The 57022-nt window shown below is 68.6% G+C and carries 51 protein-coding genes and 1 riboswitch (2 of these 52 only partly in view); of the genes, 16 read left to right on the plus strand and 35 right to left on the minus strand.

Annotated features, from left to right (window positions below; translation table 11 throughout):
• Nucleotides 1–506: the 3' portion of a DUF1295 domain-containing protein gene (locus O3139_RS05015; RefSeq protein WP_269515880.1), read on the plus strand. Its footprint begins 301 nt before the window's first position; the window shows 506 of its 807 coding nt (coding positions 302–807); its start codon lies off the left edge, out of view; the stop codon is at nucleotides 504–506.
• Between the two features lie 27 nt (nucleotides 507–533).
• Here the strand turns inward: O3139_RS05015 and glk are convergent, their stop codons facing one another.
• The 18 genes from glk to O3139_RS05105 all read right to left on the minus strand — a co-directional run bounded on the left by glk (nucleotide 534) and on the right by O3139_RS05105 (nucleotide 18743).
• On the minus strand, nucleotides 534–1505 hold the full coding sequence (glk, locus tag O3139_RS05020) for a glucokinase (protein WP_269515881.1): 972 nt from the start codon (nucleotides 1503–1505) through the stop codon (nucleotides 534–536).
• Nucleotides 1502–3376 carry a phosphogluconate dehydratase gene (gene edd, locus O3139_RS05025; protein WP_269515882.1) on the minus strand — a complete coding sequence of 625 codons (1875 nt, stop codon included), beginning with the start codon at nucleotides 3374–3376 and terminating at the stop codon, nucleotides 1502–1504. The genes glk and edd overlap by 4 nt, the downstream gene beginning before the upstream one ends.
• Nucleotides 3376–4077: a 6-phosphogluconolactonase gene (gene pgl / locus O3139_RS05030; protein WP_269515883.1), complete on the minus strand. Its 702-nt coding sequence runs from the start codon at nucleotides 4075–4077 to the stop codon at nucleotides 3376–3378. The genes edd and pgl overlap by 1 nt, the downstream gene beginning before the upstream one ends.
• Entirely contained in the window at nucleotides 4070–5524 is a 1455-nt protein-coding gene (zwf, locus tag O3139_RS05035; protein WP_269515884.1) for a glucose-6-phosphate dehydrogenase, read from the minus strand. The genes pgl and zwf overlap by 8 nt, the downstream gene beginning before the upstream one ends.
• Before the next feature lie 37 nt (nucleotides 5525–5561).
• Nucleotides 5562–6188: a bifunctional phosphoribosyl-AMP cyclohydrolase/phosphoribosyl-ATP diphosphatase HisIE gene (gene hisIE / locus O3139_RS05040; protein ID WP_269515886.1), complete on the minus strand. Its 627-nt coding sequence runs from the start codon at nucleotides 6186–6188 to the stop codon at nucleotides 5562–5564.
• Nucleotides 6189–6360: 172 nt separating this feature from the next.
• Complete coding sequence (hisF, locus tag O3139_RS05045) at nucleotides 6361–7128, minus strand: imidazole glycerol phosphate synthase subunit HisF (protein ID WP_269515888.1); 768 nt, start codon at nucleotides 7126–7128, stop codon at nucleotides 6361–6363.
• Nucleotides 7125–7859, minus strand: a complete 735-nt coding sequence (locus O3139_RS05050; protein ID WP_269515889.1) for a 1-(5-phosphoribosyl)-5-[(5-phosphoribosylamino)methylideneamino] imidazole-4-carboxamide isomerase — start codon at nucleotides 7857–7859, stop codon at nucleotides 7125–7127. The genes hisF and O3139_RS05050 overlap by 4 nt, the downstream gene beginning before the upstream one ends.
• The gene (gene hisH, locus O3139_RS05055; RefSeq protein WP_269515890.1) at nucleotides 7856–8455 is read right to left on the minus strand and encodes an imidazole glycerol phosphate synthase subunit HisH; all 600 of its coding nucleotides are present in this window, start codon (nucleotides 8453–8455) and stop codon (nucleotides 7856–7858) included. The genes O3139_RS05050 and hisH overlap by 4 nt, the downstream gene beginning before the upstream one ends.
• A 55-nt stretch (nucleotides 8456–8510) precedes the next feature.
• On the minus strand, nucleotides 8511–9938 hold the full coding sequence (gene hisB, locus O3139_RS05060; RefSeq protein ID WP_269515892.1) for an imidazoleglycerol-phosphate dehydratase HisB: 1428 nt from the start codon (nucleotides 9936–9938) through the stop codon (nucleotides 8511–8513).
• A 187-nt stretch (nucleotides 9939–10125) separates the two neighbouring features.
• A complete protein-coding gene (gene hisD, locus O3139_RS05065; protein ID WP_269515893.1) occupies nucleotides 10126–11448 on the minus strand; it encodes a histidinol dehydrogenase in 1323 nt (440 codons plus the stop codon).
• A complete protein-coding gene (gene hisG, locus O3139_RS05070) occupies nucleotides 11448–12329 on the minus strand; it encodes an ATP phosphoribosyltransferase (RefSeq protein WP_269515894.1) in 882 nt (293 codons plus the stop codon). The genes hisD and hisG overlap by 1 nt, the downstream gene beginning before the upstream one ends.
• A 10-nt stretch (nucleotides 12330–12339) precedes the next feature.
• Nucleotides 12340–12660 (minus strand): YerC/YecD family TrpR-related protein, encoded by a 321-nt coding sequence (locus O3139_RS05075; RefSeq protein WP_269515895.1) that lies wholly within the window; start codon nucleotides 12658–12660, stop codon nucleotides 12340–12342.
• Nucleotides 12661–12717: 57 nt separating this feature from the next.
• A complete protein-coding gene (locus O3139_RS05080) occupies nucleotides 12718–13494 on the minus strand; it encodes a peptidase (protein ID WP_269515896.1) in 777 nt (258 codons plus the stop codon).
• Nucleotides 13495–13581: 87 nt separating this feature from the next.
• Nucleotides 13582–14424, minus strand: a complete 843-nt coding sequence (locus O3139_RS05085; RefSeq protein WP_269515897.1) for a transglutaminase family protein — start codon at nucleotides 14422–14424, stop codon at nucleotides 13582–13584.
• A 1-nt stretch (nucleotide 14425) separates the two neighbouring features.
• A complete protein-coding gene (locus O3139_RS05090) occupies nucleotides 14426–15379 on the minus strand; it encodes an alpha-E domain-containing protein (protein ID WP_269515898.1) in 954 nt (317 codons plus the stop codon).
• Nucleotides 15380–15564: 185 nt separating this feature from the next.
• Nucleotides 15565–16968: a circularly permuted type 2 ATP-grasp protein gene (locus tag O3139_RS05095; protein WP_269515899.1), complete on the minus strand. Its 1404-nt coding sequence runs from the start codon at nucleotides 16966–16968 to the stop codon at nucleotides 15565–15567.
• 119 nt (nucleotides 16969–17087) lie between these two features.
• Complete coding sequence (xth, locus tag O3139_RS05100) at nucleotides 17088–17882, minus strand: exodeoxyribonuclease III (protein WP_269515900.1); 795 nt, start codon at nucleotides 17880–17882, stop codon at nucleotides 17088–17090.
• 225 nt (nucleotides 17883–18107) lie between these two features.
• Nucleotides 18108–18743, minus strand: coding sequence for a LolA family protein (locus O3139_RS05105; RefSeq protein WP_269515901.1), 636 nt, complete (start codon nucleotides 18741–18743; stop codon nucleotides 18108–18110).
• Nucleotides 18744–18956: 213 nt separating this feature from the next.
• Between O3139_RS05105 and O3139_RS05110 the strand changes: the two genes are divergently transcribed.
• Nucleotides 18957–19373 (plus strand): hypothetical protein, encoded by a 417-nt coding sequence (locus tag O3139_RS05110; protein ID WP_269515902.1) that lies wholly within the window; start codon nucleotides 18957–18959, stop codon nucleotides 19371–19373.
• Nucleotides 19374–19392: 19 nt separating this feature from the next.
• Here the strand turns inward: O3139_RS05110 and O3139_RS05115 are convergent, their stop codons facing one another.
• A complete protein-coding gene (locus tag O3139_RS05115; RefSeq protein WP_269515903.1) occupies nucleotides 19393–21783 on the minus strand; it encodes an FtsK/SpoIIIE family DNA translocase in 2391 nt (796 codons plus the stop codon).
• A 251-nt stretch (nucleotides 21784–22034) separates the two neighbouring features.
• Here O3139_RS05115 and O3139_RS05120 point away from each other — a divergent pair, with 251 nt between their 5' ends.
• Nucleotides 22035–24047, plus strand: coding sequence for a TonB-dependent receptor (locus tag O3139_RS05120; protein WP_269515904.1), 2013 nt, complete (start codon nucleotides 22035–22037; stop codon nucleotides 24045–24047).
• A 13-nt stretch (nucleotides 24048–24060) separates the two neighbouring features.
• Here O3139_RS05120 and O3139_RS05125 read toward each other — a convergent pair whose 3' ends face one another.
• Both O3139_RS05125 and O3139_RS05130 read right to left on the minus strand, forming a co-directional pair.
• Entirely contained in the window at nucleotides 24061–26082 is a 2022-nt protein-coding gene (locus O3139_RS05125) for a TonB-dependent receptor (RefSeq protein ID WP_269515905.1), read from the minus strand.
• A 5-nt stretch (nucleotides 26083–26087) separates the two neighbouring features.
• Nucleotides 26088–27497, minus strand: a complete 1410-nt coding sequence (locus O3139_RS05130; protein WP_269515906.1) for a UDP-N-acetylmuramate--L-alanine ligase — start codon at nucleotides 27495–27497, stop codon at nucleotides 26088–26090.
• Between the two features lie 43 nt (nucleotides 27498–27540).
• On the opposite strand from O3139_RS05130, the gene O3139_RS05135 reads away from it, so the two are divergent.
• From O3139_RS05135 to O3139_RS05155, 5 genes are all read left to right on the plus strand, one after another.
• Nucleotides 27541–28362 (plus strand): LD-carboxypeptidase, encoded by an 822-nt coding sequence (locus tag O3139_RS05135; RefSeq protein ID WP_269515907.1) that lies wholly within the window; start codon nucleotides 27541–27543, stop codon nucleotides 28360–28362.
• A 114-nt stretch (nucleotides 28363–28476) separates the two neighbouring features.
• Complete coding sequence (locus O3139_RS05140; protein ID WP_269515908.1) at nucleotides 28477–29412, plus strand: alpha/beta fold hydrolase; 936 nt, start codon at nucleotides 28477–28479, stop codon at nucleotides 29410–29412.
• Nucleotides 29409–31973 (plus strand): hypothetical protein, encoded by a 2565-nt coding sequence (locus O3139_RS05145; RefSeq protein WP_269515910.1) that lies wholly within the window; start codon nucleotides 29409–29411, stop codon nucleotides 31971–31973. The genes O3139_RS05140 and O3139_RS05145 overlap by 4 nt, the downstream gene beginning before the upstream one ends.
• Nucleotides 31970–32953, plus strand: coding sequence for a protein-L-isoaspartate O-methyltransferase family protein (locus O3139_RS05150; protein WP_269515911.1), 984 nt, complete (start codon nucleotides 31970–31972; stop codon nucleotides 32951–32953). Before O3139_RS05145 ends, O3139_RS05150 begins: the two co-directional genes overlap by 4 nt.
• Before the next feature lie 58 nt (nucleotides 32954–33011).
• Nucleotides 33012–33494: a hypothetical protein gene (locus tag O3139_RS05155; RefSeq protein ID WP_269515912.1), complete on the plus strand. Its 483-nt coding sequence runs from the start codon at nucleotides 33012–33014 to the stop codon at nucleotides 33492–33494.
• On the opposite strand, the gene metB is transcribed toward O3139_RS05155, so the two are convergent.
• Both metB and metX read right to left on the minus strand, forming a co-directional pair.
• A complete protein-coding gene (gene metB / locus O3139_RS05160; RefSeq protein ID WP_269515914.1) occupies nucleotides 33491–34687 on the minus strand; it encodes a cystathionine gamma-synthase in 1197 nt (398 codons plus the stop codon). The genes O3139_RS05155 and metB overlap by 4 nt on opposite strands.
• Nucleotides 34684–35730 (minus strand): homoserine O-succinyltransferase MetX, encoded by a 1047-nt coding sequence (gene metX, locus O3139_RS05165; RefSeq protein ID WP_269515915.1) that lies wholly within the window; start codon nucleotides 35728–35730, stop codon nucleotides 34684–34686. Before metX ends, metB begins: the two co-directional genes overlap by 4 nt.
• A gap of 78 nt (nucleotides 35731–35808) precedes the next feature.
• Nucleotides 35809–35926: riboswitch (SAM riboswitch) on the minus strand.
• A gap of 437 nt (nucleotides 35927–36363) precedes the next feature.
• Between metX and O3139_RS05170 the strand changes: the two genes are divergently transcribed.
• Nucleotides 36364–38100, plus strand: a complete 1737-nt coding sequence (locus tag O3139_RS05170) for a homoserine dehydrogenase (protein ID WP_269515916.1) — start codon at nucleotides 36364–36366, stop codon at nucleotides 38098–38100.
• A 3-nt stretch (nucleotides 38101–38103) separates the two neighbouring features.
• Nucleotides 38104–39042: a homoserine kinase gene (thrB, locus tag O3139_RS05175; protein WP_269515918.1), complete on the plus strand. Its 939-nt coding sequence runs from the start codon at nucleotides 38104–38106 to the stop codon at nucleotides 39040–39042.
• Between the two features lie 80 nt (nucleotides 39043–39122).
• Here the strand turns inward: thrB and O3139_RS05180 are convergent, their stop codons facing one another.
• A complete protein-coding gene (locus O3139_RS05180) occupies nucleotides 39123–39482 on the minus strand; it encodes an endonuclease domain-containing protein (RefSeq protein WP_269515919.1) in 360 nt (119 codons plus the stop codon).
• A gap of 370 nt (nucleotides 39483–39852) precedes the next feature.
• Complete coding sequence (gene thrC, locus O3139_RS05185; protein ID WP_269515920.1) at nucleotides 39853–41253, minus strand: threonine synthase; 1401 nt, start codon at nucleotides 41251–41253, stop codon at nucleotides 39853–39855.
• A 190-nt stretch (nucleotides 41254–41443) separates the two neighbouring features.
• Here thrC and dusA point away from each other — a divergent pair, with 190 nt between their 5' ends.
• The 3 genes from dusA to O3139_RS05200 all read left to right on the plus strand — a co-directional run bounded on the left by dusA (nucleotide 41444) and on the right by O3139_RS05200 (nucleotide 44026).
• Nucleotides 41444–42469 (plus strand): tRNA dihydrouridine(20/20a) synthase DusA, encoded by a 1026-nt coding sequence (gene dusA / locus O3139_RS05190; protein ID WP_269515921.1) that lies wholly within the window; start codon nucleotides 41444–41446, stop codon nucleotides 42467–42469.
• 51 nt (nucleotides 42470–42520) lie between these two features.
• Nucleotides 42521–43207, plus strand: coding sequence for a hypothetical protein (locus O3139_RS05195; protein WP_269515923.1), 687 nt, complete (start codon nucleotides 42521–42523; stop codon nucleotides 43205–43207).
• 405 nt (nucleotides 43208–43612) lie between these two features.
• On the plus strand, nucleotides 43613–44026 hold the full coding sequence (locus tag O3139_RS05200; RefSeq protein WP_269515924.1) for a hypothetical protein: 414 nt from the start codon (nucleotides 43613–43615) through the stop codon (nucleotides 44024–44026).
• 125 nt (nucleotides 44027–44151) lie between these two features.
• Here the strand turns inward: O3139_RS05200 and O3139_RS05205 are convergent, their stop codons facing one another.
• Nucleotides 44152–44673, minus strand: coding sequence for a TIGR02281 family clan AA aspartic protease (locus tag O3139_RS05205; protein ID WP_269515925.1), 522 nt, complete (start codon nucleotides 44671–44673; stop codon nucleotides 44152–44154).
• A 105-nt stretch (nucleotides 44674–44778) separates the two neighbouring features.
• Nucleotides 44779–44994 carry a DUF1289 domain-containing protein gene (locus tag O3139_RS05210; protein ID WP_269515926.1) on the minus strand — a complete coding sequence of 72 codons (216 nt, stop codon included), beginning with the start codon at nucleotides 44992–44994 and terminating at the stop codon, nucleotides 44779–44781.
• A 150-nt stretch (nucleotides 44995–45144) separates the two neighbouring features.
• Here O3139_RS05210 and O3139_RS05215 point away from each other — a divergent pair, with 150 nt between their 5' ends.
• Nucleotides 45145–45297: a hypothetical protein gene (locus tag O3139_RS05215; RefSeq protein ID WP_269515927.1), complete on the plus strand. Its 153-nt coding sequence runs from the start codon at nucleotides 45145–45147 to the stop codon at nucleotides 45295–45297.
• 66 nt (nucleotides 45298–45363) lie between these two features.
• On the opposite strand, the gene O3139_RS05220 is transcribed toward O3139_RS05215, so the two are convergent.
• From O3139_RS05220 to O3139_RS05230, 3 genes are read right to left on the minus strand one after another with little or no spacing between them, the layout of a single operon-like run.
• Complete coding sequence (locus O3139_RS05220) at nucleotides 45364–46380, minus strand: biotin/lipoyl-binding protein (protein ID WP_269515928.1); 1017 nt, start codon at nucleotides 46378–46380, stop codon at nucleotides 45364–45366.
• A gap of 24 nt (nucleotides 46381–46404) precedes the next feature.
• A complete protein-coding gene (locus O3139_RS05225) occupies nucleotides 46405–47187 on the minus strand; it encodes an ABC transporter ATP-binding protein (protein ID WP_269515929.1) in 783 nt (260 codons plus the stop codon).
• Entirely contained in the window at nucleotides 47184–48356 is a 1173-nt protein-coding gene (locus O3139_RS05230) for an ABC transporter permease (RefSeq protein ID WP_269515930.1), read from the minus strand. Before O3139_RS05230 ends, O3139_RS05225 begins: the two co-directional genes overlap by 4 nt.
• A 179-nt stretch (nucleotides 48357–48535) precedes the next feature.
• Between O3139_RS05230 and O3139_RS05235 the strand changes: the two genes are divergently transcribed.
• Nucleotides 48536–50641: a S46 family peptidase gene (locus tag O3139_RS05235; protein WP_269515931.1), complete on the plus strand. Its 2106-nt coding sequence runs from the start codon at nucleotides 48536–48538 to the stop codon at nucleotides 50639–50641.
• A complete protein-coding gene (locus O3139_RS05240; protein WP_269515932.1) occupies nucleotides 50638–51165 on the plus strand; it encodes a GNAT family N-acetyltransferase in 528 nt (175 codons plus the stop codon). The genes O3139_RS05235 and O3139_RS05240 overlap by 4 nt, the downstream gene beginning before the upstream one ends.
• On the opposite strand, the gene pgsA is transcribed toward O3139_RS05240, so the two are convergent.
• From pgsA to uvrC, 5 genes are all read right to left on the minus strand, one after another.
• Nucleotides 51162–51797, minus strand: a complete 636-nt coding sequence (gene pgsA / locus O3139_RS05245) for a CDP-diacylglycerol--glycerol-3-phosphate 3-phosphatidyltransferase (protein WP_269515933.1) — start codon at nucleotides 51795–51797, stop codon at nucleotides 51162–51164. The two genes, O3139_RS05240 and pgsA, sit on opposite strands and share 4 nt — an antisense overlap.
• A 72-nt stretch (nucleotides 51798–51869) precedes the next feature.
• Nucleotides 51870–52496, minus strand: a complete 627-nt coding sequence (locus O3139_RS05250) for a carbonic anhydrase (RefSeq protein ID WP_269515934.1) — start codon at nucleotides 52494–52496, stop codon at nucleotides 51870–51872.
• A 52-nt stretch (nucleotides 52497–52548) separates the two neighbouring features.
• Complete coding sequence (locus O3139_RS05255) at nucleotides 52549–52860, minus strand: YdeI/OmpD-associated family protein (RefSeq protein ID WP_269515935.1); 312 nt, start codon at nucleotides 52858–52860, stop codon at nucleotides 52549–52551.
• Nucleotides 52861–52930: 70 nt separating this feature from the next.
• Nucleotides 52931–55999 carry a DUF3857 domain-containing protein gene (locus O3139_RS05260; RefSeq protein WP_269515936.1) on the minus strand — a complete coding sequence of 1023 codons (3069 nt, stop codon included), beginning with the start codon at nucleotides 55997–55999 and terminating at the stop codon, nucleotides 52931–52933.
• Nucleotides 56000–56062: 63 nt separating this feature from the next.
• Nucleotides 56063–57022, minus strand: the 3' portion of a protein-coding gene (gene uvrC / locus O3139_RS05265; RefSeq protein WP_269516409.1) for an excinuclease ABC subunit UvrC. The gene runs 939 nt beyond the window's last position; 960 of the gene's 1899 nt are visible here — the last part of the coding sequence; its start codon lies off the right edge, out of view; its stop codon occupies nucleotides 56063–56065.

Consider the following 57022-nt stretch of genomic DNA (forward strand, 5'->3'; position numbering starts at 1 on the left):
AGGAAAAGACCCACGGCTGGAGCTTTGCGAAAACGGCTCTGCTGTTCGTCTTCCTGCCGCAGGGTTTCCTGGCCTGGCTGACCTGTCTGCCGGTGCAACTGGGGCAGGTCGAGCCGATGCCCCCGATGGGGTCGATCGGCTGGATCGGGGCGGTGATCGTGGTCGTCGGCATCGCCTTCGAAAGCATCGGCGACGCCCAGCTGGCGGCGTTTCGCAAGGACCCCGGGAACAGGGGCAAGGTGCTGGACACCGGCCTGTGGCGCTATACGCGACACCCGAACTATTTCGGCGACGCCTGCGTCTGGTGGGGGCTGTGGCTGATCGCGGCAGAGACGGGCTGGATCGGGTTCGCCTCGATCCTGGGGCCGATCTTCCTGACCTTCACCCTGACCAAGTGGTCGGGCATCGGCATCACCGAGAAATCGACGGCCCGGACCAAGCCGCAGTATGCCGACTACATCCGCCGGACCAGCGCCTTCATCCCGATGCCGCCCAGGAAGGACTGAAGTCTTCCTTCGTCATTCCGGGCGCGGTTATCCCGCCTCGTCGAACGCGACCCGCGCTGAGCCCAGAAGGGCGGCGTGTTTGTGGGTGATCACCCAGGTCGGGATGTCGGCCATATAGTCCCTGAACCGGCCCTTCCTCTCGAACCGCTGGCGGAAGGGGCTGGCCTTCAGGAAGGGCAGGATGCGCGGCGCGATACCCCCTGCGATATAGACCCCGCCGCGGGCCCCGGTGGTCAGGGCGATGTCGCCGGCGACGGCGCCCAGAATGGCGCAGAACCGGGCGAGCGTCGCGCCGCAGGGGCTGTCGGGGTCGGCCAGGGCGGTTTTCGTGATCTCGGCCGGGTCCTCGATATGGGTCTCGCGTCCGTCGATCTCGGCCAGGGCCCGGTGCATGTTCAGCAGGCCCGGGCCACAGATCAGCCGCTCGATCGAGACGCGGTCGTAGCGGCGGCGCAGGATGCGCAGGATCTCGTCCTCGACGGGATCGCCGGGGGGGAAACAGGCGTGCCCCCCCTCGGACGGCATGGCCATCTCGCCGCCGTGGGCGTCGCGGATCAGGGCCGAGACGCCGAAGCCGGTGCCGGGCCCGAGGACCGCGATGGTCGAATGGGGATCGCCGGCGTCGGGACCGCCCAGCTTTTCCAGGTTTTCGGACGGAATGACCGGCGCGCCCCAGGCCAGGGCCTCGAAGTCGTTGATCAGCTTGACGGGGTTGAGGCCCAGCGTCGCCAGTTCCGTCTCCGACACCGCCCAGGGCGAGTTGGTCAGGTCGATGGCCCCGTCCTCGACCGGCCCGGCCACGGCGATGACCCCGCCGGACGGCTTGGTCCCGCAGCCGTCGATGAAGGCCTTCACCCCGGAAAGAAAGGTCGGATACTGTTCGGCCGGGAAGCTCTCGTGATGGTCCAGAACGATCTGGCCACCCTCCATCCGGGCCAGGGCGAAGCGGGCGTTGGTCCCGCCGACGTCGCCTACGAGGAGCGTCTTGCTGTCACTCATGCGTCCACTGCCCTGTTCTGTACATTCGCGTCCGCTACATCGCGGATCTCTGGTTGCTGGCTTGTCGGCTCGGCGACGAAACAGACCGAGGCCCCCTGTTCGGCGGAGGAGACCACCGACCGGAAGGCGCCGAACAGCTCGCGACCATAGCCCCAGCTCTGGACCGACCCCGGACGGGCACGGTCGCGGGTCGTCAGGTCGGCGGCGATGGCCAGGGTGCCCGCCTCGGCGTCCAGGCGGACGATGTCGCCGTCCTGGACATAGGCCAGCGGGCCGCCGTCCAGCGCCTCGGGTGTGACGTGGATGGCGGCGGGGGTCTTGCCGGAGGCTCCGGACATGCGGCCGTCGGTGACCAGGGCGATGGGCACGCCGCGGTCCTGGAGCACGCTCATCAAGGGCGACAGGGAATGCAGTTCGGGCATGCCGTTGGCCCTGGGGCCCTGGAAGCGCAAGACGATGACGCCGCCGGTGTCGAGCTCGCCGCGCTGGAAGGCGGCCAGGACGTCTTCCTGGGCGTCGAACACCCGGGCGGGGCCCTCGACGATGCGGTGCTGCGGCTTGACCGCCGAGATCTTGATCACGGCCCGGCCGAGGTTGCCCTTCACCAGACGCAGGCCGCCCTCGGTGTCGAAGGGGTCGGAGGCGGGGCGCAGGATGTCGCGGTCCAGACTCTCGGTCACGCCGTCCTTCCAGACGAGTTCGCCGTCGATCAGCGCCGGTTCCCGGAAATAGTGATGGATGCCCCGGCCCATGATGGTGGTGACGTCGGAATGGATGTGACCGGCCTCGGCCAGTTCACGCGCAACGAAGGCCACGCCGCCGGCGGCCTGGAAGGCGTTCACATCGGCCGTGCCGTTGGGATAGATGCGCGCCAGAAGAGGCGTCACGGCCGACAGCTCGTCCATGTCGGTCCAGTCGATCAGCACCCCCGCCGCCCGCGCCATGGCGACCAGGTGGATGGCGTGGTTGGTCGATCCGCCGGTAGCCAGCAGGGCCACGATCATGTTGACGACGGACTTCTCGTCGATGACGTCGGCCATGCGGCCCTCGCCGGACTGCGCCAGCTCGACGGCGCGTTTCGCCGCCGCCGCCGTCAGGGCATCTCTCAGGCCCGTCTCCGGGTGGACGAAGGCGGTGGAGGGCATGTGCAGGCCGCCCAGCTCCATCATCATCTGGTTGGAATTCGCCGTGCCGTAGAAGGTGCAGGTGCCCGGCGAGTGGTAGGAGCCGATCTCGCTGGCCAGCAGCACGTCGCGGCCGACCTTGCCTTGCGCATATTCGGCCCGGACGCGGGCCTTCTCGGCATTGGGGATGCCGCTGGGCATGGGACCGGCGGGGGCGAAGACGACGGGCAGGTGGCCGAAGGCGAGCGCGCCCATGAACAGTCCGGGCACGATCTTGTCGCAGACCCCCAGCATCATGGCCGCGTCGAAGGCGTCGTGGGTCAGGGCGACCCCGACCGACATGGCGATGACGTCGCGGCTGAACAGCGACAGTTCCATGCCGGGCCGCCCTTGGGTGACCCCGTCGCACATGGCCGGGGTGCCGCCCGCGACCTGGGCGGTCGCGCCGACTTCGCGGGTCGCCCTGCGGATCACCTCGGGGAAGCGCTCGAACGGCTGGTGGGCCGACAGCATGTCGTTGTAGGCGGTGACGATGCCGACGTTGGGCGTCTTGCCCGTCATGGCGGTCAGCTTGTCGGCGATGGTCTGGCCCGCGAAGGCGTGGGCCCAGTTGGCGCAGGAAAGCTTGGCGCGGCCGACGCCGCTGTCGCGGGCGGCGTCCATGCGGCGGACGTAGTCGGCGCGGGTGTCTTTCGAGCGTTCGATGATGCGGGCGGTGACGTCCGCGACCACGGGGTGCAGGGCCATCAGGCAGCCTCCGTCCAGACGACTTCGAGGGGAACCTTCGCCGCGATCATCGCCGCGACGGGTTGCGTGGCCGGGTCGCCGCCTGCCTCGCGCTCGAACACCGAACGCTTGGCGGTGCCTTTGAGGGCCAGGACGACGCGACGGGCCGACATCAGATATGGCAGATTGATCGACAGGCGCTCGAGGCTGGGCGCGGCCCCGTCGCGTCCGTGGGGCACGCCGTAGATTGCGGGCTTCAGGGTGGGGGTGAGCAGGGTCTTCAGCGTCGGGCTGTTCGGGAACATCGAGCAGATATGACCGTCTTCCCCCATGCCCAGCAGGACCGCGTCGAAGCGGCCGCCGGCCTCAGCGACAGCATGGGCTGCCTTCGCCGCCGCGCGGTCGACAGTGACCTCCGGGTGATATAGCGGGACAAAGGTCGCCGCCGCGGCGGGTCCCTGCAGGAGGACTTCCCTGATCAGCCGGGCGTTCGACTCCATTGAGGTCTCGGGCACGTAGCGTTCGTCCACGAGGGTGACGGCGATGTTGGACCACGCGAGGTCGGCCCGGGCCAGACGGCCGTAGACGGGCGAGGGTGTCGACCCGCCGGGCCCGGCGAACAGGGCGCGACCGTTGGCGAGGATGGCGGCGGCGAGGGTTTCCTCGAGCCGGTCGGCAATGGTGGCGGCCCAGGCATCGGCGGTGGGAACGGTCTCAAGCATCGCTCGTGTTCCAGTCACGGCCCGTTCGCACCATCAGCATGTCGGCGGCGTCGGGGCCCCAGGTGCCGGCGCGGTAGGGCTGGGGCTTCACATGGCCGTCGACCCAGGCCTGGGACACGCCGTCGACCCATTCCCAGGCCTTTTCGGCCTCGTCGCGGCGGACGAACAGGGTGGAATCGCCGTTCAGCGCGTCGAGCAGCAGGCGTTCGTAGGCGATCCGGCGGCGCGGCGGCCGGGCGTCCTTGCCGCCGACGCCCCAGGACAGGCTCATCTTGATCGGCTGCAGCTGCATGCGCTGATCCAGCCCCGGCCTCTTGTTCATGACCGTCAGGGAGATGTCTTCCTCGGGCTGCAGCTCGATGATCATCCGGTTGGCGCTGTCCTCGTCGCGCGCGTCCTGGCCGAAGATGGAGTGGGGCACCGGCTTGAACTGGATGACGATCTCGGTCCGCTTCTCGGGCAGCCGTTTCCCGGTGCGCAGGAAGAAGGGCACGCCGGCCCAGCGCCAGTTGTCGATGTCGGCGCGGATGGCGACGAAGGTCTCGGTGTCGGAATCCGATCCGCGTTCCTCGTCATAGCCGGGGACGCGCTTTCCATCGACCGTGCCGGAGACGTACTGGCCGCGCACGGTCGTGCGTTCGGCGTCCTCGTCGGTGATCGGGCGAAGCGAGCGGATCACCTTGACCTTTTCGTTGCGGACCGAGTCCGGATCGAGGTCCGACGGCGGTTCCATGGCGACCAGACACAGGAGCTGCAGCATGTGGTTCTGCAGCATGTCCCGCAGGGCGCCGTATTCGTCGTAATAGGGCCAGCGATCGCCGACGCCGACGGTCTCGCCCACCGTGATCTGGACGTGGTCGATCGACAGATTGTTCCACAGCGGCTCGAAGATCACATTGCCGAAACGCAGGGCGATCAGGTTCTGGACCGTCTCCTTGCCCAGATAGTGGTCGATGCGGAACACCTGGCTCTCGCTGAAGGCATCGGCCACGGCGTCGTCGATGGCGCGGAAACTCTCCAGATCGCGGCCGACCGGCTTTTCCAGCACGACGCGGTCTTCCGGCTCGGCCAGGCCTGCCGCTCGCATGGCCGTGACGATCCTGGCGTAGAGGGACGGGGAGACCGCCAGGAAGCTGGTGCAGGAGCCGTCGCCGACCTTGTCCTTCAGCGGCTTCAGGCTCTCGGCCGAGGTGGCATCGACGGCGAGATAGTCGAGGCGGGCTTCCAGCCGGCCCCAGGCGTCGTCGGACCAGTGACCGTCAGCCTTGGACTCGACCGCGGTGCGGACCTTGGCGACATATTCCTCGCGGGTCTCTTCGGACCGGGCCGCGCCGATGATCTTCAGGCCGTCGGGCAGCAGGCCGTCGTGCTCGAGGAAATAGAGCGAGGGCAGCAGCATCCGCATCGCTAGATCACCGCCGCCGCCGAACAGGACCAGAGCCGTCATGCCTATTCCTCAAATCGCGAGGGCAGGCCCTCGACAGTCAGTCCGCGTGTGTGGCCGGTCGCGCGCGTGAGGCCAACACGTCCAGCACGTCCTGAAACGACATTTGACGCGCCCGTAACAGAACCAGCAGATGATAGACCAGATCGGCGGCCTCGGATGCGACTTCCTCGTCCGGGCCGGCGGCCCCGGCCAGGGCGGTCTCCACGCCCTCCTCGCCGACCTTCTGGGCGACCCGCTTCGGCCCCTCGGCGAGCAGGCGGGCGGTCCAGCTGGTGGCCGGATCGGCGGCGGCGCGTTCGGCGATGGTGGCTTCCAGACGGGCGATGCGGCCAAGGCCGGGCGCATCCCCGGTGCCGAAACAGCTGGTGGTGCCCAGGTGACAGGCGGGACCCATCGGTCGGACAGCCAGCACCAGGGCGTCGCCGTCGCAGTCGGGCGTGATGGAGACGACCTTCAGCCGGTTGCCGCTGGTCTCGCCCTTTCGCCACCGTCCGCCGCGCGAGCGGGAGAAGAAGGTGGCCTCTCCGCTCTCGATCGTCTCGTCGAGCGCGGCCCGGTCCATATAGGCGAGGGTCAGCACCTGCAGGGTGTCGGCATCCTGCACCACGGCGGGGATCAGGCCGCCGCCCTTGGCGAAGTCGAGGGTGGAGGGGTCGAGGGTCACTGTCCTTCTCCCCTTGCGGGAGAAGGTGGCCGAGTGGAGCGAGGTCGGATGAGGGGTGACTCCCGGTCTGGCCGGTTGGCGTCTGTTCCAATCATCGCGTTTGCATCCTCGAACCCCTCATCCGGCCCTCCGGGCCACCTTCTCCCGCAGGGGGAGAAGGGAAAGCAATGTGTCACAACCTCACCTCAACACCCGCGCCTGCCAGGAAGGCCTTCAGGTCCGGGACCGCGATCTGGCCGGAGTGGAAGACGCTGGCCGCCAGGGCACCGGACACATTCGCCCGATCAAAGACGTCGAGGAAATGCGACTTCGCCCCGGCCCCGCCGGACGCCACCAGCGGAATCGTCAGGCGGCTGCGGGCGTCGGCCAGCTGGGCGGTGTCATAGCCCTTTCGCACCCCGTCCTGATCGATGCAGTTCAGCACGATCTCGCCCGCGCCGCGGTCCTGGGCCTCGACGATCCAGTCCATGGTGAGGCGTCCGGCCAGACGGCGGCTGTCCGGGTCGCCGGTGTATTTGTGCACGACATAGTCGCCGTCCTCGCGCCGGGAATCGACGCCGACGACCACGCACTGGCTGCCCAGCCGCTCTGCCATCTCGGAGATCAGTTCGGGCCGTTCCAGGGCGGGGGAGTTGATCGAGACCTTGTCGGCCCCGTTGTCGAGGCAGGCCGCCGCCTGATCCACGGTGCGGATGCCGCCCGCGACGCAGAAGGGGATGTCCAGCAGCCGGGCGATGTCGCGGACCCAGCCGTAGTCCAGCGTCCGGCCTTCGGGCGAGGCGGTGATGTCGTAGAAGACCAGTTCGTCGGCCCCCTCGTCGCGATAGCGCACGGCCAGCTCGGCGGCGTCGCCCATGTCGACGTGGCCCTCGAAGCGCACGCCCTTGACGACGCGACCGTCCTTCACGTCCAGGCAGGGAATGATCCGGCGCGCGGTCATGCGCAGGCCTCTATGGCGTCGCGGGCCGTGAAGCGACCCTCGTAGATCGCGCGGCCGACGATGGCCCCGTCGCAGCCGATGGCCTTCGCCGCTGTCAGGTCGTCGAGGGAGGAGACGCCGCCGGACGCCTGGACCTTCAGGTCGGGACGACGCCGGATGACCTCGGCCAGCAGGTCGAGGTTCGGACCCGTCAGGGCGCCGTCGCGACCGACGTCGGTGATCAGGACGTGCTCCAGCGTGCCCGGCGGATAGCGGTCGAGCGCGGTCCACAGGTCTATCGGCGCGGCCTCGGTCCAGCCCTTCAGCGACGGGATGGGGACGCCGTCCTCGCCCACCCGGACGTCGAAGGCGAGGGTCAGGCGCTGATGGCCGAACTTGCCCAGCCAGGCCGACACCTCGGCCGGTGCCGTCACGGCCTGCGACCCGACCACCACGCGGCTGACGCCCGCGTCCAGCAGGTTGCGGACGTCGGACAGGGTGCGGACGCCACCGCCGGACTGGATGCTCACATCCAGGCTGCCGGCCAGGTCGCCGATCAGCCGGTGCTGGACCGCACGGCCCGCCTCGGCGCCGTCCAGGTCGACGATATGGACCCAGGTCGCGCCCTCGGCGACGAAGGCGGTCAGGCGCGCAGCGGGGACGGTGTCGTATTCGGTCACCTGGTCGAAGCGGCCGTGCATCAGCCGCACGCAGACCCCGTTTCGCAGGTCGATGGCGGGATAGACGATCATGCGGGTAGCTCGAGGAAGTTCTTCAAAATCCGCGCGCCGGCCCCGGCCGACCGCTCCGGGTGGAACTGGCAGCCCCAGCGGTTTCCGATGCGGACCATGGCCGGGACCTCGGCTCCGTACGCCGCGCAGGCGATGGTCGCCTCGGTGTCGGGACAGACATAGGAGTGGACGAAATAGGCGTAGTCGCCCTCGCTCACCCCCTGCAATAAGGGGTCGTCCTTCAGGTTATGCAGCTGCGACCAGCCCATGTGCGGGACCGGCAGGTCATCGCGGACCGGCATGCGCCGGACCGTCCCCGATATGAAGCCCAGCATGGCGGCACCGCCGTTCTCCTCGCTTTCGGCGAACAGCAGCTGCTGGCCGAGGCACAGGCCCAGCAGGGGGCGTTCGAAGGCCTTGATAACTTCGGTCAGGCCAAGCGCCGCCATCCGCTCCATGGCATAGCCGGCGGCACCGACGCCGGGCAGGACCAGGCGTTCGGCCTCGGCGATCTCGACGGGATCGGCGGTGATACGGGCGTCGGCGCCCAGCCGCTCCAGCGCGAACTGGACCGAGGCGGTATTGCCGGCCCCCAGGTGGACGATGGCAACGGTCATCGGCCCCTCTTCCACAGGGAGAGGGATTGAGCGCGCGAGAGCCGAAGAGCGGCCATCACAGCACCCCCTTGGTGCTCGGCACGGCGTCGCCCTCGACCCGGATCGCCTGACGCAGCGCGCGGCCGAAGCCCTTGTAGACGGCCTCGGTCTTGTGATGGTCGTCGTCGCCCTTGACCGAGATCTGGATCGCGGCCCCGAGGTGCTCGGCGAGCGAGCGGAAGACGTGGGCGGTCAGGTCGGTGCGGTATTCGCCGATGAAGGGGGTCGAGAAGCTGCCCTCGAACACCGGATAGGGACGGCCCGACAGGTCGATGGCGACATTGGCCTGGGCCTCGTCCATGGCCAGGACGAAGCCGTAGCGCTGGATGCCGCGCCGTTCGCCCAAGGCCTGTTTCAGGGCCTGACCGAGCGCGATGGCCGAGTCCTCGATCGTGTGGTGCGGGTCGGTGTGCAGGTCGCCTTCGCACTGGAGACGCAGCGAGAATCCGCCGTGAGCCGCGACCTGTTCCAGCATGTGGTCGAAGAAGCCGACGCCGGTCGCGATCCGGATGGGGCCGACGGCGTCCAGGTCCACGGCGCAGACGATGCGCGTCTCCTTCGTATCGCGGACGGCCTGTCCGACGCGGTGGGTGCGGGACTTCGCGGGCGTCAGGCCGAGCGCGGTCAGCAGCCGGTCGTTGACCTCGGCCTTGATCGAGACGGGCAGACGGACGCGGTCTCCGGAGCGGTCCGCGGCGATGCCGTATTTCGACAGGTCGGCCAGGGTCGCCGCGATGTCCAAAGGGCGCGCCATCAGTATGGGGCCGACGCCGGTCTCCACCACCATGACCCGCCCGATCTGGCGGACCAGCCGCTCGCGTTCGCGGCGGACGGCGGCGATGCGTTCGGCGGTTTCGATCATGCGCGACGGATCGAGCGCCTGCATGGCGAGGCGGACCAGCGGCTCGGGCAGGGCATAGGGTTCGACGACCTCGGCCAGGGTGGCCAGGGTGCCGGGCTGGGCCAGGGCCGCGCCGACGCGGGCGCCGGCCAGCCCATAGGCCAGCGACAGGCTGCGCAGGACGACGAGGTTGGCGTGGTCGCCGATCAGGGTGGCGGCGGAAGGCCCGTCGGCGAACTCGACCAGGCCCTCGTCCACGACCAGCAGGGCGGGGGCGACGCGTTCCGCCATCTCGGCCACGGCCTCGGGCGAGCCGAGGGCGCGGATGACCACGGCGGCGCGGTCGCCGTCCGCCGCACGATAGATGCGGGCCAGACCGGCATAGGGCTCGGCGTCGGGCCCCTCGACCGAGCGGCCATCACGGGCCGCCAGACGGAAGACCAGCTCCAGCCCGTGGGTCAGACCCCGGACGGGCAGGACGTGGTCGGGGGCGACGCCGTAGACCTGGGCCATGCGGGCGGCGAGGGCGGAGGTGTCGCCGGGATAGGCGTCGAGGCCCTCGCCACCAGCGACCAGGGGCGGATAGGGGGCGGGAAGGGTCATGTCGGGTCTCCTTCTCCCCTTGCGGGAGAAGGTGGCAGCCGAAGGCTGACGGATGAGGGGTACGAGGACGCAGATGGGATAAGGCGAGCCGTCCCCGACCGGCGAGACCGGGAGTCACCCCTCATCCGACCTCGCGTTCGCTCGGCCACCTTCTCCCGCAAGGGGAGAAGGGAAAGGCTGAAGGCCCTCATCCCACACTCCTCAGATCGGCGGCCCGGGCGTGGGCTTCCAGACCCTCCAGCCGGGCCAGACGGGCGGCGATGGGGCCGAGGCGTTCGGCCCCGGCCTCGGTCACGGTCTGGACCGACATGGAGGTCATGAAGCTGGCGGTGGTGATGCCGCCGAGCGTCCGGGCTCCGCCGTCGGTGGGCAGGACGTGGCTGGGGCCGGCGGCGTAGTCGCCCAGGGTCTCTGCGGCCCAGCGACCGACGAAGACCGCTCCGGCAGCGCGGATGGAGGCGACCAGGGCGTCCGCGTCCTCGGCCTGCAGGGCCAGGTGTTCGGGGCCGTAGAGGTTGGACACCGCGCAGGCCTCGGCCATGTCGGAGACCAGGATGGCGCGGGCCTCGGACAGGGAGGCGCGGGCGATGTCGGCGCGGGGCAGGGTGGTCAGCTGTTCCTCGACCTCTGCGAGAATGGCGTCGATGGTGGCGGCGCGTTCGCAGACCAGGATAACCTGGGCGTCCGCGTCGTGCTCGGCCTGGCTCAGCAGGTCCGCGGCGGCGATCTCCGGGTCGCAGAAACGGTCGGCGATGACCAGCAGCTCCGACGGTCCGGCGGGCATGTCGACCGAGGGGCCGTTCGGCAAGGCGGCGGCATAACGCTTGGCCTCGGCGACATAGGCATTGCCCGGGCCGAACAGCTTGTCGCAGGCCGGGATCTCGCCGTCGTCCAGCACGGCGCCATAGGTCAGGGCCGCGATGGCCTGGGCCCCGCCGATCAGCCAGATGGCGTCCAGGTTCGCCTCGGCCGCGGCCAGGATCATGGCCGGGTGGACGCTGCCGTCCTTCGCCGGCGGGGTGACCACGACGCGGGTCGTGACGCCCGCGACCTCGGCCGGGATGGCCTGCATCAGAAGCGACGAGAACAGGGGCGCCGTGCCGCCGGGGACATAGATCCCGGCCGCGCCAATGGGCCGCCAGACCAGTTTCGATTTCACGCCGGGGGTGGTCTCGACGAAGGCGGTGTCCTCCGGCTTCGTCGCCTGGTGGAAGACGCGGACGTTCTCGGCGGCGACCCGGAGCGCGCGGGTGTCGGCGGGGGGCAGGGCGTCGCGGGCGGCGGCGACGGCCCCGGGCGTGATGGCGATACGACGGGGCCTGAAGCCGTCGATCCGCTCGGCAAACTGGCTGACGGCCGGGCCGCCCGAGACGGCGACCTGTTCGAAGATGCCGCTGACGACGTTCTGCACGTCGCGTTCGCTGCGGCGCGAGGGGCGGGCCAGAGCGTCGAGGCGACCCTGTCGGTCCAGGCCCGACCAGTCGATGCGCTTGATGGAGAGCGTGCCCATCACATCATCTTCTCGATCGGCAGGACCAGGATGGCCGAGGCCCCGGCCGCCTTGAGCTTCTCCAGCGTTTCCCAGAAGACGGCCTCCTGGCACACGGCGTGGACGGCGACCGCGTCGTCGCGGCCCATCAGCGGCATGACGGTGGGGGCACCGGCGCCGGGCAGAATGGCGGTGATGGCGTCCAGTGCCGAGCGGGGGGCGTTCAGCATCACATATTTGGCGCCTTGCGAGGACACGACGCCGGCCATCCGCTCGATGATCGACTCCAGCAGATGCTGCAGGCCGGGCTCGGGCGCGACGGGCGACTGGATCAGGACGGCCTGGCTTTCGAACACGGTCTCTTTGGCCACGAGGCCATTGGCCTCCAGCGTCGCGCCGGTGGAGACGAGGTCGCAGATGGCGGAGGCGAGCTTCAGCCGGGGAGCGACCTCGACTGCGCCGCGCATGACGACGATGTCGGCCCCGACGCCCTGCTCGTCCAGATAGCGGCGCAGGATCTTCGGATAGGAGGTGGCGATGCGCAGGCCCTGCAGCGAGGCGGGCCCGGCATAGTCCAGCATGGGCGGGCAGGCGAGCTTCAGCGTGCATCGGCCGAAGCCCAGCGGCATGACGACGGAGGCGTTCGATCCGCCGTTCTTGCCCTCTTCCAGCACGTTCTCGCCGACGATGCCGAGATCGCAGACGCCGTCGGCGACGAAGGTCGGGATGTCGTCGTCGCGCACCCGCAGCAGGTCGATCGGATAGTTCTCGACCTTGTAGAGCAGATCATTGGCCCCCTTCACGACGCGCAGGCCCGCATCCCGGACGAGATCGAGGCTGCGGTCGGCCAGACGGCCGGATTTCTGCACGGCGATGCGAAGTCGCCCCTGGACGGTACTCATGGTGTTGGACTCAGGCTGATCTGTGGGTTCTGTCCAGCACCAGGCGATAGCCCTGATGCGGCATCTCGCGCAGGAAACGCGCGACGCGGACGACGGTCGTGGGACTGGCCCCGGCCTCGATCGCGATCTCTCGATAGGATTTCGACTTCTGGTCCAGCAGCCGGGCGACGGCCCAGCGTTCGGCGAAGGCGCGGATCTCGGCCGGGGTGCACAAGTCCGACAGGAAGGCCTCCATCTCCGCGCGCGTCTTCAGCGACAGGAAGGCGTCGCAGAGCGCATCCTTGTCGTCTGCGGCTCTGGCCGGGGCGGTGCTGGGGAGGGTATCGGTCATTGAGCGCGTTCCACTATGCTGTAACAGTGGAACGGTCAAGGGCGATCGACGCAGGGTCTAGCTGACCACCGTCATCGAGGGCCGCTGAGCGGGCGCGTCGGCCATCCACGGCGGGTCGGGCATGGCGCGGTGGGCGTTGGCCAGAGCCTCTGACCAGCGGCGACCCAGGTCCTTGAAATAGGGATCGTCGGTTTCGATCCGGCGCTGGTCGCCGTGCAGGCTGTCGCGCGGGATAACGATCATGTCGAATGGCGGACCCACGGCGATGTTCGACCGGATGGTGGAATCGAAGCTGATGAGGCCCAGCTTGACCGCCTCTGACATCGGGGTGTCGGGGCGCAGCGCGCGGTCCAGAATGGGCTTGCCGTACTTCAGCTCGCCGATCTGCAGGTAGGGCGTATCGGTGCCGCACTCGATGAAGTTGCCCTGGGCGTAGATGAGATACAGCCCCATCTTGCCGCCCCGGACCTGGCCGCCCAGCAGCATGGAGGCGGTGATTTTCAGCGCATCGGCCTCCACCGTCGGCTGCAGGTCCTGACGGACCTGGTTCAGGCAGTAGCCGACCAGCTGGGCCGCGCGGAACAGGGTCGGGCAGGTCTCCAGCGTTTCGGGCACATCGTGGCCCGGCATCCGCACGCCCTCGGCGACCATGGCCAGGGCCGTCTGGGTCACCGACAGGTTTCCGGCCGTGGCGATGCCGATGACCCGGTCGCCCGGCACCTCGGTCACATGCAGCTTGCGGTAGGACGAGATGTTGTCGACGCCTGCGTTCGTCCGGGTGTCGGCGATCATCGCCAACCCCTCATCCACCAGCATGCCGACGCAGTAGGTCATATCAGAAGACTCGGCCCGAACCGGACCGCCACCCATCAGAAGGGGCGACGCTAACAGATTCGAACAACAGGACGACCCCTGAACGGATCATGACCAGCCCTGGCTTTGCTGTTGCTGCTGGGTCTGTTGCATCTGGCGCACACGCAGGGCCACGGTCATCGTCTCGCGCCCGCCGCCATAGCTGGTCCCGCGAATGGGCGAGGCCCCCAGGGCGTCCAGGCCGCAGGCGACGCGGACATAGTGTTCGGTCGGACAGATGCCGTTGGCCGCATCGAACCCGACCCAGCCGAGGTCCTCGATCCAGGCCTCGGCCCAGGCGTGGGCAGCGTCCTGGTTTTCGACCCCGTCGGACCGGTGCAGATGGCCCGATACATAGCGCGCCGGGATGCCCATGCGCCGGGCGGCGGCGATGAAGATCTGCGCGTGGTCCTGGCACACACCCTGTTTCTGGGCATAGGCGTCGGCGGCGGTGTGATCGACCGTGGTCGACCCGACCATGAAGGCCACCGTGCCATGGATCGTGGACATCAGCCGGTGCAGCCTCGTCAGGGTGTCGCCGTCCTCGCCCACCCCGGCCGCCAGGGCCCGGAGCGCCGCATCGGCGTGGGTCAGGGGGGTGTCGCGCAGGAAGACCAGCGGCGACAGACGCTCCGGCGTCCCGCGCAGAACGCCGCCGGTGTCGACGGTCGCGACCTCGCCCGTCACCCGCACCATCAGACCGTTGGTGGGGCGCTCGGTATAAAGGGTGTGGACGATGTTGCCGAAGGAGTCCTCGGAGCGGCGCAGATGGGCGTCGACGTCGGTCTCGATGCGCCAGTCGCGCACCTGCTGGCCCTCGGTCGAGCGCGGCGTCAGGCGCAGGACCTGGACGATGAACCGCGCGGCGCGGTCGTAGGCGTAACGGGTTTCGTGGTCGATCCGGATGCGCATCCTACACCAGGTACTGATCGTGGACGGCGGCAGCCAGGGCGTTGTTCTCGCTCAGGAAGGCCAGGATGTATTCGTGCAGGCCGGACTGGAAGATCTCTTCGATATTCGTCTCGTTGAACCGCGTCAGGCGGGCCGAGGCGATGCGCTGGGCCGGGCCTCGACGGCCGTAGTCGGTGGCCAGACGGTCCAGATAGCTGACGATCATCCCCTGGCAACTGGCCAGCGAGCGCGGCATCTGGCGGTTCAGCACCATCAGATCCGCGACCAGCCAGGGTCGCACGCTCTCGCGATAGACCCAGCGATAGGCGGTCAGGGCCGAGACCTCGCGCAGCAGGGTCGTCCACTGGAAATAGTCGAGCTGGCCGCCGACGCGTTCCCCGGCCGGGAGCAGCAGGTGATATTTCACGTCCAGCAGGCGCGCGGTGTTGTCGGCCCGCTCGATCGCCCCGCCCAGCCGCAGGAACCAGTAGGCATCGTTCCTCAGCATCGTCCGCGACGACGCCCCCTCGACGGCCAGCGAGACGCCCTTCACCCACTCCAGATAGCGCACGAAGTCGTCGCGTTTCGACGGCTCGCCGAACTCGTTCAGCCCGTTCCAGGCCCCGTTGATGGCTTCCCACAGCTCGATGGTCAGGGCGGTGCGCACCGAGCGGGCATTGGTGCGCGCGGCGGTGATGCAGGCGCGGATCGACGAGGGATTGTCGGGCGAGAAGGCCAGGAATTCGCGCACCGACTTCTCGGACGGCGTGCGGCCGGAGGCGGCGAACTGGCGCGAAACCCCCGCCGAGGCGATGGCGCTGGCCCAGGCCGTGGCGGCGGCCCCGTCGCGGGCCGGAAGCGCGGCCAGACGCACGGCCGCCTCCAGGATGCGCGCCAGGAAGTCAGCACGCTCCATGTAGCGGCCGGTCCAGTAGAGGGATTCAGCGGTGCGGCTCAGCATAAGGTATTCAATCATCCCTCGACGGATTTGCCCGTCGACGGCTGGCCCAGATCGTGACGGCGATCAGCGATACCGTAAGCACACCAAAGATCGGGCCCGACTCTCCGGGTTCCAATCGGCCTGTGGCTTGCGCCCAGAAAATCGCCACGCCCCCCGTCGATGCGAGCGCGCTTACGACAAGCAAGACGACATTCTTCAATCTAGTCATCCAGCACCCAGGTGTCTTTCGTTCCGCCGCCCTGGCTGGAGTTGACCACCAGCGATCCGGCCTTCAGCGCCACGCGGGTCAGCCCGCCCGGCGCGACACGGACGCCCGCGGGGCTGGAGAGCACGAACGGGCGCAGGTCGACGTGGCGGGGCGACAGGCTGCCGCCGTCCAGCGTCGGGGCGGTGGACAGGGCCAGGGTCGGCTGGGCGATGAAGTCGTCGGGATCGGCGATCAGCTTCTTGCGGAAATCCTCGATCTCGGCCCTGGTCGAGGCCGGGCCGACCAGCATGCCGTAGCCGCCGGAGCCGCCGACTTCCTTGACCACCAGTTCGGGCAGTTTTTCGAGCACTTCCTTCAGCGCGGCTGGCTCGCGGCAGCGCCAGGTGGGGACATTGCCCAGGATCGGGTCGCCGCCGCTGAAGAAGCGGATGATCTCCGGCATATAGGTATAGACGGCCTTGTCATCGGCGACGCCGGTGCCCACGGCGTTCGACAGGGTCACGTTCCCGGCCGTGTAGGCGGCCATCAGGCCGGGCACCCCCACGGTCGAATCCGGGCGGAAGGTCAAAGGGTCGATCCAGTCGTCGTCGACGCGGCGATAGATGACGTCGACGCGTTTCGGACCCTCGGTCGTGCGCATGAAGACGATGTCGTCGTTGACGAACAGATCGCCCCCCTCGACCAGCTCGACCCCCAGCTTGTCGGCCAGGAAGCTGTGCTCGTAGTAGGCCGAGTTGTAGGGACCGGGCGTCAGGACGACGATGTTGGGATCGGCCCCGGCATGTTCCGGCGCGCTCGCGCGGAGGCTGGCCAGCAGCATGTCGGTATAGGTCTCGACCGGGCGGATGCGGTGCTCGGCGAACAGGTCCGGGAACAGCCGCATCATCATCTCGCGGTTCTCCAGCATGTAGGAGACACCGGAGGGCGTGCGGCAGTTGTCCTCCAGCACCACGAACCCGTCCTCGCCCGTGCGGACCAGATCGACGCCGCAGATGTGGGTCCAGATGTCGCCGGGTGGACGGCGACCCTGCATCTCGGGCCGATAGTGGGGATTGGTGAAGATCAGCTCGGCCGGGACGATACCGGCCTTGATGCACTCCTGGGGGCCGTAGATGTCCTTCAGGAAGGCGTTGATGGCGGTGACCCGCTGTTTCAGGCCCTTTTCCAGCTGCTCCCACTCGGCCGCGCCGATGATGCGGGGCACCACGTCGAAGGGGATCAGCCGCTCGTTGGATTCGACGTCGCCATAGACGGCGAAGGTCACGCCCATGCGGCGAAAGAACAACTCCGCCTGGCGCGAGCGGGCCTGCAGAAGGTCGGCCGGCGCGGCCTCGAGCCACCGGGCCAGGGTCCGGTAGCTGGGGCGAACCTGATCCGAGCCGGCATGGCCTGACATTTCGTCGAACGTGACGGTCGCTCCCGCGCGCTAGGGTGGAAGTCCAGCGTGGACCGGCGGCGCGCCGATGCGCAACAGTTTTGTTGCGGTGCGGGACGGAAGATGCACCGGCTGTGGGATCAGACGTCCAGATCGACCGTGATCGGGCAGTGGTCGCTGGGCTGTTCCCAGGCGCGGACCGGCTCGTGGATGGTGGCCGATCCGGGGATGACGGCAGGGGTCAGACCGGGCGAGGTCCAGATGTGGTCCAGACGCAGGCCGCGCGCGGACTTGCGGAAATCCTGCGCGCGATAGCTCCACCAGCTGGCCAGCTTCTGCGGTTCGGGAAACGCCTCGCGGACCACGTCGGTGAACGCGCCCGCGGCCTGCAGCCGGTTCAGGGTCTCGACCTCGACCGGCGTGTGGCTGACGATCTTCGACATATAGCGGTGGTTCCAGACGTCGAACTCCGATGGCGCGATGTTGAAATCGCCGCACATCAACAGAGGCCGGGACCGGTCATGCGCCGCGACGGTGGCCGTCAGCTGTTCGTAGAAGTCCATCTTGTGATCGAACTTGGGGTTCAGTTCGCGGTCGGGCACGTCGCCGCCGGCGGGGATGTAGAAGTTCTGGATGTCGACGCCCGCGACCTGAACGGACACGCAGCGCGCATGGCCCAGCCTGCAGGACTGGAACGTCTCGCTGGGCGCGATCGGGTGGCGGCTGGCGATGGCCACGCCGTGCCAGCCCTTCTGACCGGCGATCTTCAGGTGCGGCAGGCCCATTTCGGCGAAGGCATTTCTGGGGAACTGGTCCTCCAGGCATTTGATCTCCTGGAGACACAGGACATCGGTGCCGCTCATCGTCACGAAGCGCGCGACCTGGTCGATGCGCAGGCGGACGGAGTTGATGTTCCAGGTGGCGATGCGAAGCATCGGGTGCGTCTAGCCTATCCCCGCGCCAAAAAATAACCCCCGGCGGGGGGCGCCGGGGGCCAAGGGGTCTCTCTCGCAGCCATCGGGAGGGGATGACGTCCGAAGGCAGAAGGGCGGTCAAAACCGTCCTGTGCCCAAAGTGTCACGCCTGTCGAAAATAGTCAAATGACGATCGGGATGATTTGCCTGTGTTCGTCCGAACACGGTTCAGGATTCGCCGAACTGTCAGTTGCGGCCGGGGCGACGGGTCGGATCGGTCAGGCGGAACAGGCTGGCGGCCAGGCCGGACGCCGGCGTCAGGGTGGTCAGCTGTGTCCGCGTGCGCGCGCCCGAGGCATCGGTGATGGTCCACTCCTGCAGGCGCATCGGGCTGCCGGCGAAGGCCAGGATGACCGACCCGTCGTCGGGCCGGTTGGAGTCCCGGGCGGTGATAGCGAAGGCTCCGGACTGCATGCGGGTCACGCGATCGATGCGCACGCCCTGGTCCAGCCGGACGTTCCTGGCCAGAAAGGTCGACAGGGGCGTGGCCCCCAGCGGCACCTGGCGGAAGACGTTCAGGCGCGGGTCGTAGCGTTTGACGTTGTCGCCGTCCGAGACGACCAGCAGGCCTGCCGGGTTGGTGTATTCGAACCGCATCCTGCCCGGGCGCTGCAGGTAGAAGCGACCCTCGCGCCGCTGGCCGCCCGCGCCGGTCTCGACGAAGGTCCCTTGGGCCGACGTCAGGTTCTGGAGATAGGTCTGGGCGGTCGCCAGCGTCGCGCGGTCCTCGGCCGACAGGCCCGATTGCGCGGCGGCCGGCAAGGCGGCCAAGGCAGCGATGGAGGTCAGGCCGAAGCCAAGATCGCGACGTGAAAGGGTCATGGGTCGTCTCCCGTTCGGGATGGTTGGCGAGGACGCCGTTGTGGACATACGACTTGGCGTCACGATGACCCAAGCCTGACCATATTCCGGCGTCGCGATGAAGTCCCGTTCATCGCGACCGACGAGAACGCCGCCACCACCGGGCGGTTGCGCGGCCGATTGACAGCCCGGGCGGCGGACCGCAGCGTGACGCCAAGCGGGTGGACCAAAGCCATGACCAGACTTCTGATCCTCATCGCGTTTGCCTTCGTGATTGCGTCGGCGACTCTCGGCTGGATGCTGCGCGAATACTTGCCGGGCGCGACGCTGGCGGACATCTTTTTCGGGATGACGCCCGTCCTGAAGCTGCTGGCGCTGGCCATTCTGGTCCTGGCGGGCGTCGGAGCAGTTGGAGGCTTAATGCGCAACGTCGAGCGCGTGCATAAGGTCACGATCCTGACCGTGGCCCTCGGCGCGCTGGGCGCCGCCTACGGAGAACTAAACACCCAACTTGGGACGCTGGACAGCAACCCAGTGACCTTCGCGACGATGGCCCCGGGGCGGATCGACAGTCTGGCTATACTAGCCCTGGGCCTGTTCGGCGCGCTCCTGGGGCTGGGCATCCTTCAGCTGAGGCGCGGGCCGGTATGACCGCAGCCCCCTGTCAGCCTCACACCATCGGCGGCGGGCCGGCGAGGATGTCGCGTTTGCCGGCGTGGTTGGCGGCCGAGACGACGCCTTCCTGTTCCATCCGCTCGATCAGGGAGGCGGCGCGGTTGTAGCCGATCTGCAGCCGGCGCTGGACGTAGCTGGTCGAGGCCTTGCGGTCGCGGGTCACCACGGCCACGGCCCGGTCATAGAGGTCGTCGCCCGAGGAGGCCCCACCGCCTTCTTCCATCGCCCCGTCACCGTCCCCGTCCGGATCGTCGGTAATCAGGTCGAGGTAGTCCGGCTCGCCCTGGCTGCGCAGGTGTTTGCAGACCTCCTCGACCTCCTGGTCCGTCACGAACGGGCCGTGCAGTCGGGTGATGCGGCCGCCGCCCGCCATGTAGAGCATGTCGCCCTGGCCCAGCAGCTGTTCGCCGCCCTGTTCGCCCAGGATGGTGCGGCTGTCGATCTTGGAGGTGACCTGGAAGGAGATCCGGGTCGGGAAGTTGGCCTTGATGGTGCCGGTGATCACATCGACCGAGGGCCGCTGGGTGGCCATGATCAGGTGGATGCCGGCGGCGCGCGCCATCTGGGCCAGGCGCTGGACGGCGCCCTCGACGTCCTTGCCGGCGACCAGCATCAGGTCGGCCATCTCGTCCATGACCACGACCAGATAGGGCATGGGCTCGGGCCGTATCTTCTCGGATTCATAGACCGGACGGCCCTGTTCGTCGAAGCCGGTCTGGACGGTGCGTTCGAAATGCTCGCCCCTGGCCTGGGCCTCCTTGGCCCGCTCGTTGTAGCTGGCGACGTTGCGCACGCCGAGCTTGGACATCCGGCGATAGCGGTCCTCCATCTCGCGGACGGTCCACTTCAGAGCGACGACGGCCTTCTTCGGATCGGTGACGACCGGGGCCAGCAGGTGCGGAATGCCGTCATAGACCGACAGCTCCAGCATCTTGGGGTCGATCATGATGAAGCGGCATTCGGCAGGGCTGAGCCGGTACAGGATCGACAGGATCATGGCATTGACCCCCACCGACTTGCCCGAGCCGGTGGTGCCCGCGATCAGCAGGTGGGGCATGCGCGCCAGGTCGGCGACATAGGGCTCGCCGCCGATGGTCTCGCCCAGCGCGAGCGGCAGCAGGTGCGCGGGCTTGCCGTATTCGGCGCTGGCCAGCAGGTCGCGCAGATAGACGGTCTCGCGCTTCAGGTTCGGCAGTTCGATGCCGATGGCGTTCCTGTTCGGCACCACCGAGATGCGGCAGGCGCGGGCGGACATGCTGCGGGCGATGTCGTCCGACAGGGCCACGACGCGGCCGTGCTTGACGCCGGGCGCAGGCACCAGTTCGTACAGGGTGACCACGGGGCCGGGGCGGATCTGGTCGATGACGCCCTTGACCCCGAACTCGGCCAGCACGCCTTCCAGCATCTTGGCGTTCTGCTTCAGGGCCGTCTCGTCGACCGTGCCGACGCGGGCCCGGGGCTTGGCCAGCATGGCCAGGGGCGGCAGGTCGAAGTCGCCCTGGGGCCGGACGAAATCGAAGGTGACCTGACCGTCGTCGATGGTCTTTTTCGAGGCCTTGGCCGGCTTGGGCGCGGCGACACGGGGCTCGGTGGCCGTGCGGGCAGTCGGCAGGGCGGGTTCAGGCACCGGCTCGTCCCAGGGCAGGGGCGCGACGGCGTCCTCGTCCTCGGGCAGTTCGAGACGGGCGGCACGACGCACCGCCCGGGATGCGGCGATCCCGGCCTCGGCCACCGGCCGGGGACGGTCGGGCCGGGACACCGGCGTGCGGCGCAGGCCGGATCCCCAGGCGATCGCCTCTCCGAAATCCGACGTCCGCAGGCCCACGGCGTAACCGCAGGCCCACAGGCCGAAGGCCAGGAACAGCACGCCGCTGATGATCCCGCCGCCCGGTATGCCCAGGGCATGGGCCCCGTCGCCGAACAGGCCGATCACCGCATCGCCCCACAGACCGCCGAGGCCCGCCGCCAGCGGCCAGGCACCGGGGGCCGCCAGGGCGGACAGGGCGGCGGACAGGGCCAGGACGCCGCCCGTGGCCGACAGGGCCTTCAGGGGTGTGGGCTTCAGGCGCTGCCGGATTGCATCGCCGATGGCGGCGGCCAGTCCGAAGGCGATGGTCAGGGCGGCGGCAGGCCAGGCGGCCAGGCCCAGGCTCTGCATGAACAGGTCCGCGAAGATCGCGCCGCTGGTGCCCAGCCAGTTGGTCGCGGGGCTGGACGAGGCGGCGTTCAGGCTGGGATCCGCTGCGTTCCAGGACACCAGGGCCACCACCAGCAATGTGGCCAGAAGCGCTTGCAGCACGCCGCGAAACCGCACCACGAAGGGCGCATCCCACAGGACGAGGACGCTCAGAAAGGCGCGCTGGCTGATGGCAAGGGCGGCGGACATCGACGGCTCCGATCGGACTGGCCGACAGTGTCGCAGGTGCAGGGTTAAGAGGCTGTTTACCTCGTGACCGCGCCGCAGCCGCCGTCGGAGTGATATTGCGACGAATTCGCAAATAGCCTTGCCACAGGTCTCCGATCTGATATTGCGAGCCAGTCGCATTTCAGTACCGGATCTTGCCAGTGTCCCCGCCCAACGCCTCTGCCTTCAGCGCCCTTCTCGCATCCACAGCGCTTGCGCTGACATGGCCGACGATGGCGCTCGCGCAGCATCAGGCGACGGATCTTGAGCCCATCATCGTGACGGGTGCCAAACGCGGCTATATCGCCGTGAACTCGGTGACAGCGACCAAGACCGACACCGCCCTGATCGACGTTCCGCAAAGCGTGACGGTGGTGACGCGAGCCCAGTTGAACGACCAGGCGATGTACAGTCTGGGAGACGTGCTCCGGTATGTTCCAGGCGTCACCGTGGGGCAGGGTGAGGGCAATCGTGACCAGGTAACGCTGCGCGGTCAGAACACCACGGCCGATTTCTTCATCGACGGGGTGCGCGACGACGTTCAGTACTATCGTGGCCTCTACAATCTGGAGCGGGTGGAGGTCCTGAAAGGACCCTATGCGCTCATCTTCGGACGGGGCGGCGGTGGCGGGATCTTCAATCGTGTTCAGAAGGCCCCCAGCGCTGCGGGGGGAATGTTCGGGACGCGGACAAGCGTCAACAGCTTCGGTGCCTATGATCTGTCGCTGGACCTGAACGTTCCGACGGGAGAAATGTCGGCGTTCCGGCTCAATGCCGCCTATGAGGAACTCGCCAATCATCGCGATGTCTATGAGGGACAGCGGTCTGCGATAAACCCTCATTTCGCGGCGGATCTCGGCTACGGCTGGAAGGCCGGCATCTCCTATGAGCATATCGACGACGACCGCGTAGCCGATCGAGGCGTCCCTTCGCTGGCCGGTGTCCCGATCCGGGGTTATCGGGATCAGTTTTTCGGTGTCCCCGGTGTGAACCGCACGACCCTGGACGCTGACATCGTCAAGGTCCGGGTCGATGGTGTCCTGACGCCTGACCTGTCTTTCTCGACGACGGCGCTCTACGGCGACTACGACAAGGTCTATACGAACGTCTTTCCGAGCGGTGTCGCGACGGCGCAGGCCGGAACGGTGGCGCTGGACGCCTACGCTGACGCGACCACGCGCCAGAACCTTCTGGTCCAGAGCAACCTCGTCTGGAGCTTGCACACCGCCAGAGTCGATCATCAGGTGCTCTTCGGTCTTGAGTACGGCGATCAGGACTCGACCAACCGACGGTCCAACGGTGTTTTGTCGAGCAGGACCTTCAACCTTGCGAACCCCGTGTTTCCCACGGTCAGTTTTTCGGCTCCGGCCCGGGACACGGTTTCAAACGTCGAAACCGTATCGGCCTATGTGCAGGACCAGATCCGGTTTGGCGATCGGCTGGAGGCAATCGTCGGCATCAGGTACGACAGGTTCGACATCGACGGGCTGGACCTGCAGCCGAACCCTGATCGGCCCTTCACCCGGACCGACGAAAAGGCGTCGCCCCGTCTGGGTCTGATCTTCAAGCCCGGACCCGGGATTTCGCTCTTCGCCAGCTACAGCCAGTCGTTCCTGCCGCGGTCGGGCGACCAGTTCCTGACCCTTTCGACGACCCAGCAGAACCTGGAGCCCGAGGCCTTCGTCAATCACGAGGTCGGCCTCAAGTGGGACGTCCGGCCGGGTCTGAACCTGACTGCGGCCGTGTTTCAACTGGACCGCTCGAACGCGACGACCCCTGATCCCTTAAACCCGCTGGTGACCATCAATGTCGGGAAGACGCGGACCCGCGGGATCGAGCTGGGCCTGACAGGTCGCATAACATCAGCCTGGCAGGTCAGCGGTGGATACGCCTGGCAGGAGGCGACGTTGCAGGGGAACGAAGCCGTCCGGCTGGGGCAGGTCCCGGAGCATCAGGTTTCGCTCTGGAACCGCTACAGCGTGAACGAAAGACTGGGCCTGGGGCTCGGGATCATCCATCAGTCCGAACAGTTCGCCAGCATTCGAACGTCGGCCGCCACGACGCGCCTTCCGTCCTTCACGCGGGTCGACGCCGCCGTCTTCTACGAAATCACCCCGTCCGTGCAGGTCCAGCTCAACGTCGAGAACGTGATGGACGAGACCTATTTCGCCGACGCCCACAACAACTTCAACATCTCGCCTGGTGCTCCCCGGAACGCCCGCCTGACCCTGATGACCCGGTTCTGAAGCAGGGTCTGACCTACCAGCTCAGGCTCAGCCCCGCCCGGAGCGTGCGCGGCGGGCCATAGCCCTCGACCCCGTCGCCGCTTTCGGCCACCGCCACCCCGGCGTCGAACAGGTTGTCGGCGGCGGCGTACAGGGTCACGCCGTCGCGCACGGTCCATTCCGCCCGGGCGTCGGCGGTGATCGCCCCGTCCAGCACGCGGCTGTTCAGGTCGTCCTCGAACCGGCGGCTCTCGTAGCGGGCGCGGACGATCAGGCTCAGTCGATCGGTCGCGCGCCAGTCCGCCCCGGCCGAGGCGCTCCAGACCGGGGCCTGGGCCGGGCGCAGGCCTGTCAGTTGGGGCGCGGCGGTGCCGCCATCGACCTCCGCATCGGTCACCGACAGGGCGGCGTCCAGCGCCAGGGTCTCGCCGAGACGGTGCCCGGCAGTCAGCTCCAGACCGGTGGCGTCGATGGTGCCCGCGTTCTGGCGCTGGCGCAGCACGCCGCCTGCCGGCACGAAGCCCGCGCGGGGGAAGGTGCCGGGGCCGGTGCCGAGGGTGACATTGACGATGGCGTCCTCGATCCGGTTCCAGAACACGGTGCCCGTCAGGGTCGTCGCGGAACCCTGCCACGCCAGGCCGGTCTCGACCCCCTGAAGCGTCTCGGGCACCAGCGCGGCATTGGCCTCGGTCAGGTCGTTGCCGACCCGGAAGGACCGGTGCAGCTCGTTCAGGGTCGCGGGCCGGAACCCGGAATAGGCGGCGGCGCGGGCGGCCAGGCCCGGGGCCAGCGCGCGGCGGACGGCCAGACGCGCACTGAGGACCTCGCCCGACCGGTCGGGATCAGTCTCATCCAGCGTCGCCAGCCCGGTCGCGCGGTCGCGCTCCAGCCGCCGCCCGTCCGCGTTGCTCCAGCCGTCGATCCGCAGACCCCCGGCGACCAGCCACGGCCCGGTGGTCCACGATCCTTCGCCATAGGCCCCGATGACGGATGTCCGGCCGCCCGCGACCCGGTCGCGGGTGAAGGCTCCGGCCATGAACCGGAACCGTTCGCGCGTCTCGCCCTCGGTGAAGCGGGCGTCGGTGCCCAGCTCCCACTCCAGCGACCCGCCGCCGAACGATACCGCCGTGCGTCGGACCGCGAGGTTGGCGCCCCAGCCCTCGGCCGGCGTGGCGAACTGGTTGTTGGCGGGGGTGGTCGTGGCCCGGTCGGCGGCCACGGCGACCGAGGTATTGGCGAAATCGCTCTCGCGCCGCCAGACCTGGGCGCGCCAGCCCGGGCGGTCGGCGGACGGGGTGTGCGACAGGGTGGCCGAATAGCTCTGGCCCGTCGCCGACGACCGTGCACCCAGAAGACCCGCGCCGCGATCCTCCTCATAGGCCGAGGCGCGCAGGGACAGGGCGGTCGCGTCGGTCAGGGCGACATCGGCCCGGATCGCGCCGGACAGGGTGGCGAGGTCCAGCGGCACGTCCGCCGCGCCCGCCCGGGCACCCCGCACGGGTATGTAGCCGTCCGACTGCTCGCGCTGCACCGTGCCGGTCAGGGCGAGGCGCCCGGTGCTCAGGGTGGTCGCGGCCGCCAGTCTCCGGCCGCCGTATTCGCCGCTGGATAGGTCCAGCGATCCGCCGACCCCGTCGCGCTCGCGCAGGGCGATGACCCCGGTCAGGGCTCCGGCACCATAGGGGCCTGCGCCCGCGCCCCGGACGATGTCGAGGCCGGACAGGCTCTCAGGTGCCACCTGGGACCAGATGACCCACCCGCCGAACGGATCGTTCAGCGGCACCCCGTCCAGCGTCACCAGCGTCCGCCCGGCCCCCGACGGGGCGATGGCGCGCAGCGAGATGCCCTGCGTCGTCGGATTGGCGGCGAGGCTGGAGGTGCGGCGGAACAGGCTGACGGCCGGAATCGTGGCCAGGGCCTCGTCCAGCCGGGTGGCGCGGTCCAGCCGGTCCGGGTCCAGCCGGATGACGGAGAAGGCGGCCTCTCCCGCGGCCGGCGGCAGGCGCGCGGCGGTGACGACGACGTCGGGGAGGGGGGCAGCGGCGTCCTGAAGCATCCGGCCTAAGCGCCCAACCGGTCCAGAAGCTCCGTTGCGAACGACGACAGGGTGTCGTCCCGCGCGCCCATGACGATGATCCGGTCGCCGGGCCGGGCCAGATCGACCAGCCGGTCGCCGCAGGCCGCGCGGTCATGCAGCGCCTCGGCCTGGCCACCGGCTGCGCGCACACCCGAGGCGATATCCTCCGACCCCACGCTGCGGTCCGTCGTGCCGCCGTAATAGACCGGCTCGGGCATCAGCAGTACGTCGTCGGGACGCATCAGCCCGGCGAAGGTGTCGATGAACTCGGCCTTCATCAGCTTCAGCGGACCGAAGCCGTGGGGCTGGAACAGGATCAGCAGCCGCCCGTCGAAGGCGTGCAGGGTCTTGACCGTGGCGGCGATCTTATCGGGGTTGTGGGCGAAGTCGTCGATGACGGTGATGCCGTTGGCCGTCCCGACCACCTCCATCCGCCGCCTGATCCCGGCGAAGGTCGCCAGCGCCGCGCCCGCCGCGCCCAATGGCACGCCCAAGGCCCGGACGGCCCCCAGTGCGGCCAGGGCATTGGCGACGTTGTGCGCGCCGGGCACGTTCAGGGTCGCGGCGATCCGCGCGCCGCTGGCCCGCTCGGTCAGGTCGAAGGTCATGCCGGTGGGCAGGGGGACCAGGTCGTGGGCCGACAGGTCCGCCGCGTCATTGCCCAGGGCGAAGGTCAGGACAGCCTCGCCCCGGCCATCGTCCACCATCGCCTCGGCCAGGGCCGCCGTCTCGGGGTTGTCGAGGTTCAGAACCGCCGTCCGCGCCTTGCCGGTGAAGCCTCCGAACAGGTCGCGCAGCTCCTCCATCGACTTGTGGTCCAGCGAGATATTGGACACCACGGCGACGGTCGGATCATAGCGGGCGATGGAGCCGTCCGACTCGTCCACCTCGGCCACGAACAGGTCGGCCCCACCGACGAGGGCGCTGGCGAACGGATGGTCGGCGTCGGCAAAGTTGCGCATCACCGCCCCGTTCATGACGGTGGGGTCGCGGCCGGTCTGGCTCAGGATCCAGGCGATCATGCCGGTGATGGTCGACTTGCCGCTGGTGCCCGCGACCCCGACCGAGGTCGGCGCGGCGTTGAAGATCCGGCTCAGCAGTTCGGGCCGGGTGACGATCGTCGCGCCCAGCCGTTTCGCCGCCCCGATGTCGGGCACCGTGTCCTCGACGGCCCCGGTCGCGACGACGGTCATGTCCGCCCGGACGCCCGATCCGTCCTGCGGATGCAGGGTCACGCCGTGCGCGCGCAGCCAGTCGAACTTCTCGGGCGTCCGGCCCTGGTCCAGCGCCCGGTCCGATCCCTCGATCGCGGCCCCGCGCGCCCGGACGATCATCGCCAGCGGCAGCATGCCCGACCCGCCGATGCCGCAGAAGAAACAGGATGGTTCGCTCATGATGGCGTGACTAAAGTGGAGACGAGCGGGAGGCTACAGCAGAATGAAGATCGGTATCGTCGCGGTCTCGTCGCGGTTCTCCCGCGAGCGGGCCGAAGCCATCGAGGCCTGGATGGAGTTGAACTTCCCGGCCCGCAAGGTGGCGGTGGTGATCCACCCCTCATCGCTGGAGAAGTCCGGCCATTTCAGCGGCGATGACGCGACGCGGGCCCAGGCCTTCGTCGACTATGCCAACGACCCCCGCATCGACGCCGTCTGGTTCGCCCGCGGCGGCTATGGCTCCTGTCGCATCGCCGAGGCGGTGCTGCCGCGGCTGACCGAGAGGGCGCGGGCGAAGCGCTACCTCGGCTATTCCGACGTCGGATCGTTGCTGGCCATCCTCTACAAGGCAGGCTTTCCGCACCTGGCCCACGGGCCCATGGCGTCGGATGCGGTCCGCCACGACGACACCGCCTTTCGCGCCCTGAACTGGCTGAGGAAGGGTGCGGTCTCGTCGTGGGAGCCGTCACTGCACGACGATCCGCGCCCGGCCGTGGCCTTCAACCTGACTGTTCTGGACCAGCTGCTGGGCACGCCGCTGGAGCCGGACCTGACCGACCACGTCCTGATGCTGGAGGACGTGTCCGAGGCCGCCTACCGCATCGACCGGATGATGTTCCACCTGACCTCGACGCCGTCGATCCGGCGCGTGGCGGGCATCCGCGCCGGGCGGTTCACCGACGTCACGCCGAACGAGCCGGACTTCGGCATGACCGGCGAACAGATCGTGGAATACTGGTGCGAGCGGTCGGGGATTCCGTATCTGGGGCCCGCCGACATCGCCCATGACAGCGACAACAAGGTCGTCCCGTTCGGGGTGAGATGATCCTTTCCCGATGCTGGAGGATCAGTGCCGTTCGGGACACGGGGCAAGGCCTTCGTTCTCCCGTCCGGCGAACCCTGTCGACAGCGAACGACGGTCGGGGCCAGATGTCCGGTGATGGGGCGTAACGGTCTGACAACCCTGCCGGCATGGACACGGGCGGCCATGGTCGGCGTGATGGGCGTGACCGTTCTCGCAAGCGCGACGACCGTGTCGGGGGGCACGGTCGCGGCGGCGGAGAGCCGCAGCTTCATCACTTCCGACGGGGCCCGCCTTCATTATCTGGAGGCGGGTCCTGCGGAAGCCCGGACCGTGCTGTTCGTGCCCGGATGGACCATGCCGGGCTGGATTTTCCAGGCCCAGATCGACGCCCTGTCGGACCGCTTCCATGTCCTGGCGCTGGACCCGCGCGGGCAGGGCGACAGCGAGGTCACCCGTTTCGGCTACACCTATGAACGACGCGGACGCGACATCGGCGAACTGATCGACCATGCGGCGAACGGCCGGGTCGTTCTGGTCGGCTGGTCTCTGGGGGTGCTCGACAGCCTGGCCTGGGTCGCCGCCGCGGGTGATGCGCGGATCGCCGGCCTGGTGCTGATCGACAACTCCATCGGCGAGGAACCGGTGCCGCGCGCTGCGGCCGGCGGGCGCGCCGCCGAACCGCCGGTCCTGACCGAGGCCGAACGCCGCGACCGCCGCGCCGCCTTCGTGGCCTCCATGTTCGCCCGTGATCCGGGCACGGACTATCGCGCGCGACTGACAGATCAGGCGTTGCGGATGGCCCCGGAGGACGAGCGGCGCCTGCTGGCCTACGATGTGTCGCGCGATTATTGGCGCGCGGCCGTGCATTCGACCGACCGGCCGGTGCTCTATGCCGTGCGGCCCCGCTGGCGCGCGCAGGGAGAGACTCTGGTCCGGACCCACGCCGATGCGCGGATGGTGGTATTCGAGGACGCGGGTCATGCCCTGTTCGTCGACGAGGCCGACCGCTTTAGTCGCCTGCTGATCGACTTCCTCGACGGTCCGGTCGCGGCGCGGGACACGGTCCATTGACCGCGCGCGCCGCCCGCGGCCGCGCGGCCCTGATCCCCCTGTTCCTGGTCGCCCTGGGCGTCGTCGGGATCGAGAACGCCCTGACCCGCTATTTCGCCGTCGCGAAATGGTCCGAGTACGGATACTGGATCATCTCCATTGTCCTCGCCGGATTTGCCCTGTCCGGCGTGGTCGTGGCCCTGCTGAGGGACACCGTCCAGCGCCACGGCGTGCTGCTGCGGGCGATCCTGCCGGGCGCCATGACGCTGGCGGCGGCGCTCGGCTATCAGTGGGTGACGCAGAACCCGTTCAATCCTCTGCAGCTGCAGAACCCGACGACCTGGCCCGACCAGGTGCGCAACATCGGCCTGTATTACGCGGCGCTTCTGCCCTTCTTCTTTCTGGCCGGGCTCTACATCAGCCTGATCTTCGTGCTGAACCCGAGGGAGATCGGGCGGGTCTATGGCTATGACCTGATCGGGGCCGGGGTCGGGTCGGCGGTGGCGCTGGGGCTGATGTTTTTGGTCCATCCCTTCCTGCTGGCTCCCGTGCTGCTGATCCCGCTGGCGCTGTCGACCCTGTTCCAGCCCGGGCGGTTCAGATGGCTCGGCGGCGGTCTGGCCGGGGCGGCCCTGGTGGCGGGCGAGGCGATCCTGTTCCTGGGCGCCCCGCCGGCCTTCAGCGAGTTCAAGGCCATCTATGCGCCGCTGAACACGCCGGGCGCGGCTGTGGTGGCCGAGATCCGCCAGCCGCGCGGCCACTATCTGCTGCTCGACGACTTCACCGAGCGGGTCGACGTCGATGTGTCCAACAACGCCGGGATGATGGGCGTAGCCGGGCCGCCCAAGACCTATGGCCTGTACCGGGACGGCAACCGCATCGCCTCCCTGCCGATGGCGGGTCCTCTGCAGGCCGCCTATGCGTCCAGCGCGCTGTCGGCCGCGCCCTATGCCCTCCGTCCGGGCGCGGACGTTCTGCTGGTCGGCCTGTCCGGCGGTTATCGCGTGGCCGAGGCCCTGACGCTGGGCGCGACCCATATCGACGGGGTCGAGAGCGAGCCCGTGCTGCGCGACGCCCTGGTGCGCGGGCTCGGCCCGTCGCCCGCCCTGGCCCGCGATCCGCGCGTCCGTCTGCTCGAGGGTGGTCCGATCAATGCGGCCTGGCGCGCCGGCCGCGGCCGCTACGACATCGTCGACGTCTCGGCCGACTTCGTCGACGCCGCACCGGCCAACGTCACCGGCGTGACGGTGGAGGCGATGGAGGCCTATCTGGCGGCGCTGAAGCCGGGCGGGGCGGTGTCGATCTCCGTCTCCATCCGCGACTTCCCCGTCTATGCGCTCCGGGTGCTGGCCACGGCGCGACAGGCCCTGCTGGAACAGGGTGTCGGCGATCCATCCACCCATGTCATGGTCTATCGCTCGGCCTGGAATGCGCGGATCCTGATCAGCCCGACGCCGTGGTCGGCGGCTGACGTCGCCGCGCTCCAGGCCTTCTGCGCGGCCCGATCGTTCGATGTCTCGTGGCATCCCGGCATGGACGTCGCCGCCGCCCGCGCCCGCCTGTTCAACGACCTGCCCGGCGTCTCGTTCGAGAGCGGGGAGATGACGTCGACCGGGCCCGATGACGCCATCGCCAATGAGGTGGCCGCCGTGCTGGCGGGCCGCGCCTCGCCGTCATCCGAAGCCTTCCATATCCGGCCCGCGACGCTGGACCGCCCGGCCTTCTATGCCTCGCTGAGGCTGGAGCATCCCGGCACCCTGATCCGCCGTCTGGAGGTCCTGCCCCAGGCCGAGATCGGCGCTCTGGTGAACCTGGCCGTCCTGGCCCAGGCCATGGTGATCGCCCTGCTGGTCCTGGCCACGCCCGCCCTGTTCCGGCGGCGGTCCGGCGGGGTGAAGGAGCCGAAGCGTCTGTGGCCCGCGTTCTATTTCCCCGCCCTCGGGCTGGGCTTTCTGTTCATCGAAATCCTGCTGATCGACCGGGCGGCCTTCTATCTGAACGACTACTCCTCGGCCTTCGCCATCGTCCTGACGTCGATGCTGATCTTCTCCGGCCTCGGCAGCATGATCGCGGGGCGATGCGCGGCCATGCCCAAGGCGGCCTCGGCCATCGCCCTGATCGTCGTCCTGGCCTGGATCGGTGCGATGCTGATGGGTGCCGAAGATTTCATGATGCGGACGCTGGATCAGTCCTGGGCCATCAGGGCGGGGCTGGTGGCGCTGGCCGCCGCGCCGGTCTCGCTGGCGCTGGGCCTGCCGTTTCCTCTGGGTCTGATCCAGGTCGGCAGCGGCCGGGCCCTGCCCTGGGCCTGGGGCCTGAACGGCGCCTTCTCGGTCGTCGCCACGCCCCTGGCCAATCTGATGAGCCGCGACATCGGCTTTTCGTCCCTGCTGATCGTGGCGGCCGGTCTCTATGCCCTGGCCTTCCTCGTGCTGCCGGTCGCCGCGCCCCGTGCCCGTACCGCTCCCCTGTTCGAGCCGGCCCTGCCGGACGATCCCTTTGCCGACCTGCCCGAGCCCGTTCCCGCCCGCCTCGATCCTTTTCCGGACGCTGATCGTCCCAGCCAGCCGAGCCCCGCATGACCCGTTTGAATCGCCGCACCCTGCTGACCGCTGCCGCCGGCACCGCGCTCACGGGCCTCGCCGCCTGCGACGAGAACACGATGAAGTCGGTGCAGGCCCGGCTGAATCCGACCCAGGCTGCGGGGGGCGGCGGTGTCGCCAGCGCGCCCACGCAGGCAGCAGCCGCCGCGGCCTCGGCCGTGTCGCAGACGGTCCGGATGCCGGGCGAAACCTGGACTTTCGCGCGCTTCAATGCCGCGATGGAGGCCTCGAAACGCCCCCATACCATCACCGAGGCCCAATTCACCGAGATCCAGGCCCGCAAGCCCGCCGCCATCGAGCGCATCAAGGCCTATCTGGACGGCCGGTTCGGCGCGGCCGATCCGAACGTCCTGAAGGCCTTCGAAAGCGTGCCGCGCGACTATTTCCACTATGCCTATGCCAGCCAGGATTCGACCGCCTGGCAGGCCTATGAGGCCAATCCCAAGCCCTGGGCCATCGGCCATGGCAGCGTGCTGTCGGACTATCTGGGGCAGGCCTATATGACCCAGCTGGCGGCGCCGAAGCCGACCGATGTGACGCTGGAGATCGGGACCGGCTCGGGCTTCCAGTCGAGCCTGCTCAGCCGCATCGTGCGCGACGCCTATACGATCGAGATCATCGAACCGATCGGGCGGGCGGTGGACCAGATCTTCGCCCCGCTCGGCTATGACAACGTCCACGGCAAGGTCGGCGACGGCTATTTCGGCTGGCCCGAGGTGACCGAGGGCTTCGATACCATCATGCTGACCTGCGTCGCCCAGTACGCCCCGCCCGAGCTGTTCCGACAGCTCAAGCCCGGGGGCAAGCTGATCATCCCGATCGGCCAGCCGTTCCGCCGCGGACAGGTCCTGTACGTCTATACCAAGGATGCCGACGGCCGGGTCCGCAGCCGCCGTGACGTGGGGGTGTTCTTCATCCCGATGACCGGGGCGATGCAGACGCAGGCGAAGCCGGCCTGATCTCGCTGGCGGCGGGGGGTGGGAAGGGCTACGGCTCGGCTTCACCCTGGAGCCTCCCATGCCTGCCGCCCGCCCCATTCCCTGGTCGATGTATCTGCGCCAGGCGCACACCCTGCTGGGCATGCTGATCGCGCCCAGCGTGCTGCTGTTCGCCGTGACCGGTGGCTTCCAGATCTTTCGCCTGAACGAGGACAAGGGCAGCTACACGCCGCCCGCCCTGCTGGCCGATCTGGCGCGGGTGCACAAGAACCAGGTCCTGAAGGCCGCGCCCCGCGCGCCGCGCGTCGAGGCACCCGACAAGGCCGTGGCGGCCCGTGCCCCGGTGAAGGCCGAACCCGAGCGCGAGAAACGGGCCCGTCCCGCCCCGTCGCTGTCGAAGATCCTGCTCCAGTGGTTCTTCGTCGTCGTCTCGGTCGGCCTGTTTCTGTCGACGTCCGTCGGCATCTGGATGGGCGTGACCATGGGCCGGCTGAAGGTCGCCGCGCGCTGGACCCTGCTGGCCGGAACGCTGATCCCGGTCCTGATCCTGCTGATCCCTTAAGCGGCCGCCTCGGCCTCCGCGACGACCAGAGCATCCAGCGCCTGAACCAGATCGGCGATCAGGTCGTCCTCATGCTCCAGACCGACCGACAGGCGCAGCAGGCCGTCGGTGATCCCGGCGACGACGCGCGCTTCGGGCGTCATGGCGGCGTGGGTCATGGTGGCCGGGTGGGCGATCAGGCTTTCGACCCCGCCCAGCGATTCCGCCAGGGTGAAGGTCTCCAGGGTCTCCACCAGCCGGCGCACGGCCTCGACGCCACCCGCCAGCTCGAACGACAGCATGGCCCCCGGCCCCTGCTGCTGGCGCGCGGCGAGGGCGTGGTTAGGATGGGACGTCAGGCCCGGGTAGTGGACCGCCGAAACGGCCGGGTGGCCTTCCAGCAGGGCGGCGACCTTGCCCGCGGTGGTTTGCTGGCGTTCGATGCGGGCGAACAGGGTGCGTACGCCGCGCAGGGTCAGATAGGCGTCGAACGGCGAGCCCGTCACGCCCAGACAGTTGGCCCACCAGGCCAGCTCCGCATGATCCGCCGGATCGGCCGCGATCACCGCCCCGCCGACCACGTCGGAGTGGCCGTTGATGTATTTCGTCGTGGAGTGGACGACGATGTCGGTGCCCAGCTCGATCGGGCGCTGCAGGGCAGGGGACAGGAAGGTGTTGTCGGCGACCACCCTGGCCCCGACCCGGTGGGCGCGGGTGCAGATGTCGGCGATGTCGACGACGCGCAGCAGGGGGTTGGACGGGGTCTCGACCAGCACCAGTTTCGGGTTCAGGGCCAGCGCCTGTTCCAGCGCGACGGGGTCGCCCTGATCCACCCACAGCACCTCGAAATGCCCCTTCCGGGCCCGGGCGCAAAGCAGGCGATGCGTGCCGCCGTAGCAGTCGTGCGGCGCGATCAGCAGGTCGCCCGGCTCCAGCAGGGACAGGGGCAGGTCGACCGCCGCCATGCCGGTCGCCGTGACCACGCATCCCGCCCCGCCTTCCAGCTCGGCCAGGGTCTCGGCCAGCACGTCGCGCGTGGGATTGCCCGAGCGGGAGTAGTCGTATTTCCGCTTCTGCTCGAAGCCTGCGAACGAATAGTTCGACGACAGGTACAGCGGCGGCATGACCGAACCGTGGGCCGTGTCGGTGTCGACGCCCGAGCGGGCGCAGGTGGTGCGGACGTCGTGGGGGCGCTTGCCGGTCGAGTGGCTCATTGGTCGATATCCTTCAAGGCGGCGCGGAGGATGGCGGCGACCGCCTCGTCCTCCTTCAGAAAGGCGTCATGGCCATACAGCGAAGGGGCCTCGACCAGCCGGAACAGCCGGGGCAGGCGCGCGGCCAGTTCGCGGATGTCGTCGATCGGCACCAGCCGGTCGGAGGTGAACCCGACCAGGGTCACGGGCGTGCGGATCGCCTCGGGCGTCACCGTATGGCGGTCGATCGAGTCCGACAGCGACAGCCAGCGATCCGGCGTGGTGTGGGCGCGATAGGCCTTGCCCCGCGCCGTCAGATATTCGCAGACCGGATAGGCCTGGCCCGCGGACGTGGGGGCCGTGGTCTCGAACCGGTCGGCGAATTCCTCGGCGGTGCGATAGGTGGTCATGGCCAGTTCGCGGGCCAGGGCGACCCCGTCCTCAGGCCGACCGGCCGCCTGGGCCAGCTGCAGGATGCGGCGCTGGATGCCGCGCCAGGCGGTGGCCTGCGGATGGGCGCGATGGGCGGCGGAGACGACGACCAGCTGATCGATCCGGTCGGGGAACAGCTCGGCGAAGGCCAGGCCGATCATGCCGCCATAGGAACAGCCGACGAAGGCCGAGACCACCGGATCGCCGATCCGGTCCAGGATCAGACCCAGCAGCCGGGCCTGGTCGTGGGTGGTGATGGTGACGGGCTTCGACCCTTCCGCCGCCTCGGGGGCGTAGTCGAAGGCCAGGACCTGGAAGCGGCTCAGATCGATGGGGCCCCGGATCGACACCGCGCCCGACCACCAGCCCAGGCCGTTGGTCTCGGTGCGGTGCACGAAACGTCCCGCCGAGATGCCGCCGGCCACGACGATCAGCGGCGCGCCGACCCGGCCATGCAGGCGACCGACGATCTGGCGCTGGCCCAGCCGCTCGCCCGACGCCAGCCGGAAGTCGGCGGGGATCGCGACCGTGACGTCGGCGGCCTCGTTGCCGCGCCCGGCCAGGTGCGCCGTGCGGCGACAGAGGGGATCGGCGCTTTGTGTCCGGGAAAGGGTCTCAGTGTCGAAAGCCATGGTGTCGTCTGCATCGTCCCGCCCAACAAGGCTCCGGATGCGATGACAGACCGTGGAGACGTCGCCTCGTCGACGCTCCACTCATCTCTCGCGGAAGGTCCGAGAACCGCCCTCGCAGGAGTTGGCACCGTTCGGCTGGAAACCGGTGGTTGCCCCGACGTCAAAGGGCCTATCCCTCGGTCGGTCTTGATGAGTGAGATTACGTTGCGACCGCGAGGCGCGCCGGTCAAGAGAAAAAATCTACCTCAATGAATCCGTAACCATCCTTCAATGGGTCAAAAGCGCCACGCTTTGAGTTTAAGCGCAAGAAAGATGCGCGAACCGGCTTGACGCGGGCGTCTCATCCCGACACCCTGCGACCAACGTTCTTCCGTAAGGTCCCGCTCGTGTCCCGTTCCGGCCACATCGCCGTTTCGACCTCCACCGCTGCCCTCGGGGCGCGGTCGATGACGCTTGCGACCCTCATTTCGACCACCACCGGTATGACCATCACCGGCCCCTCGCGGGCGGGAACAGGTTAGCGCACGGGGATCGAAAGACCTTCAGCCAACCCAGACCCGCCCGGCCCCGGCCAGGCGGGTTTTTTCTTGCCCGATCACCCCGATTTCAGAACCCCCGAACGGATCCACCGCAATGCCCAACGCTCCCCACCTCGTCGTCGTCGAGAAACCGAAGGCCGAACCCGCGCCCGCCACCGAGGTGGTGGTGCTGAAGTTCGGCTCCTCCATCCTGCAGGACCGGTCGTGCGCCCCGGCCGTGGCGTCCGAAGTCTATGGCCACGTCCGCGCAGGGCGAAAGGTCATTGCCGTGGTCTCGGCGCTCGGCGGCCACACCGACCGGCTGCTGGCCGAGGCGCGGGAACTGGGGCTGGATCACGAAAACGACCTGCTGCCCGCCTATGTCGCCCTGGGCGAGGAGAAGGCGGCGGCCCTGGTCGCCATCGCCTGCGACCGGATCGGTCTGGACGCCTCGGCCCTGTCCGTCCGCGAACTGGGGATCGTGGCCGAGGGACCGTCCGAGCACGCCCACCCCGTCTCCCTGCGCAGCGAGGCGCTGCGAAAGGCGCTGGCGGATCATCAGGTGGTCGTGGTCCCGGGGTTCGGCGCGGTGGGGTCCAGCGGCAAGGTCGTGCTGCTGGGGCGTGGCGGATCAGACCTGACGGCCGTCTTCCTGGCCGCCGAACTGGGCCTGAAGCGCGTGCGTCTGGTGAAGGATGTGGACGGACTTTACGACCGCGACCCCGCCTCGGCCTCGGGCAAGCCGCTGCGCTATCGCCGTGCCAGCTGGGACGACGCGCGCCGCCACGGCGGGGCCCTGGTCCAGCACGACGCCATCGATCTGGGTCAGTCCCGGTCTGTCGATATCGAGGTCGCTGCCCTCGGCCGCGCCGACTGCACGGTGGTTGGTGACGCCTCGGCGCCCCCCGGACCGTCCGTGCCCGATGCCCCGCTCAGGGTCGTCATCGCCGGCTGCGGCGTGGTCGGCGGTGGTTTGCTGGCCCGGCTGCAGCAGGACGCGCGGTTCGAGGTCGTGGGCGTGCTGGTCCGCGATCCGAAGAAGCCCCGCGACGTCGAGGCCCCGGCCGGACTGTTCACGTCCGACCGTGAGGCCCTGCTGGCCCTGAAGCCCGACATCCTGCTGGAAGCCCTGTCCGAGGGCGGGGCCGGCCACGACCTGATCCGCGCCGCCCTGGAACGCGGCATCGATGTCGCCAGCGCCAACAAACAGGCGATCAGCCGCGACCCCCAGGGCCTGGCCGACGCCGCCCGCGCCCACGGTTCGCGCCTGGCCTATTCCGCCGCTGTCGGCGGGGGCGCACCGATGATCGAGACCCTCCGCGCCGCGAAGGCGGCTGGTCCGGTCAAGGGCTTCGAGGCGGTGCTGAACGGCACGGTCAACTTCATGCTGACGCGGCTGCAGGCCGGGGCCGATTTTGCCGATGCCCTGGCCGACGCCCGCGTCGCCGGCTTTGCCGAGGAGGATCCCTCGTCGGATCTGGAGGGACGGGACTCGGCCGCCAAGGTCCGTCTGCTGGCCTTCGAGGCGTTCGGCCGGACGCCTGACGACGCCGACGTTCCGTGCGCCGTCCTGTCCGACGCCTTTCAGCCTTCCGGGCCGGTGCGCCAGATCGGGGCCTGTTTCCGGGACGGCGACGGACTGAAGGCGTCGGTTTCGCTTGACGCCGGTCTGGATGATCCGTTCTTCCAGGCCCTGAACGGGGAGCGCAACGGCTTGAAGGTTTACGGCGAGGACGGGCGGGTCTGGTCCTGCAAGGGACGCGGCGCGGGCCGCTGGCCGACAACCGAGAGCGTGCTGGCCGACCTCGCCGACATCGTGCGGGCGCGGCATGCGTCGCTGGGGCATCATTAGCGGGTGGCCGTCTTCACTCCGGTTTCGGACGATCAGGCCCGTGCGTTCCTCGAAACCTACGACCTCGGGGCTTTTCGCGCGCTCCACCCCATCGCCGAGGGGGTGGAGAACACCAACTATCGCCTCGAAACCGAAGGGGCCCTCTACGTCCTGACACTGTTCGAGGCGCGCATCGATGCGGCGTCCCTGCCGTTCTGCCTCGGCCTGACCGACCATCTGGCCGGGCGGGGCTTTCCGGCTCCCCGCCCGGTGCGCAATCGCGACGGCGTCTGGGTCGGGACGCTGAACGGGCGACCGGCAGCGGTGATCGAATGGCTGTCCGGGGCGTGGTTGCGGGACCCGTCACCCTCCGAGGTCGAGGCGGCCGGGGCCATGCTGGGGCGGCTGCATCTGGAGGCCGGGCGCTTCGCCGTTGCACGCGTCAATCCGGTCGGGCCGGTGGCCTGGCGCGCCCTGGCCGACCGGTGTCAGACGGCGGCGACCGGAGAGGACCGCTCGATCCTGGACGGGGTCGAGGCGGCCCTGATCCGTCTCGGCGATCCGTGGACGGACGATCTTCCGCGCGGCCCGATCCACGCCGACTATTTCCCCGACAATGTGCTGTTCGACGAAGGCGCGGTCTCCGGCGTCATCGACTTCTATTTCGGGTGCACGGACCTGCTGGCCTATGACCTCGCCATCGCCCTCAGCGCCTGGGGTTTCGACGGCACGGGCACGCCTATTCCAGGCGCGGTCGAGGCCTTCCGTCGGGGCTACGAACGCTTGCGCCCCCTGACCCCGGCCGAGGCCGCCGCCCTGCCGCGTCTGGGCGAAGCCGCCGCGATCCGCTTCACCCTGACCCGCCTGCACGACCGCATCTTCCACGACCCCACCAAGCTGGTGACCCCCAAGGACCCGGGGGCCTTCTTCCGGCGCGCGGCGTGGTGGCGGGAGACGGCGTAGGCACAGCGTCTCCTCCCCGTTCGCCACTTTGCGAATGGGGAGGGGGACCGCCCGCCGCTTGGCGGGGGGTGGAGGGGCTCTTAACCGCGCACTCGGTCTTCGGCGTTCGTCCTGATCCAGCCCAGCACGCCCTCAAGATCGGTGCGCACCCGCTCCGCCGCGATGCGCAGCACCGCGATGTCTTGCTTGGCTAGCCACGCCGTCCGGGCCTCATCCTTCTCGAACTGCTCCGGATCGGCATGATGTTGGCCATCCACCTCGACCGCCAGCCGAGCCTCAGGACAATAGAAGTCGAGGACGTACGGCCCCACCGGGTGCTGGCGGCGAAACTTCAGGCCTCCCAGCGCCCGCCGCCGCAAGTAAATCCACAGCCGCGCCTCCGGCGGCGTCAGCGTCCGCCGTAGCACCCGCGCCCGGCTCACGGCGCCCTGCGTCGTCAAGAGCCCCTCCGTCTCTCCGCTTCGCTCCGAGCCACCTCCCCACCGCTGGGCGTCGGGGAGGAGACAGATTAATATCGGGCCTTTCGAAATGTCGGCCAAGCCCAAAGCCGATCCCGGCCGCATCCGAAGCAGGTCCGGCTAGGAAGTTCGAACCTCGGTTTGCCGCGACCCCAACTCGCCATCCTTGAAGCAAACTCTTCGTTCTCAAGCAGCCTCTTGCCGCACGTCCGGTGACGCACTTCGCTGGCAAAGACACCGCTCAACAGGAACGCCGCCATCCCGACGAACCGGGCCCAGACCGGGATGTCCGAAGCCCAGAGGCCGGCTAGGCCCAGCCCTATACCAATGAGCCAGACCGCGCAGGCGACGATCATCCAAACCCCCGCACCGCCGCCAGCGCCTCTGCGGCCTCCGCCCCGATCACCTCGAACCGCTCCGCCCGGTCGCCGAGGTCGCGGATGACCCGGGGCGGGTCGGGGTCGAAGCCGAGGACGGGTGCAACGTCCTTGCCGAACTTGGCCGGGTGGGCGGTAGCGAGGACGATCACCGGTCCCTGCGTCCGGTCCACGCCGCGCGCGGCCGACAGGCCGACGGCGGTGTGGGGGCAGACGACCTGGCCCCAGGTGGCGTGGGCGTGGGCGATTTCGGCCCGCGTCGTCGGCTCATCGACCGAGACGGCCGAAACCTCGGCGCGGAGGGCGGCCAGCAGGTCGGCGGGCAGGGTGACCTCGCCCTTCCGGGCAAAGTCTGCGAACAGGCCGGCGGTCAGGGCGGCGTCGCGGCCAGAGGCCTCGTACGCCAGCCGCTCGAAGTTCGACGGAGCCTGCACATCCATGCTGACGCTGGCGGTCTCGACGGCGGCCTTGCGCGCATAGACGCCCTCATTGATCGCCCGGGCCAAGGCGTCGTTCGAGTTCACCGCCGCCACGAAGCCGGCGACCGGCAGACCCATCTTCCGGGCCGCGATCCCGGCGAAGGCGTCGCCGAAGTTACCCGTCGGCACGACGAACACCGGGGCCCGCTTCTCCCCCATCGCCGCCGCCTGAGCCACCGCCGAGATATAGTAGGGGATCTGTCCGGCCAGCCGCGCCCAGTTGATCGAATTGACCGAGCTGAACCGGCCGTGCGCGCGCAGGGTCTCGTCGGCCAGCAGCCCCTTCACCAGACGCTGGCAGTCGTCGAAATCGCCCCGGACGGCCAGGTTCAGCACATTACCGGCCTGGACCGTGGTCATCTGGCGGCGCTGGACGGGCGACACCCGCTCGTGCGGATGCAGCACGATCAGGCGGATGCGCGGCTGATCGGCGAAGGCGGCGACGGCGGCGGCCCCCGTGTCGCCGCTGGTCGCCGTGACCAGGGTCAGGGTCTCGCCCGAGGCCGCCAGGGCTTCCGACGCCAGGGACGCGGCCAGCTGCATGGCCAGGTCCTTGAACGCGGCCGTCGGCCCGTGGAACAGCTCCAGCAGATAGAGGCCGTCCTCCAGCCGGACCAGTGGCGTGACCTCAGGCGGCGTGAAGCCCGCGATCAGTCGCGCCAGCGCCCGGTCCAGCGATCCGGCGGGCAGGGCATCGCCGATGAAGGGGGTCATGGCCGCGGTGGCGATGTCCGCGTAGCCTTGCCCGGCGGCCCAGGCCCCGGCGGTCAGCGTCGGCCAGGTGGCCGGCATGTAGAGGCCGCCGTCGGGGGCCATGCCGCGCAACAGCGCCTCGGCGAAATTCGTCGCGGGTGCGCCGCCGCGCGTGGAGACATAGGTATCGGAACGCTGGGCCATCGCCGTTCTGGTTAGCCAGCGGGGTTGCAGGCGTCAAAGCCCTTTCGGCCGAACGTGAAACACCCGATCGCCCGGACGTCCGCGAATGTCGCCCGGACGTGCTAGAGAGCCTTTCGTCCGGTGGGCAAAGTGCAGGAAGTGCACAAAGTCCACCCTGTTTTCGCCCGTCCTCGCACCCAGATCGCCGACCATGACTCCCGTACCCGCCCACCGCCTGTCGGTGGCCCCCATGATGGACTGGACCGACCGGCACTGCCGCGCGTTTCACCGCGCGCTGAGCAGGCGGGCCTTGCTCTATACCGAGATGGTCACGGCCCCGGCGGTGATCCACGGCGACCGTGAGCGGCTGCTGGGGTTCGATGCGGTCGAACATCCGGTCGCCCTGCAGCTGGGCGGATCGGACCCGGATCAGCTCGCCGAGGCCGCCCGCATCGGGGCCGCCATGGGCTATGACGAGATCAATCTGAACGTCGGCTGCCCGTCCGACCGGGTCCAGTCCGGGCGGTTCGGGGCCTGTCTGATGAAGGAACCGGAGCTGGTCGCGGACTGTATGGCGGCGATCCGGGGGGCGGTCGATCTGCCTGCCACGGTGAAATGCCGGATCGGGGTCGACGATCAGGACCCGGCGGTCAGCCTGTTCGCGACCGTCGATGCCAGCGCCGCCGTCGGCGTGACCACCTTCATCGTCCATGCGCGAAAGGCCTGGCTGAGCGGTCTGTCGCCCAAAGAGAACCGCGACGTGCCCCCGCTCGACTACGCCCTGGTCCGGCGGCTGAAGGCCGAGCGTCCGCATCTGACGATCTGCATCAATGGCGGCATCGCCTCGCTGGATGCGGCCGAGGCGCATCTGGACAGCACGGACGGCGTAGTCCTGGACGGCGTCATGCTGGGCCGCGCCGCCTATCACGAGCCTGCCCTGCTGGGTCAGGTGGACCGGCGTCTGTTCGGCGAGGGGGACGGGGATGTCGATCCCTTCACGGCCATCGATCGCTACAAACCCTATCTGGCCGCCCGTCTGGCCGAAGGCTGGGGCCTGCACGCCATGACCCGCCACATGCTGGGCCTGATGCATGGACGTCCGGGCGCACGGGCCTTCCGCCGCATCCTGACCGTCGAGGCGATCCGGCCGGGGGCGGGGCTGGAGGTCGTGGACCGGGCCGTCGAGGCGGTCCGCGAGGCCGGGGCCCGCCGCGAGCGGATGGGCGAGGCGGCCTGACCGCGCATCAGGGTAAACCCGGCATTAAGCCTGTTTCGGCTATCCGGGCGCATGACCCGTGCTCTCCTGATCGCCCTGTCCGTGTCGTCAGCCCTGACCGCGCTCGCCGCCGGATCTGCCGAGGCGCAAGGCCGGGCCCGCTCTCCGACCACCGCCGCCCTGAACATGGGCACGCCCGGCGTGGGGGTGGAAGCGCAGCTCTCGCTGGGGCCGGTGTTCGTACTGCGCGGCGGCCTCGACACCCTGGGCGTCCAGTTCGACCAGAGCTACAGCGATGTGGACTACAAGGGTCGGTTCGACTTCGACACAGTCTCGGCCTTCGTCGACCTGCACCCCTTCGCCAACGCCTTCCTGATCTCCGGCGGGGTCTATGTCGGAGACCGGACCATCGACCTGAACACCACGCCGGACGCGCCGGTCGAGCTTGGCGGCGTGACCTTTACCCCGGCCCAGGTCGGCACCCTGAGCGGCCGCGTCAAGCTGTCGGACACCGCGCCCTTCGTCGGTCTGGGCTATGACGACAGCTTCTATCGCGACCGGCGCTGGGGCTTTCGCGGGATCGTCGGCGTCGCCTACAGCGCGGAGCCGCAAGTGGCGCTGGACTCGACCGGCGGCACCCTGTCCAACGATCCGACGCTCCGCGCCCGCCTCGATCAGGAAGCCGCCGAAATCCGGGAAGACGCCAGGGACAGGGGCCTGTTTCCGGTCGTCCAGCTGGGGGCGACCGTCCGTTTCTGACGGGGCGGATTTGATCGGTCGGGCCGCTCGAGCCTCGGTCGGTCCTGGTGTGCATTGCCAAGTCGACGTCCCGGCCATAGCGTTCGTCCATGTCCAGGATGGCCGATGACCCTGACACGCCGTTCGATCGGTTGTCGGATATCGACAGGATTCTGCTGCGCGGAGCCGCGATCGGGCTCAGCTCCAAGCAGATGGCCCCCATGGTCTCGCGGTCTCCGCACACGATCGACGACCGTCTCAAGGCGCTGAAAAACAAGCTCGGCGCTATCGATCGATTTCACGCGGGGCGTATGCTGCTGGCGCATGAGGCCGGCCATGACCCCCTCAAGGATTGGGGGGCCCAAGCGTTGGGTCTGGGCGACCAAACCAGGCCGTCGGAATCTTCCTCCAAAAGAGGAACTGTCCATGGACTCGCCGAAGACGACCCATCCTTCGACCGATACGTCGCTGCCCGACATCTATCCCAGACGGACGCGCCCCGCGATCCCGCCCCTGGACGTGCCGCCCTTGCGAGACCCGCAGGTCCGGCAGCTGACCGAGGAGCAACGCCTTTTCGAAGCGGCCTTTCCGCCGATCCAGGCATCGGACAGCGAGCGTCTGATCCTGAACTGGGACGAGATCGAACGGCAGTACCTGGACCTGGCCGCGCCGTGGGATCTGCAGAACGCGATGTTCCGTATCCGGGAAGCCCGCAAGATGGCCGCGCTGGAATCGCCGGAGAAGACCTTCAGGTGGTTGCTGGTTCTGGCGCAGTCCTGCCCGGGCCTGGACGCCGAGGAGCCACCCTCTGGGACCGGGAAATATCTCCCGATGCCATAGATGCCGCCCGGCTGGCCCGTGAAGTCCTGCTCGCCGCACTGGTGTGTGCCGCCATCATCGCCCTGATTTCGTTCGCGATGCGGCAAATCTGAAGGTCGGTCGGCTTCCAGCGAAGGGCCGGAGTCTCAGGGTCTCAGAGTCAGGCCCGTCGGGCGGGCCTCGAAGGCCGACAGGCGACCCAGATAGCTCATGCCCAGCAGGGAATGCGGTAGCCCCTTCTCGACCACGAGGGCCTCTACCCGCTCGACGCGCGCGCCGGCGACAGCGACATGGCCCAGCTGGATCGAGGCGGCCTTCGCAGGGCCGGAGGCGGTTTCGACCGTCAGGGTGAAATCGGCGGATGTCAGGCGCAGGCCCAGTCGCAGGGCGTCCTCGCGGGTCAGGGCGACCACGCTGGCACCGGTGTCGACCAGCACGCGAATGGCGTGTCCGTCGATGTTCGCCTCGGCCCAGAAGTGACCGTCGGCGCTCTTGGCGATCTGGGCGGGCTGACCGGTGACGGCAACGACGACGGGCTGACGGGTTGGAACGCTCGGGGTCGCGGCCTCGGCCTCGCGCGGGGTCTGATGGCTCAGCACCCAGGCGACGCCCAGCGAGGACACGGTCGCCATGCCCATGACGATCGCGGATTGCAGGTCAAAACGCACCAGGAGGACACCTACGCCAACTGGCTGCTTCTGCAGCCGGTCCATATCCTGCACGACCGGTGTTGGGATGCGGTGAATCGAGATGGCTGATGGCGGGTTAACGCCTCATGCCCCGCGCAGGGCAGGATCGATCCGGTCCCGGCGGGCCGGAAGTTCGCCCATGATGACCGTGCGTTCGTCGTCGCTCAGCCGGCTCCATCCGGCGATCTCGGACAGGGTCCGATAGCAGCCCAGGCAGAGGCTGGAGGCCCCGTCGACGACGCAGACCTTGATGCAGGGGGTGGCCACGGGCCGGGGCGGCTGTGCGACAGTCAGCGACATCTTTACGAAATATACTCCGAGACCGGACTAAAAACTTGCATTCTTCACCGCATGTGCGAGGGTGTCATCGACGCGAAACGACTAAGAGGGTGAGAGCCCCTGCAAGCACGACGCGTCTCTTTTCATCGTTCAGCGAAAGGAGACGCCACCATGAACGACCGAGACAAGAACCTGCAACATGCCATGATGTCCTTTGCCCTGTGGGGCGGGATGCTGGTGAACACGAGGACCCCGCGTGCCAACGATCGCGTGGTCAGTCACCCGTCGAACTTCGTGCCTTTCCGGTTCGACAAGAAGGTCTGAGAACAGCGCCTGAATGCAAAAAGCCCCGGCCATCGGCCGGGGCTTTCGCTTGTCGGGATCTCGCGATCAGGCCGCCGGGTCGGGGGCCTGCATCGAGCGGTTGGCCGGGACACCGATGTTGGGGGCGCGCGGCGCACCGGCCGTCTGGCCGGGCTTCATGAACTTGACCAGGACCCGCTGGCCGATCAGCAAGGGCGCGTCGTTGGCCGAGACAACGACCTCGACCACGCGTTCGTCCGAGCGCTGGGACGGATCGTCCGACGCCAGCTTCCTCGCCCCGAACACGGCCGCGCGGCGCAGGACTGACCCGACATAGACCTTGGTCGGATCGCCCTCGGGGGTGATCTCGACGGCCTGACCGACGCTGACGTTTGGGATGTCGCTCTCGACGATTTCGGCGCGGGCGATACGGGGGGCGACGGGCTCCAGGTCGAACATGTTGGACACGTTAAGGGTCGAGGCCCCGGCGCCGGGATTGGCGTAACGACGCACGATCCGACCGTCGGCTGGCGAGCGGATGACCGTCAGTTCGACGTTATAGGCGGCCTGGTCGCGGCGGGCGCGGGCGGTCTGCACGGAGGCCTGCTGGGCCCCCAGCTGGGCCTGGGCGGTGGCGACCGCGTCGCGGGCCTGGTCCACGCGCTGGGCGGCCACGAAGTTGGTCGCGACCAGGGCCTGGAGCCGTTCCAGCTCGCGCTGCGCGGTGCGGATGTTGACCTGGATCAGTCGCAGCTGACTTTCGGCGGCGGCCAGATCGGCAGAGGCCGTCTGCAGCGCCAGCCGCGGTTCGTCGTCTTCCTGACGGGCCAGGATCTGCCCGGCGACCACGGTGTCGCCTTCCTGGACCAGAACCTCCCGCACGATACCGCCACGACGGGCCGCGATCTGGATGATGCCGCCCTCGACGTCCACCTTGCCGTTGGCAATGGCGGCATAGGGGCTTTCGACCTTGGTCGCCTCGGCCTTTTCCGTTTCCGCCTTCTTGGCCGCGCCCGCGCCCTGCAGGGCCATGAAGCCGACGATGATGACGATGATCAGCAGGATGCCGATCCAGAGCCATTTGTTCTTGAGGAATGCGGGCATGCGGATGGATCCTTCGAAAGGCGTCTAGTGCGAGCCGAGCGTGGCGTTGGGATTGGGCGTCCGACGCTCGTCGGAGATGATGATGCCGTCCTCGATCTTGATGACCCGGTCGGCCCACTCCTCAAGGCGCGGGTCGTGGGTCACGCAGATGACGGCGGCGCCGTGTTCGGTGGCGGCACGGCGGAGCAGGCGGATGACCACCTGGCCGTTCTCGCCGTCCAGGGCGGATGTGGGTTCGTCGGCAAACAGGATCTGCGGATCCTTGGCCAGGGCCCGGGCGATGGCGACCCGCTGCTTTTCCCCACCGGACAGGGCGGACGGGCGCTGGTGCAGCCGCTTGCCCAGACCGACTTCCTCCAGCGCCAGGGTGGCTCGCTTCCTGGCCTGACCGGGCGTCAGGCCCTGGAATTTCAGGACGACCTCGACCTGCTGCAGCGCGGTCAGGGCGGGGAACAGGTTGAAACCCTGGAAGATGAAGCCGCAGTGATCCAGTCGGAACCTGTCGATCCTGCCCGACGACAGCTTCCACAGATCGTCGACGTCCAGGGTATCGACCCGGCCCTGCTCCGGACGCAGCAGGCCGCTGAGGGCCGCGATCAGGGTGGACTTGCCGGAGCCGGACGGGCCCATGACCATGGTCAGGTCGCCGTGCCGCGCGTCGAAATCGACGCCTTTCAGCACCTCTACGAAGGCTTTGCCCGACTTGAAGCGCTTGACCAGACCCCTGGCCTCGATCGCATAGTCGCCATGCTTGCCGTGGGCGGTGGTGTGGATGACAGGCTTGGGGTCGGGCGTGAAATCCATCATCGTAGCAGATCCGCCGGCTGGCTATTCTTCAGGACGCCGAGCGACAGCAGGCCCGACACCATCGCGATGGTTATAAGCCCGCCGCCGACCATGATCAGGGCGAAGGGTTGAAGGGCGATAAGCACGCCTTGCGAAGCAGCGAAAAGGGCCACCAGCCAGGTCAGGCCGATCGCGGCTGCGACGCCGACCACGCCGACCCAGAAACTCAGCTCAACCACGATCCGGCGTAGCGAGCCCATGCCGACGCCCAGCGCCCGCAGCGATGCGAACTCCTTGATATTGGCCATGATGGCCCCGCGCAGGGTCTGCCAGGTGATGGCGACACCGATGATGATGCCGACGAAGGTGACCCCGCCCAGGATGATGATCAGCGGCCCCTCTTCGAACATGGCGCTCTGATTGGCATCGGCCAGGGCCTGACGGGTCCAGGCCCTCCACTGCCCGTTGCCCATCTGGTTCAGCTGCGCGGCGACGATGGCGGCACGCGAGGGATCGCGCAGCTTGATCATAAGGGGGCCGACGCGCGGACCGGTGTCGGCCTGACCGACCATACGCAGGGTGTCGCGCGACATCACGACGGTGGACTGCATCATGTTGGGATAGCCGCGCAGGATGGCCGCGACCGTCACCGTCTGGCCATTGTACAGCGCCTTGTCGCCCAGCTTGACGCCCAGCGCCTTCAGCGCGGTTTCGTCGATGGCGACGGTGTAGGGCTGGCGCAGGGCCTCGACCAGCTCGGGCGAATAGTCGGTGGGGATGGTCACCGCACCGGGCGTCGTGTCGATGATCGAGGCCTGGACGAAGTTCAGCTTCGGGGCATTTTCGCGCGCACGGTCGGCGGCCGACTTGGTTGGGTCGACGTCCTTGATCGACTGGAAGCTGCCGCCTGCACCGTCGAGGGGCTGTACCTCCACAACCTCGGGATGGTTGTAGGCCAGGGGGATGAAGCGGCGCGGCACGCCCGACGGTCCGCCGATCAGCGACTTGGCCCCCGGCTGCATGATGATGACGTCGGCGCTCGACCGCTCGATCGTGGCGGTGAATCCCTTGCCGATGCCGATGAAGACGCCGGCCATGCCCAGAACCAGCAGGCCGGACAGGGCCAGGGCCATGACGGCGGCCATGTAGCGGCGCCACTCGTAGAGCAGCGTTGAAAGCGCGAGCGACATTGTGTCCCGAGAGTCCCTGACTTGCGCCCTGTGTGAGGCCGAGCGCTGTTCGCTCCAAGTTAAATCGGGGTAAGGCAACGGTCGAGATGTGGTCACGCTTGCGGGCGCCACGCGCCGGGGCCTAGCTAATAGCCGAATGACGACAGCCGGCGACCCGGTCGGCGAACGGGAAACGATCCATGAGCCTGCGTATCCTCAGTGCCGCGACCTCTGGCCTCGCCCTGGCCCTCGCCGTCATCGGTTTCCAGCCGACCCCCGCCCGCGCCGAGGAGGGCATGTGGACCTTCGACAACTTCCCGATCGCGCGGGCCAATGCAACGCTGGGCACCTCCATCGACCAGGACTGGCTGGACCGGGTGCGGCTGAGCTCCGTGCGGTTCGGCGGGTGTTCGGCCGGGATCGTGTCAGGCCAGGGTCTGGTCATGACCAACAACCACTGCGTCGCGACCTGTGTGGCCAATCTGTCGACCCAGGCCCGGAACTATGCCGAGACCGGCTTCACGCCCCGCAACCGCGAGGAAGAGGCGAAATGCCCCGGCGGCACGGCCGAGGTCCTGACCGACATCACCGACGTCACCGACCGGATGCACGCGGTCGGTACCGGCCTGACCGGCCAGGCCTTTACCCAGGCGCGCGACGCCGAGGCAGGCCGGATCGAGCAGGAGGCCTGCGGCGCGGCGACCGACAAACGGTGTCAGGTCGTCAGCCTGTACCGGGGCGGTCAGTTCAAGCTCTACACCTACAAGAAATACACCGACGTCCGTCTGGCCTTCGCGCCCGAGGATCGCGCCGCAACCTTTGGCGGCGACCTGGACAATTTCAGCTTCCCGCGCTTCGCCATCGATGCGGCCTTCATCCGGCTGTACGAGAACGATGCCCCGGCCCGGACCCCCATCCATTTCGCCTGGAATGCCGACAAGCCGGTCGAGGGCACGCCTGTGTTCGTCTCGGGCTCGCCCGGCGCGACCCAGCGGCTGCTGACCATGGACCAGCTGGCGACGGTGCGCGACGTGGTCCTGCCGATGGATCAGCTGATCGCGTCGGAGCTGCGCGGGCGGCTGATCCGGTTCAGCGAGGAGAGCGAGGAGAACGCCTTCATCGCCATGGACCCGATCGTCGGGCTGGAGAACACCTACAAGCGCGGCCTGGGCCGGATGCGGGCGCTGACGGACCCCGCGTTCATGGCGACGCGGGCCGAGAGTGAGGCGGACTTCCGTGATCGTGTCGCGTCCAACCCGGCGCTGACCCAAAGGGCGGCCGATCCCTGGGGTGCCCTGTCCACCGTGCAGCCGGTCGCGCGCGAGCTCTATCCCGCCATGGCCCTGCTGGAAGGCGGCACCGGCATCGGTACGACATCGGTCGCCGGTGGGTCGCAGCTGTTCGCCTGGGCGCGGACGCTGGTGCGGGGTGCTCAGGAGCGGGCGAAGCCTTCCACCGAACGCCTGCCGGAGTATGGCGACGCCCGCCTGTCGTCGGTGCAGTCGGCCCTGTTCGCCGAACGGCCGACCTATCCGGCGCTGGAGCAGCTGCGGATGGAATGGTGGCTGTCCAAGACGCGCGAGTGGCTGACGGTCGATCATCCGGCGGTTCGCGGTCTGCTGGGCCGTGAGTCGCCCGAACAGCTGTCGGCCCGCCTGGTCGAAGGGACGACGCTGGCCGACCCGGCCGTGCGGCGCGCGCTCTGGGAAGGCGGTCTGGCGGCGGTGGAGGCCTCCGACGATCCGATGATCCAGTATCTGCTGTCGATCCAGGACGAGACCCGCGCCATCCGCGCCGACTGGGAAACCCGGGTCCAGGCCCCGACCGACCAGGCGTCCGAGCGGCTGGCCACGGCGCGGTTCGAGGCCTATGGCGACAGCGTCTATCCCGACGCGACCGGCACCCTGCGGCTGACCTACGGCAAGATCGAAGGCTCGGACGTGCCCGGCCAGCGGTGGGGGCCTTTCACCACCTTCGCCGGCCTGTGGGACCGGGCGACGGGGGCCGCGCCGTTCGATGTCGCGCCGAAACTGCTGGCCGCCAGGGATCGCATCCCGGCCGACACCGTGCTGGACATGACTGTGTCGTCCGACACCATCGGCGGTTCGTCCGGGTCACCGGTGGTCAATGCGGCGGGCGAGATGGTGGGGGCGAACTTCGACTCCACTGTCCTGACCCAGCGGAATGCCTATGGCTATGACCGCAACGTCAATCGCAGTGTGATCGTGACCACCGGCGCGGTCACCGTGGCGCTGCGCGACGTCTATGACATGGGTCGTCTGGTCGAGGAGCTGGGCGCGCGTTGAGCGGACCGACGACCCGGATTGCGACCCTCGACGACCTGCCGGCCCTGCACCGGCTGATCGAGCGCGCCTATCGCGGCGAGACGGCCAAGGTGGGCTGGACCAATGAGGCCGATCTGCTGGACGGCCAGCGCACCGATGTCGAGGAACTGACCGAAATCCTGACCGACCCGGCGCGCATCATGCTGCTGGCCGAGGCTGAAGGCGCAGTGGTCGCCTGTCTCCAGCTGGTGGATGAGGGCGGCGGTACGGCCTATCTCGGCATGCTGTCGGTGGAGCCCGAGTTGCAGGCGGGGGGGCTTGGCCGCCTCATGATCGCAGCAGCCGAAGCGGAGGCCGTCGCCCGTTTCGGCGCGGCCACCATGCGCATGACCGTCATCCGCCAGCGCCCTGAACTGATCGCCTGGTACGAACGCCGGGGCTATGTCCGGACCGGCGAGACCGAGCCCTTTCCATTGAGCGACGAACGCTTCGGTCTGCCGAGGCGGCAGGATCTGGAGTTCGTGGTGCTGGCGAAGGGGCTTTAATCCTTCTCCGCCAGAGACCGCCGCGCCGTCTCGAAATACTGCCAGCCGGTCCAGACGGTAGCGATGGCGGCGAACCAGATCAGGCTGTCGGCGACCAGCTGGAACTCGTCCAGATACTCGAAGTCGAGGCCGAAGCTGTCCCAGTTGCGGGCGAACAGCTGGCAGCCCAGGGCGACCAGCTGGACCGTGGTCTTCCATTTGGCCAGCAGGGTGACTTCCAGCTTGACCCTGCCTGCCATGGATTCGCGCAGGGCCGACACCGCGAATTCCCGGAACAGGATCAGACCGCAGGGAATGGCGATCTGGGGCACCGATCCGGAGGTCAGGACGCCCAGGATGGCCCCGGTGACCAGCACCTTGTCGGCTATGGGGTCCAGGATCGCGCCCCAGCGCGTCTCCGCATGCCAGCGCCGCGCCAGATAGCCGTCGATCCAGTCGGTCGAGGCGGCGACGACGAAGATGTAGAAGGCCACGCGGTACAGGCCGAACTGGTCCTCGGGGCTCAGATAGGCCGACAGCGGGCCGAAGCCCCCCGTCGCTCCCGCCAGGATCAGGAACATCACGACCCCTGCCGCCAGTCGAAGGCCGGTCAGGATGTTGGGGATCGGATTGGCGTGGTGGGTGTGGGTCATGGGGCGCTCCGATACCTCAAACGCGATCTGCCATGCTTTGCGCTCCGAAGCGAGACGTCTGAGTTCGCAGACCTAGCCCAAGGCCTCGAACCGACCCGGCCCCTCAAGGGACCGCAGGACCCCGTCGGCGATGCCGAAATGAAGACCGCTCAGGGCCAGGGTTCCCGCAGCCTCGCGTTCGGCGATCCACGGAAAGGTGCGCAGGTTTTGCAGGGACAGGCGCACGACGGCTTCCTCTGAGGCCTGCTCGATCTCGGCCGGATCGACGGCCTCGGCGACCTGACTGACGACGGGTGTGCCTTGCGCGATCCAGGGCGCGACGAAGTCCCTGACGCTGTCCGGCGCACCGTCGCGCATGGCGGCCACGCCGCCGCAATGGGCGTGGCCCATGACGACGATCCGGCCGACGTTCAGCATCTTGACCCCGAACTCCAGCGCCGCCGACACGCCGTGCAGCTGGCCGTCCGGCTCATAGGGCGGGACCAGGTTGGCGACATTCCTGACCACGAACAACTGCCCCGGGGCGGCGTCGAAGATCAGGGCCGGATCGGCGCGGCTGTCCGAACAGGCCACGATCAATGTGTGCGGGGTCTGGCCATCGGCGGCGAGCGCCTCGTATTCGGCCCTGGCAGCAGGCCAGGTCTCCGCCCGGAAGCGGCGGTAGCCGGAGATCAGGGGGTCGGCGGAATCGTCGGACATGGCGAGGGTATAGGCAATCCACGTCGGGCTGGGGAGGGGCAGGGTGCAGCCCTCAGCCTTGCGGCCGCCGCCTTGCATCGATCAGCACCGCCTGCTGCCAGCGGCCGGGGGCCTTGTCGGTTCGGTGGATGCAGCCGGCCCAGCAACACGGCCGCCCCTTGCCTTCGCGCAGTTCCTCGAGGGTCCGCCCGATGCGGCGCTCGCGTGTCTTCGGCTGTTTTGCGTCTTCCACCCAGCAGATGAACTCGTTCCGCCCCAATGGCGTCAGCCCTTGCCACCGGGCGAAGACCTCCGGGTCCGATCGCAGGGCCGATTCAAGATCCGGACCGACGCGATGCACGGTGCCCTGGGCAAGATCGCTCATTGAGAACCCCCGTCGAACGGATGTCTGGCGTTGCTCTGGCGCCGTCCGGGAGGGACGCCGGACCCATCGATCAAGGCTGCAGCTCTGGATGACGCTCCAGGACGATGCGGTAGTCATCGGCAACATCGGCATCCAGCAGCAGGGCGCGGGCCGAGTCCTGGCTCGCCTCGGCGTCACCCAGAGCCTTTCGGGCAAGGGCGCGACCGAACAGCGATGACGCCAGGTCGGGCTGGCCTTCCAGCGCCTGATCGTAGGCCGCCCTGGCTTCGGCATAGCGCTCCATCTGCAGAAGGACCATGGCGCGGCTGTCGATGAACCCCGCGACGGGCGCGGCCGCGATGGCGGCGTCACAGTCGGCCAGCGCGGCGTCCAGATCGAAGCCACTGATCGCCTGGGCCCAGCACACATTGTTCAGATTGGTGGGTTCGCCTTCGCCCCGCGCACGCACGAAGGCGAAATCCTCGCGCGCCAATCCGGTCTGGCCCGCCAGGGCCCGGATCTGACCCCGCCAGCTTCTCAGGGTGACGTCATCCGGCTCCTGGGCGAGCGCGCTGTCGAGCGCCGGCAGGATCGCTTCCGGAGCCCCGCGTCGAAGCGCCAGTGTCACGCCCGTGTTCAGGGCGACCCGGTCGCCGGGTGCGTCCTGAAGTCGCTCGTCGATCAGGGTGCGAACCTCCCCATCGCGCTCGAGGCGCATCAGTGACCTCAGCTCTCCGGCCGCACCGGAATTGCTGTCAGGTGCCGCGAGCTTGAGGGCGCGATAGTCGTCCAGTGCCCGCTCCGTCCGGCCGAGCTGATAGTAGGCCAGTGCGCGGCCCCAAAGCGCGTTGACATCGCCGGGGTCGAGCCGCAGGGCCACGGCATAGCTCACGACCGCGTCGGCGGGGCGACCGTCGCGAAGGGCCGTCCAGGCCTGCCCCTTCAATGCGTCGCTGTCGGCAGGGTCCAGATCGACCGCGTGATCGTAATCCGCCCGGGCACCCTCCAGATTGTCGTCGCTCAGATACGCGTTCCCGCGGGCCAGACGCGCCTTCAGATTGTCGGGTTCGCGCGCGACGGCCGCATCGAGCAATGCCAGCGCACCGGTCGCGTCGTCGTTCTCGCTCAGGGCCTTGGCCCGCTCCAGCAGGGCATCGACATCGTCGTCCGCCGGATCGATGCGGGCGAGATCGGCGGTCGTGCCGCGATAGTCGGCCGGTGCACGAATGCGGGCTCCGGCATCGTCGTCGGCCTCGCTTCGGGTCCGCGCGGTTTCCATGTCCCGGGCACTGATTTCGGGCACCAGGCTGAGGCTTGTGGCCACGACATCGGCGACGCCGTCAACGATCCGGCCCGAACGCTGCTGGCGGAAGCCGCCGACTTCGACAGTCAGGTCCGCCCCCTCCAGACGAAAGCCCTCGCCACCGTTGGGCAGAATGACGCGCGTACGCTGCCGCACGTAGTACGGATAGGCCAGCGCATAAGGTTCATCCTTGAAGCCGGCGAGCAGACCGACCCGTTCATCCTGATGCGGGGTGGTGAAGGACGATTCGGACAGCGACAGAACGCGACCTCCCGATCCCGAGAGCCAGGCCATCCTTGTCGTGCCGGTCAGGATCAGGTGAAAGGTGTGCGTCGCTTCATCGTAACGCGTCTCGACGCCCTCGAACTCCATGTTTTTGCTTTCGGCCAGGGAGGCGGCGAAACTGGTGCGAAGCTGTTCGGGTGTGACCGAGGCCAGACGCTCGCGGTATGTGGTTGCCGTGTCGCCGGTATAGGCCATGTCCATCTCGAACCTTCCGGCTGCGTCCAGACCTGCAGAGGCATCGATCGTGGCCGTAATGTCGGTCGAGGGCACGATCGCGGGGGGGACGTCGATCCGCTCCAGCGTCGAACCCTGGGCGCGAACGGGCAGGGCCCAGTGAAAGAGGGGCGGCGGGATCAGCGCCAGGTCGCGATCGCCGGTCTTCGTGCCATCCAGCCAATAGACCCGACCGTCGATGGTCGCCCGGACGATGATGTGGTCGAACCACCCCATCAAGGGTAGCCGCTGATCGAGGCCGGCACCGTAGGACGTGGCGACCAGGGCAGGCTCACCCTCGATCCCGAGGCCGTGAAGCAGGGCGAGAAGCAGCGAGGTCTTGCCCTTGCAGTCGCCATAACGGCTCAGCCACACCGCGTCTGCCGATGCGGGGACATAGCCGCCTTCGCCCATCGAAAGGGCGACGTAGCGGATATCATCCTGAACCAGTCTCAGCGCGGCCGCGGCCCGATCCCCGGGTGTCGCGTAGGCCGTGCGAATGCGCTCGATCTCGGCCAGCAGGGGAGAGTCGGGATCAAGGGTCGTCGCCCGATCGTAGAGGGGGGCGACCAGAGCCGCCGTCGCCGACCAGTCGGCCAGGTCCGTGATTTCGATCGCATCATCGAGATAGTAGCGAGATGGCAGATTGTCGGGCAGGCGGGCCGGCTGCACATCGGTCCGTTCGACGACCAGTTCCCAGCCTTCCTGCGTCCGGCGTGGCTGTGTTTCGGGCCAGTCGGAAGGAAGCCGGACCCGCAGGGCCGCGTCGCCGGGCCAGCTGGCCCGGAACACAGCCCGGTCGATCGGCCAGGCCGAGCTCAGCCCGTCCAGGATTTCCTGGTGCGGGGCCAGCACGCCGCCGTTGTCGCGGATGGTGAACGAGGTTTCGAGAATGTCGCCGACGCGCAGATCGCGCGGTTGCAGGGTGGCGGTCAGACCTCCATCCAGCATTGACAGGCTGAGGTTGTTCTCGCGCCTCAGGATTTCAAAGGATTGACCGTCCAGAACGTCGATCCGCTGATCGCCGCGTTCGATACGGATCGTATGGACCTGAAGCGACTGCCGGGGCGGATACCAGGTCGCCGATACCGTGCTCAGCAGCTCAAGGCCCTGCTGGTTCTGGATGCGCGTGCGCCGACGGATGTAGGTGTCATTGCCATCCGGCGAGAAATGGACCTGGCGATCGATTTCCAGCACCCGGATCGGGGCATCCACGGCTGCCGTTGTCGTGGCTGCATCGGCGACCTGATCGGGCACGACCCAAGCCGGTGCCGACGTGCGTTCGACCTCCTGGGCGAGTGCCGAACCCGCCGTCATCAGAACAAGAGCAACTGCCGCCCACAGGACTTTACGCACCATCCACCCACACCCCCCGGTCCGCAACGAATAGCACGGACAGGATGAATGCCCAGAGGGCCGCTCTCAGGATTTCCGGAAGAAGCCGTGTATCCGTTCGGCGAGGGCACGGTTGATGCCGTCGACCTTTTCCAGATCGACGACGGCGGCACGGCCCACGCCCTTGGCGGAGCCGAAGGCGTGCAGCAGGGCCTTCTTTCGGCCGGGCCCCACACCCTCGATCTCGTCGAGCGGGTTCTTCTTGATGTCCATCGAGCGGCGGGTGCGGTGGGCCCCGTTGGCGAAACGGTGGGCCTCGTCGCGGAGCCGCTGGATATAGTAGAGGGCCGGCGATTTCAGCGGCAGCATGAAGGGCGGCTTGCCGGGGACGAAGAACCGCTCCATCCCCGCGTCCCGATCCGGCCCCTTGGCCACGCCGACCGCCAGAATGTCGTCGAGCCCGAGGTCGGCCAGCACCGCCTGGACCTCGGCCAGCTGCCCGGCACCGCCGTCGATCAGCAGCAGGTCCGGGCGGATGACCTCCTCGACGCCTTCCTCCTCGTCCTTGACCAGACGGCCGAAGCGACGGCGCATGACCTCGCGCATCATGCCGTAGTCGTCGCCCGGGGTGAGGTCGATCCCCTTGATGTTGAACTTGCGATATTGAGACTTCTGGAAGCCCTCGGGCCCGGCGACGATCATGCCGCCGACCGCGTTCGTGCCCTGGATGTGGGCATTGTCATAGACCTCGATCCGCTCGGGGCGGCTCTCCAGCCCGAAGGCCTCGCAGACCTCATCCAGGATTTTGCCCTGGGCCGAACCCTCGGCCATCTTGCGACCCAGCGCCTCGCGGGCGTTGGTGTGGGCATGATCGACGAGGGACCGCTTGTCGCCTCGCATCGGCCGTTCGATCGCGACGACGCGGCGGCCGTCCGCCTCCCGCGCCTTCATCGAAAAGGCCTCTTCCAGCAACTCCTTCTCGAACGGCACGACGCTCGAAAGGATCAGGCGCGGAACCGGCTTGTCCTCGTAGAACTGGCCGAGAAA

It is taken from the genome of Brevundimonas subvibrioides (assembly GCF_027271155.1).
GTDB lineage: Bacteria > Pseudomonadota > Alphaproteobacteria > Caulobacterales > Caulobacteraceae > Brevundimonas > Brevundimonas subvibrioides_D.

Bases quoted from the DNA above. Each gene is read 5' to 3' on its own strand.
- glk (WP_269515881.1), bottom strand. From the start codon at position 1,505: ATGAGTGACAGCAAGACGCTCCTCGTAGGCGACGTCGGCGGGACCAAC.
- edd (WP_269515882.1), bottom strand. From the start codon at position 3,376: ATGGCCCTGCACCCCGTGGTCGCGGACGTCACCGCCCGCATCATCGAA.
- pgl (WP_269515883.1), bottom strand. From the start codon at position 4,077: ATGCTTGAGACCGTTCCCACCGCCGATGCCTGGGCCGCCACCATTGCC.
- zwf (WP_269515884.1), bottom strand. From the start codon at position 5,524: ATGACGGCTCTGGTCCTGTTCGGCGGCGGCGGTGATCTAGCGATGCGG.
- hisF (WP_269515888.1), bottom strand. From the start codon at position 7,128: ATGACCGCGCGCCGGATCATTCCCTGCCTGGACGTGAAGGACGGTCGC.
- O3139_RS05050 (WP_269515889.1), bottom strand. From the start codon at position 7,859: ATGATCGTCTATCCCGCCATCGACCTGCGAAACGGGGTCTGCGTGCGG.
- hisH (WP_269515890.1), bottom strand. From the start codon at position 8,455: ATGACCGTTGCCATCGTCCACCTGGGGGCCGGCAATACCGCCTCGGTC.
- hisB (WP_269515892.1), bottom strand. From the start codon at position 9,938: ATGACCCTTCCCGCCCCCTATCCGCCCCTGGTCGCTGGTGGCGAGGGC.
- hisD (WP_269515893.1), bottom strand. From the start codon at position 11,448: ATGGGCACGCTCTCCATCAAGCGCATCGACTGGTCGGGCCTGGACCGA.
- hisG (WP_269515894.1), bottom strand. From the start codon at position 12,329: ATGAGTACCGTCCAGGGGCGACTTCGCATCGCCGTGCAGAAATCCGGC.
- O3139_RS05075 (WP_269515895.1), bottom strand. From the start codon at position 12,660: ATGACCGATACCCTCCCCAGCACCGCCCCGGCCAGAGCCGCAGACGAC.
- O3139_RS05080 (WP_269515896.1), bottom strand. From the start codon at position 13,494: ATGACCTACTGCGTCGGCATGCTGGTGGATGAGGGGTTGGCGATGATC.
- O3139_RS05085 (WP_269515897.1), bottom strand. From the start codon at position 14,424: ATGCGCATCCGGATCGACCACGAAACCCGTTACGCCTACGACCGCGCC.
- O3139_RS05090 (WP_269515898.1), bottom strand. From the start codon at position 15,379: ATGATTGAATACCTTATGCTGAGCCGCACCGCTGAATCCCTCTACTGG.
- O3139_RS05095 (WP_269515899.1), bottom strand. From the start codon at position 16,968: ATGTCAGGCCATGCCGGCTCGGATCAGGTTCGCCCCAGCTACCGGACC.
- xth (WP_269515900.1), bottom strand. From the start codon at position 17,882: ATGCTTCGCATCGCCACCTGGAACATCAACTCCGTCCGCCTGCGCATC.
- O3139_RS05105 (WP_269515901.1), bottom strand. From the start codon at position 18,743: ATGACCCTTTCACGTCGCGATCTTGGCTTCGGCCTGACCTCCATCGCT.
- O3139_RS05110 (WP_269515902.1), top strand. From the start codon at position 18,957: ATGACCAGACTTCTGATCCTCATCGCGTTTGCCTTCGTGATTGCGTCG.
- O3139_RS05115 (WP_269515903.1), bottom strand. From the start codon at position 21,783: ATGTCCGCCGCCCTTGCCATCAGCCAGCGCGCCTTTCTGAGCGTCCTC.
- O3139_RS05120 (WP_269515904.1), top strand. From the start codon at position 22,035: ATGGCGCTCGCGCAGCATCAGGCGACGGATCTTGAGCCCATCATCGTG.
- O3139_RS05125 (WP_269515905.1), bottom strand. From the start codon at position 26,082: ATGCTTCAGGACGCCGCTGCCCCCCTCCCCGACGTCGTCGTCACCGCC.
- O3139_RS05130 (WP_269515906.1), bottom strand. From the start codon at position 27,497: ATGAGCGAACCATCCTGTTTCTTCTGCGGCATCGGCGGGTCGGGCATG.
- O3139_RS05135 (WP_269515907.1), top strand. From the start codon at position 27,541: ATGAAGATCGGTATCGTCGCGGTCTCGTCGCGGTTCTCCCGCGAGCGG.
- O3139_RS05140 (WP_269515908.1), top strand. From the start codon at position 28,477: ATGGGGCGTAACGGTCTGACAACCCTGCCGGCATGGACACGGGCGGCC.
- O3139_RS05150 (WP_269515911.1), top strand. From the start codon at position 31,970: ATGACCCGTTTGAATCGCCGCACCCTGCTGACCGCTGCCGCCGGCACC.
- O3139_RS05155 (WP_269515912.1), top strand. From the start codon at position 33,012: ATGCCTGCCGCCCGCCCCATTCCCTGGTCGATGTATCTGCGCCAGGCG.
- metB (WP_269515914.1), bottom strand. From the start codon at position 34,687: ATGAGCCACTCGACCGGCAAGCGCCCCCACGACGTCCGCACCACCTGC.
- metX (WP_269515915.1), bottom strand. From the start codon at position 35,730: ATGGCTTTCGACACTGAGACCCTTTCCCGGACACAAAGCGCCGATCCC.
- O3139_RS05170 (WP_269515916.1), top strand. From the start codon at position 36,364: ATGCCCAACGCTCCCCACCTCGTCGTCGTCGAGAAACCGAAGGCCGAA.
- thrC (WP_269515920.1), bottom strand. From the start codon at position 41,253: ATGGCCCAGCGTTCCGATACCTATGTCTCCACGCGCGGCGGCGCACCC.
- dusA (WP_269515921.1), top strand. From the start codon at position 41,444: ATGACTCCCGTACCCGCCCACCGCCTGTCGGTGGCCCCCATGATGGAC.
- O3139_RS05195 (WP_269515923.1), top strand. From the start codon at position 42,521: ATGACCCGTGCTCTCCTGATCGCCCTGTCCGTGTCGTCAGCCCTGACC.
- O3139_RS05200 (WP_269515924.1), top strand. From the start codon at position 43,613: ATGGACTCGCCGAAGACGACCCATCCTTCGACCGATACGTCGCTGCCC.
- O3139_RS05210 (WP_269515926.1), bottom strand. From the start codon at position 44,994: ATGTCGCTGACTGTCGCACAGCCGCCCCGGCCCGTGGCCACCCCCTGC.
- O3139_RS05215 (WP_269515927.1), top strand. From the start codon at position 45,145: ATGAACGACCGAGACAAGAACCTGCAACATGCCATGATGTCCTTTGCC.
- O3139_RS05220 (WP_269515928.1), bottom strand. From the start codon at position 46,380: ATGCCCGCATTCCTCAAGAACAAATGGCTCTGGATCGGCATCCTGCTG.
- O3139_RS05225 (WP_269515929.1), bottom strand. From the start codon at position 47,187: ATGATGGATTTCACGCCCGACCCCAAGCCTGTCATCCACACCACCGCC.
- O3139_RS05230 (WP_269515930.1), bottom strand. From the start codon at position 48,356: ATGTCGCTCGCGCTTTCAACGCTGCTCTACGAGTGGCGCCGCTACATG.
- O3139_RS05235 (WP_269515931.1), top strand. From the start codon at position 48,536: ATGAGCCTGCGTATCCTCAGTGCCGCGACCTCTGGCCTCGCCCTGGCC.
- pgsA (WP_269515933.1), bottom strand. From the start codon at position 51,797: ATGACCCACACCCACCACGCCAATCCGATCCCCAACATCCTGACCGGC.
- O3139_RS05250 (WP_269515934.1), bottom strand. From the start codon at position 52,496: ATGTCCGACGATTCCGCCGACCCCCTGATCTCCGGCTACCGCCGCTTC.
- O3139_RS05255 (WP_269515935.1), bottom strand. From the start codon at position 52,860: ATGAGCGATCTTGCCCAGGGCACCGTGCATCGCGTCGGTCCGGATCTT.
- O3139_RS05260 (WP_269515936.1), bottom strand. From the start codon at position 55,999: ATGGTGCGTAAAGTCCTGTGGGCGGCAGTTGCTCTTGTTCTGATGACG.